We start from the raw sequence: 57,671 nt of genomic DNA, 5'->3' as shown, positions 1-57,671 counted from the left end.
GGTCACCGTCGCCAGAAGGGTACGGCGGCGATAAACCCCTTGCAGCAGCGCACCGTAGTTACGCCAACTGGCTTTACGCACCGCTTTTTGTGGCGTGAGATCGGCGTCATCCGCCACCTGGGCATTGATGTTATAAGAGTTGCGCAGAATCTCTGCCGCAGCGGTCAGATTGCCTTGATTGGCCGCCCAGATCGGCGATTCGCTCATGTAACGGCTACGAATCGCGATGATCAGCAGCGCGGGCACCGCGCCAAAGCCGAGAATCAAACGCCACAGCCAATCGGTATGGGTTTCCGGCAATACCGCGTACAACAACAGTACCAGCAGATAGGAGATGCTGATCGCCGCGTACCACGTTGGGCACCACATCGCCACGCTGGCCGCCTTGTTACCTTGCCCGCGCAGTTTTGAGAATTCGGCGAGGAACGCCATCGCCACCGGCAAATCAATGCCGACGCCAAGTCCCATTACAAAGCGCGCGCCTGCCAGCACATACTCGTTGGGCGCAAACGCACAGGCCAGCGCTGCTACCACAAAGAAGAACATGTCGGCCATGAAGACGCGATAGCGACCTATTTTGTCGGTGAGATAACCGCCAATCAGCGCACCAACAATCGCGCCAAAGGTAATCGCCGAAGCCACCATCCCGGTACCGGCGGGCGTGAGTTGGAACTCGCGCGTCACATCTTTGATACCAAACGCCAGTGCGCCAAGATCGTAGGCGTCGAGAAACACGCCGCCCAGCGCGATAGCGATGACGATGCGCGCGTTGCTGCGCGATTCGTCGCTGTTATTAACCAGGCTTGAAACGTCGGATGCGCTGCGGATCCATTTCGTCTCACCGGTGGGTCTATTCCCTGCCTGCGCCACGTGCGCCGGAGAAGCAATGTCTGTCATGATGTTATGTTTATTTTTGTAAAGAGTGGGACTGCGAGCATAAGCCAGCGCAGCGGCATTAAAAATTCAATCTGGTTATAAGTGCTGCGATTTGGTTATAACCGATGCGATTTCGATAGCAAAAAAAGCACGAAGTAAGTGGCTTGACCGCGCCCATCCTGATTCGCCAGGCTACGCTTGATAGTCACACAATGAAAACAACGCAGAGGAAAGCGCGATGATTAAGCAGGGTTTATTGGCGATGGTGGCACTGGCAATCAGCGTGGGTTCAGCGCAAGCCGCTGACCCGGTGAAGGTCGGTTCCAAAATTGATACCGAAGGTTCTCTACTGGGAAATATTATTCTGCAAGTGCTGGATAAACACGGGGTGAAAACCGTCAACAAAATCCAGCTAGGGACCACGCAAGTGGTGCGCGGCGCGATCACCGCCGGGGAACTGGATATCTATCCCGAATACACCGGCAACGGTGCGTTTTTCTTTAACGATGAGAAAGACAGCGCGTGGAAAAATGCCGATCAAGGCTACCAGAAAGTGAAAAAGCTCGATGCCGAGAAAAATCACCTGGTATGGCTGACGCCTGCGCCAGCCAATAACACCTGGACCATTGCGGTGCGTGGCGACGTGGCGCAGAAAAACGACCTCAACTCGCTCGACGATCTCAGCGCCTACCTGAAAAAAGGCGGCACCTTCAAGTTGGCGGCGTCGGCGGAATTTATCGAACGCAGCGATGCGTTACCGGCGTTTGAGAAAGCCTACAGCTTCAAGCTGGAGCAATCGCAGCTGCTGTCGTTGGCCGGTGGTGACACCGCGGTGACCATCAAAGCGGCGGCGCAGCAAACTTCTGGCGTCAATGCGGCGATGGCGTATGGCACCGATGGCCCGGTGGCGGCGCTCGGCCTGCAAACCTTGAGCGATCCGAAAGGTGTGCAGCCGATTTATGCGCCAACGCCGGTGATCCGTGACAGCGTGCTCAAGCAATATCCTGATATCGGCAACTGGTTGCAGCCGGTGTTCAGCAAGCTGGATGAGAAAACCTTGCAACAGCTGAACGCGCAAATCGCGGTAGAAGGTCAGGATGCCAGCCAGGTGGCGAAACAGTGGTTACAGCAGAATAAGTTGCTGTAAACGGTGTCGTTGTTATTCAGACCACGCCAGCAGCCGGTGCTGCTGGTGTTAACTGCGTTGATCACCTTAGCGCTGTTTGCCTTGCCGCTGTTGAGCTTTGCCGCCAATCGACTGGTCTCTGGCCAACCGTTGGGATTTTGGCAGGTTGCGAACAGCGCGCTGTTGCTGATTCCGCTGTTATGGCTGTGGCAAACCTTATGGTGGCCCACGCGCCGCCTCAGCGCATGGATGCAGTTGTGCGGTGCAGAAGTACTGTTGGCGCTGCTGTTTTGGCTGGCAGGGCAACATGCCACTGAACTGGCAAATAATGGCAGCCCGCTGGCGCGTACCGCGTTTGGTAGCGGTTTGTGGTGTGCCGCCGGATTAGCGCTGTTGTTGGCGGCGGAAGCGGTGCGCCAAATCACCCGCAGCACGCCGTGGCGCATTTTACTCAATCTGCAAATCTGGCTGCTGCCGCTGATCTTGCTGCTGAGCGGTCACCTCGATCGCCTCTCTCTGCTGAAAGAATATGCCAACCGCACGGCGGTGTTTAATGCGGCGTTCAGCCAGCATCTGCTGCTGCTTGGTGGCACGTTACTGCCGACGTTGCTGATTGGTTTTCCGCTCGGTCTGGCAATTGCCCGGCGTCCACGCTGGCAAAGTGCGGCGTTCAGCGTGCTCAACCTGATTCAAACCGTGCCGTCGGTGGCGCTGTTTGGCTTGTTGATTGCGCCGCTGGCGGGATTGGCGGCGCATTTTCCGCAGTTGGGACGTTGGGGGATTAGCGGCATCGGCATCGCACCGGCGTTAATTGCGCTGGTGCTGTATGCATTGTTGCCGCTGGTGCGTAGCGTGGTGGCCGGTTTACAGCAGGTGCCGCAGGAATTGCGCGAGACCGCACGTGGAATGGGAATGAGCGCGTGGCAGCAATTCTGGCACGCCGAACTGCCGCTGGCGCTGCCGGTGTGGCTTTCCGGGCTGCGCGTGGTGGTGGTGCAAACCGTGGGGCTGGCGGTGGTTGCCGCCTTGATTGGTGCCGGAGGTTTTGGCGCCATTGTATTTCAGGGATTGCTCAGCAGCGCGCTGGATTTGGTGCTGCTCGGCGTGATTCCGGTGGTCGCGCTGGCGGTGATTGCGGATGCGCTGTTGCGTTTACTGTCGGCTTTGCTGGAGAGACAACATGATTGAATTTCACCAGGTGAGCAAAGCGTTTGCCGGAAAAGAAGCGATTCGCAATTTATCGCTGAAGATTGAGAAGGGCAGTTTCACCGTGCTGATTGGTACTTCCGGTTCGGGCAAATCCACTACTTTGAAAATGATTAACCGCTTGGTGGAGCACGACAGCGGCGAAATCCGCTTTGCCGGTGAAGCGATTGAACGCATGGATGCGCGCGCGTTACGTCGCCGTATCGGTTACGCCATTCAGTCGATTGGCTTGTTCCCGCACTGGAACGTGGCAAAAAACATCGCCACCGTGCCGTCGTTGCTCGGCTGGCCGCAGGCGAAAATTCAGCAACGGGTAGACGAGCTGTTGGCGCTGCTCAATCTCGATAGCCAACTTGCCACGCGCATGCCGCATCAGTTGTCCGGCGGCCAGCAGCAGCGTGTTGGCGTGGCGCGTGCGCTGGCGGCCGATCCCGAATTGCTGTTAATGGACGAACCCTTTGGCGCGCTCGATCCGGTCAATCGCCTGGCGCTGCAACAGGAAATGCTGCGCATCCAGAAAATGTCCGGCCGCACCGTGGTGCTGGTGACGCATGACATTGATGAAGCGTTAACCCTCGCTGATCAACTGGTGTTGATGGATGGCGGTGAAATCGTGCAGCAGGGCAAACCGATTGATCTGCTGACGCAACCGGCCAACGACTTCGCGCGCGAGTTCTTTGGTCGCAGCGAATTGGGGGTGCGCTTGCTGGCATTGGGGCGCGCGGGCAGTGCTGCGCGCCGCGGTGAATGGCTGGATGCCGAACCCATCGCCGCCAATCTGACATTACGTGAAGCGCTGTCGCAATTTATTGCGCGCCGCACCGATAAATTGCCGGTGGTCGATCAGCAACAGCAGCCGCTTGGCGTGTTGCATTTCAGCGATCTGTTGCGTCAGCGGGAGGCGAGTTGATGCGGCTGTTACGCGATCCGCTGTATTGGCTGTTGGCGGCGTTTTTACTGTTGTTATGGGGCTTACCGCACAGCGGGCCGCTGTTTGCGCACTGGTTTCCGCAACTGGAACGCCCGCTGTATCAGCAGGAAAGTTTCTGGCAATTGGCTCTCGCGCATCTGGCGTTGGTGGTGAGCGGCAGCGCGCTGGCGCTGATTGTCGGCGTCGGCTGCGCAGTGTTTGCTACGCGCCATGCCGGACGCGCGTTTCGTCCGTTACTGGAAACCGTTGCGGCGGCAGGGCAAACTTTTCCGCCGGTGGCAGTGTTGGCGATTGCGGTTCCGGTGATGGGATTTGGTGCGATGCCCGCAGTCATGGCGCTGTTTATCTACGGTTTGCTACCGATTTTGCAGGGCACATTAGCGGGATTGGATAGCGTGCCGGCCAGCAACCGCGAAATCGCGGTCGGCCTCGGCATGGGGCCGTGGCGGCGTTTGTGGCAAATTGAGTTGGCGCTGGCGGCACCGGTGATTATGGCAGGCGTGCGCACATCGGTGATGATCAACATTGGCACCGCCACCATCGCCTCGACGGTTGGTGCAGAGAGCTTGGGATCGCCGGTGATTATCGGTTTGAGCGGCTTTAACACCGCTTACGTGATTCAGGGGGCATTGCTGGTGGCGCTGCTGGCGTTGATATGCGATCGCTTACTCGAACGCGTGCAGCGCAAACTTAGTTGGTATGCACAATAAGGCTGTAACCGACCAGCATCATGCCGCCCATCCCGCCAATTGCCATCACGGCAAACAGGGAACCGACCAGCAGTTTATTCCAGTTCATAAGCAGACCTGAGAAAAGACATTGAGGACGGCATAATAACGCGCACACTGCGCCAGGCAAAGGCCGTGTGTGCGATTTTTACTTATGCCGGATCGTGCAGATGAATGGCAAAACCTTGCGCCTGCCAGTGTTCAAACTGCTCAACCTGGCGACGTGTCGGCTTTTTACCGGTCCAGATAAACAGGTTTTGTCCGGGGAACAATTCCGGGCGCGGCATATCCAGCGGTTCCGCTAACACATCCATGCGCCAACCCAACTGCGACAAGCGCCAGGCTTCCAGCCAGATGCGGGTGCGATCTTCTACCGCCCAGCCAATCATCAGCGCATCCTTGCCCGCTTTTTTACGCGCGCCGGTCAGGCAAAATGCCACGTAATCGATCAACGCGCCGTCGAGCAAGCTACACATGGTACGTGCGGTATTCTGATCTAAGCCCAGACGCTGGCGAACCGGCACGAACACGTGATCGATCAGCGCATCAACCGGATGTTCGCGGCCGATAGTGGCAATCTGGGCGCGCAATTTCGCCGGACGAACGTGACGCAGCACGCTCATCAACTCTTCCTGCAACGCGGTCCAGCCGTCGTGCACATTGACGGTTGCGCCTTCCAGCAGCGCTTTTACTTTGCCTACCGGCACACCGCTCTCTATCCAGCGCTTAATCTCTTCGATGCGCTGAACATCTTCGTCATCAAATTGCCGATGACCACCTTCGGTACGCTGGGGCTTTAACAGACCATAACGTCGCTGCCATGCGCGAAGCGTTACGGGGTTGATGCCACAGCGTTCGGCAACGTCCCCGATACTGTATAAGGCCATACTGTCCTCAAAAATACTGACCTGCATAACAACACCTTAACCGTCACGCTTGGGTTGTACAACGATTTTTTAATTGTACAACTTGACCGCGAATTCGATTTAAGGTCTTATCTCATATGTGAGATTTATTTCCCATAAATGAGAGGTTAGAATGTCTGCTCTGGATACTGACGATCGCTTAGCAGCGCGACTGGCCGAATTACGCGTACAACGCGGTTGGTCATTGGATGAGTTGGCGATGGCGACCGGCATCAGTCGGGCTTCATTGTCGCGCATTGAACGCGCCGAAACTAGCCCCACAGCCGCTTTGCTTAACCGCCTGTGTGTGGCCTACGGTTTGACCATGTCGCGCCTGCTGAGCGAGGTGGAAGAAGAGGCGGTATTGCTGTTAAAAGCCGAGCAGCAGCCGGTGTGGCACGACGAAACCAGCGGTTTTCAGCGCCGAAACATTTCGCCGCCTGCCACGCATTTCAGAGCCGAGATGATCGAAGGTGTGCTTTGTCCGGGCGCGCGCATTGATTACGATGCGCCGCCGGTGCAGGGCTTGGAGCAGCACATTTGGCTGCAATCGGGCGAACTGACCATCAGCATGGATAACCAGCGCTGGACGCTGCAAGCTGGCGATTGCCTGCGCTTTCATCTTACCGGCAAATCGGCGTTTGCCGCGCATCCGGTCGGCGGGGCGCGTTACATTTTAGTGGTGTGCAAACCATGATCGAAATTGAACAGCTCAGCGCCACGCAGGCGCAACCGTTGTTAGCGGCGTTGTGTGATGTGTTACAGGATTGCGTCGCCGACGGTGCCAGCGTTGGCTTTATTGATGCTGCCGATCGCGCTGCTATTGAGCGATTCTGGCAGGATAAGATTTACAGCCTGGCGAGCGGCGATAATCAGTTGTTGGTGGCGTATCAGCAGGGCGTAATTGTGGCAACGGTGATGGTCGGGTTTAGCGCCATGCCAAACGGACGCCATCGCGCCGAGATCAGCAAGTTGCTGGTGCAGCCGCGCGCGCGACGTCAAGGGATTGCGCGCCGTTTGATGCAGCAAGCCGAGCAGCTGGCGCAACAGCAGGGCAAAACCTTGCTAGTGCTGGACACGCGCAGCGGCGATGTGGCAACGGATCTTTATTTGTCGCTGGATTGGCAGATAGCCGGTTCGATTCCGTTGTATGCCGAGTCAGTGGAAGGTGTGCTGGATGCGACAACGGTGATGTATAAGGTGTTGGGGTGATCGAGCGCGCTTGATGGATGGTGCGCGCTGTCCCTCATCCCGGCCTTCTCCCACAAGTGGGAGAAGGAGATGTGCTACATCTGAGTTCAGAAGTAGCAGCACGCTCGATCAGTTCCCTCTCCCGCTTGCGGGAGAGGGTTAGGGTGAGGGACAGCGAGCACCTACTAAAAACAGCGAGCACCATTCTCAGCCCGCACCAAATCAGTGCGCCGCATCAATCTCTGGAATCGCCAGCGCCTGCATAAACAGCCGGATTATCGGATTTATTTTGCGTCCCTTTTTCATCAGCAAGCAAAATGGGTTTTCACGACGAATCGATTCATCACCCAATTCGCACAGTTGCCCACGGGCAATAAACGCAGCGGCATAATGTTCCGGTAAATAACCAATAAAGTGGCCGGTTAAAATCAACATGGCAACCGATTCAACTTGTACCGCTTGCGCACCGCTGTCCTGCAACGGAATGATGCGGCGATCGTCGCGCGGCGTCACATATAAATGATTAATAATTTTCTGCTCACGTAATTTTTCCAGCGATATATGTTTATCACTTGAGCCAGAATATAAAGGATGTGACATGGAGCAATATAATTTCGAATATTCTTTATATAATGGGAAGTAATCGAAATCACTTTTCATTTCATATACCGGTGCAACACCGCAATGAAAACGGCCTTCGCTAATGCCGCGTTCAATATCATCTAACTGGGCCGTTTGTAATCGAATTTGTACCTTTGGCGCTTTCTGGTGCAGCTGTTGCACCGCGGCGGTGACCGGCGATTGCGGATCGGAAATGGTGTTATCCACCACGCAAATGGCAATCTCGCCCAGCAACTCGTTGCGACTGTTGTGCAGTCGCTCACGAAACAGATTCAGCGATACGAACAGTTCCAGCGTGGCCTGATAGACGTTAATGCCGTATTGCGTCAGCTCAAACCCTTCGCGGCCACGGCTGCATAATGTCATGCCGAGACGAATTTCCAAATCGGAAACCTGTTTACTGATCGCCGCCAAACCAATATTTAATTCGTGACTGGCGGCAGTTAATCCCCCGGCTTCAACCACGCATTTAAATACTCGCAGTAATTTTAAATCGATATTACTCAGCGCCAGAACCGCATTATCGCTGCGATTATTTGCATTGTTTCCGGACTGGGAAACTTTACTTTCCATTTTTGCTATTCAACTCCGGAATAATTGCGGTGAAAGTACAGTGAACCTGAAATGCGATTTATTTACCAATAAAATAATTTTTTATTATCTAAATTAACGCATCCATATCTTTTTCTTATCCATGATTATCTGTAAGGGGAAATAGCATGTCTGATAATGCCGAACTGTTATGGGGCGCGCGTTTTAAAGCCGCACCCGCAGCGAGTTTAACCGCGCTGTCGCGTAGCCCGGATTATTACTTTGCCCTCGCTCCTTACGATCTGGCCGGTTGCCGGGCGCATGCGCGTGAACTGGCGCGTGGCGACCTGCTGAGCACGGAAGAACTGAATACCATGCTGGCAGCGATTGATGCGCTGGACGCCGATTATCGCGCCGGTAACCTGCATCCGATTGCCGCAGATGAAGATGTGCATACCTTTATCGAACGTGCGCTGACCGAACGGTTAGGACCGCTGGGCGGCAAGCTGCGCGCCGGACGTTCGCGCAATGACCAAACCGTCAACGATCTGCGCCTTTACCTACGCGATAACGGTCGCAAAGTGGTCAGCGCGCTGCTGGCGTTGCAACAATCTTTGGTGGAACAAGCGGCACTGCACACCGAAAGCGTGGCACCGGGCTTTACCCATTTGCAGCAAGCGCAGCCGATTGTGTTTGGTCATCAACTGCTGGCGCATGCGCAATCGTTCTCGCGTGATATCGAACGCATGCAGGATTGGGATCGTCGCAGCGCGCGTTGCCCACTCGGCGCCGCCGCCATGGCCGGTTCGGCGATTGCACGCCAGCCGGAACAAGCCGCTGCCGATCTGGCGTATCTGGCGCCGTGCGAAAACTCCATCGATGCGGTTGCCAGCCGCGATTACGCCGCCGAATTCCTGTTCGTCACCAGCATGATGGGTATCAACCTGTCGCGCCTGTGCGAAGAAGTGTGCATGTGGGCCTCGCGCCAGTTCCGCTGGGTTGAGCTGCACGACAGCTACGCCACCGGCAGCTCGATCATGCCACAGAAGAAAAACCCCGATATCGCTGAACTGACGCGCGGTCGCTCTGGCCGTTTGGTCGGCAACCTGATGGCGCTGCTCACCACCATGAAAGCCATGCCGCTCTCATACAACCGCGATCTCAGCGACGACAAACGCAACGTGATTGATGCGGTCGATACGCTGTTGCTGGTGCTGCCAGCGATGGCGGGCATGATGGCGACGCTGAAGTTCAATACCGAAGTGATGCGCGACCAGGCGCCAGACGGCTTCACGCTGGCGACCGAAGTGGCCGACTGGCTGGCGATGCGCGGTGTGCCGTTCCGTGAAGCCCATGAAATCACCGGTCAACTGGTGCAACTGTGCGAACAAGAAAACTGCGGCTTGTCGGATCTCAGCGATGCGCAATTGCAGGCGGTGGATGCACGTTTAACGCCAGACGTGCGCAGTGCCTTAACGCTGGAAGCCGCACTGGCGGCACGCAGCGGTTATGGCGGCACCGCACCGGCACGGGTGCGCGAGCAGTTGGCGCGTCTGCAAACGGTGATGCAGGACCAGCAGCGCTGGACTGACGATTACGCTGGCCCACGCGCCTGAGGAGTCCGCTATGTCGCAATCAACGCCGATTGAGCCGAACTTGAACAATAGCCGCGAACAGATGCATTACGATCTCGATCGTTATCAGGTGGTACCGCGCCGCTACTATGGCCGCATCACCGCCTCGGCGGTGATTCTGGTGCTGCTGGCGCTGCTGGTGAACGCCTTTGCCCACGGCAATATTGAATGGTCGTTTGTCGGCCAGTTCTTTACCGCCCAAGCGATTCTCAACGGCGTGGTGAATACGCTGATCATGTCGGTGCTGGCGATGGCGCTGGGCATTCTGTTCGGCGTGATCACCGCCATCATGTATATGTCACCCAATCCAGTGCTGCACTATATCGCGGTGGGTTACGCGTGGATCTTCCGTGGCACGCCGCTGATTTTGCAGCTGTTGCTGTGGTTCAACCTTGCGCTGGTGTTTCCCACCATCAGCATTCCCGGCGTGTTCAGTGTGCAAACCGTCACCATCATGACGCCGTTCCTCGCCGCGCTGCTGGGTTTGAGCATCAATCAGGGCGCGTACACCTCAGAAGTGGTGCGCGCCGGGTTGTTGTCGGTGGATACCGGACAATATGAAGCGGCGAAAGCCATCGGCATGCCGCGCTTGCAGGCGCTGCACCGCATCATTTTGCCGCAGGCGATGCGCGTGATTCTGCCGCCGGTTGGCAACGAATTCATCAGCATGATCAAAACCACCAGTCTCGCCAGCATGATTCAGTACTCCGAACTGCTCTACAACACGCAAACCATCTACTTCGCCAACGCGCGCGTGATGGAACTGCTGTTCGTGGCCGGTATTTGGTACTTGATTGTGGTCACGCTGCTGTCGTTTGGACAGAGCCGACTGGAACGCTACTTCTCTCGCGGCCATCGCCAGCGTCAGTAATCGGGGAGCCAACCATGAGAAACATCGTGCGCGCCGTCAAGGTGAACAAATATTTCGACCAGTTTCATGCGCTGAAAGACGTCAGTCTCGAAGTCAATTACGGCGAGGTGATGTGCATCCTCGGCCCATCAGGCTCCGGTAAAAGCACCTTTTTGCGCTGCATTAACCAGTTGGAAAAGGTCGATCAGGGCGGGATTTGGGTCGACAACGAACTGGCGGGTTATCGCATCGCCGGTAACAAATTGCACGCGCTGAGCGACAAGCAGATTGCCCGTCAGCGCCTGCAAACCGGCATGGTTTTCCAACGCTTTAACCTGTTCCCACATAAAACCGCGCTGGAGAACATCATCGAAGGGCCGTGCCGCGTGCTGTTACGCCCGAGACGTGAAGCCAGCGAAGAAGCGATGGCGCTGCTGGATCGCGTCGGTCTGGCGCATAAAGCGCACGACTATCCGCAATCGCTGTCGGGCGGCCAGCAGCAACGCGTGGCGATTGCCCGTGCGCTAGCGATGAAACCGAAACTAATGCTGTTCGACGAACCGACTTCGGCGCTCGATCCGGAGATGGTCGGTGAAGTGCTGGCGGTGATGCGCCAGCTGGCAAAAGAGGGCACCACCATGCTGGTTGTCACCCATGAAATGGGCTTTGCCCGTGAAGTGGCGAATCAGGTGGTGTTTATGGACGAGGGACGCATCATCGAGCAGGGCGCACCGGAAGACATTCTGCTGAACCCGCAAAATCCACGGATGAAAAACTTTATTAACGCGATTCTTCTTTAACGTGACCGGGGTGAATATGAAAAAGCTGTTATTGAGTGCCATCAGTGCCGCCGTGCTGCTGCAATCTTCTGCCTGGGCAGATATCGCTGTGCCAGCCGCCATCAAAGAGAAAGGGCTGACTGTCGCGATCATGCCGAACTATCCGCCAATGGATTTTAAAGATCCCGCCACTAACCAACTGACTGGCGTGGATTACGATCTCGGCCAGGCGATTGGCGAGAAGCTGGGTGTGAAGATCAACTGGCAGGAAATTGCCTTTGAGCAGATGGTGAACGCCGTGGTGACCAAGCGCGTTGATCTGGTGATGTCCGGCATGACCGACACCAAAGAGCGTCAGCAAGTAGTGAACTTCATCGACTACTTCAAAACCGGCCCGCAGTTCTACACCTTAACCTCGCGCAGCGACATCAAAACCGCGCTGGATCTGTGCGGCAAGAAAGTCGGTACCAGCCGTCGCACCACCTTCCCGGCAGAAATTGCCAACTGGTCGAAAGCGCATTGTGAAGCCGCAGGCAAACCGGCCATCGTAGTGGTCGGCGCGGAAGGGACCGCCGATGCGCGTACTCAGCTGCGTCAAAACCGTCTGGATGGCGCGGTACAGGGCAGCGAAACCCTGCCGTACATCATGAATCTGGAAAAAGACAAATATAAGCCGCTCGATAAAGCCTTCTCGTTCCAGTACACCGGCATGGCGATTGGCAAAGATGCTGGTGAGTTGACCACCGCGATTCAGGCGGCGCTGGATGCGATGATCGCTGACGGCAGCTACCAGAAAATCCTCAGCAAATGGGGCCTGACGGACAACGGCGTGGCGAAAACCACCACCAACCAAGGCTAAGGAGCGCAGATGCAACAACCGGGCGCAGTGCACTGGCCGCAGGGTAAACGCGGCTGTATGGCGCTGGCGTTTGACCTCGACGGTCCCACCGGCGATGCCATGTTGAATGGCAGCCTGTGGTCAACGCCAGAGTATTTCACCTTTGGGGCTTACGGGCCGTACCGCGCGCTCGGGCGTTTGCTGGACTTGCTGCGCGCCTTTGATCTGCCCGCCACCTTTTTCGTTCCGGCGTGGGTGGTGGAGCAGTGGCCGCAACAGTGCCAGGCGATTATCGAACAGGGCCACGAAGTGGCCTATCACGGTTATCGCCATGAATCTTTTTTCGCTATTCCGCCAGAAGAACAGCGTGCGGTGATGGCGAAATCGGCCGAGATTTTCCACAACCTGCTCGGCATTACCGCTTGCGGATTTCGCACGCCGTCGGGCGACTGGCACGCCGAAACGCCACAGATCCTGCGTGATGCGGGCGTAATTTACTCCAGCAGCATGCGCGGTGATGACCGCCCGTACAGCATTCCGGTGGCCGGACATACGCCGCTGGTGGAGATCCCCGGCAAGTGGGAAATGGATGATTACGCGTCGCTGGCTTATACGCGCCAACCGGATTTCCCAAAAGGCGGCGATCGCATCGCCAGTTATGCACACACGCGTGATAACTGGCAGCGCGAGTTCGATGGCGCCATGGATGAAGGTGTGTGTTTGACCACGCTGTTCCATCCGAAAATCTCCGGCCAACCGGGGCGCATTTTGTTGCTTGAACAGCTGTTTGAACACATGACGGCGCGCGATGACGTGTGGTTTGCGCGTTGCGATGCGGTGGCAAACTGGTATTTGCAGGAGCAACAGCATGACTGAATCTTCACGCTGGCCGCTGGGCTTCCAGTCGGCGGCGATCCTCACCATCGACTTTAACGATATCCACGGCATTCTCACTCAAGCACCAGCGGTGGCGGGACGCGACAAAACCTTGTCAGTGTGGCGCTACGGTACGCTGCGCGGCGTTGATCGTTTATTGGCGCTGCTGGCGGAAAAGCAGCTCAAAGCCAGCTGGTGCATGCCAGCGATTGTCGCCGATGAGCAGCCGGAACTGGTGCGGCGCATTGTCGCCGACGGCCATGAAATCGTCTGTAGCGGTGACAAGCATGAAGATTTCTCCACGCTGACGCTGGAGCAACAGATTGCCAGCGTCACGCGCGGCTGCGACAAACTGGCACAAATTGCCGGTCGAAAAATTGTGGGCTTCCGTACGCCCGCCGGGCAGTGGAAACCGGGCTTAGCCCAGGGGTTGCTTGCGCTCGGTATTCAGTGGTCATCCAGCTGGCGCGGCGACGATTTGCCCTATTTTCATCCCGGCACACGCTTAGTCGAATTGCCAATGCACTACACGCTGGAAGATGAGCCGTACTTTGCCTTTAACCTCAGCCCGGCGATCCCACCGGGACAATCACGCATTGCGCCGTATGCAGAAACGCTGGCCAATATGACGCAGGATTTCCACGGGTTCCACCGTTTCGGCTTGTGCTATTTATTGCGCCTGCACCCGGAAATCATCGGCACCGCCGGTCGTATCGGCCTGTTGCGCTCACTGCTGGAAACGCTGCAACAGCACAATGTGTGGATCGCCACCGCCGAGCAGGCAGCAGCGCATTGGCAGACGCAGCCGGATAACGATATTTCCCATCCGGCAGAAGTGTTCACCCGCATTGTTGGAGGTGCAAATGGCGAGCTCGCTTGATCAACTGGCGGCGTTTATCGCCGAAACACGCTTCGAACAACTGCCCGAAGCGCTGGTGGAGCAGGCGAAACGCCATTTCCTCGATACGCTGGGCGCCTCACTGGCGGGCTGCGATAGCCCGATCTGGCGTGAATGTTTGGCGCTGATCGAAGAAGAGGGTGGACGTGAACTGTCGCAGGTGTGGGGCAGCGCGCAGCAGGTCAATCCACGTCAGGCGGCGTGGCTGAACGGCGTGGCCGCGCACATGTATGAATTGGACGATACCGGCGGCTGCGATCACTCTGGCGCGGTAGTGATTCCGGCGCTGCTGGCGGCGCTGCCGCTGGCGACGCAGCCGGTCGATGGCCAGGCGCTGCTGGTGGCGATGGTGATCGGTTATGACGTTGGTCGCCGGGTGCTGGAAGCCTGCGGCGGCTATTCAGCGCACAATGGTGCAGGTTGGCACTCGACCGCCAGCTGCGGCGTATTTGGCGCGGCGGCGGCAGTGTGTTCGTTGTTGCAGTTAGATCGTGCGCAGTGCGCCTCGGCATTGGGCATCGCCGCCAGTTTCAGTGGCGGTTTGTGGGGATTTATCCACGACGGCTCGCACACCAAAAAACTGCATGCGGCGCGCGCCGCTGAAGGTGGCGTGCAAGCAGCATTGCTGGCACAGCGCGGCATCAGCGGGCCTTCTGCGGTGTTCGAAGCACGTTGGGGCGGTTTCCTGCAAACGTTGGCACCTGAAACCCAACAGCCGCAGGCGCTGACCGCCGATCTCGGTGAAGTATGGAAACTGGCGCGCTGCTCGATCAAACCGTACGCCTCATGTCGCGGCACCCACGCGGCAATTGATGCGCTGAGCATGATGTTGCAACAACATGCTGTGCGTGCGGAACAGGTGGCGCGCATTGTGGTTGGCGTGAATCCATTCCTGCTGGAGATGTGCGGTGGCCGCGAGTTGCATAGTTTAGCGGCGGCGCAGATGAGTTTGCCGTATGCGCTGGCGGCGCGCGTGCTGTATGGCTCGGCGGAGTTGGCGAGCTACGATGATGCCAAACGGCTGCATCCAGCGGTTGAAGCGTTGCTGGCGCATATCGAATTGGTGGTTGATGAACAGCAAAGTCGCGATGATGAGCCGTGGGTGCGGCTGGAAACCGTGCAAGGCGCGCAGTGGCAACAGCATGTGCCGATTGCTTCGGGCGCGCCGGCTAATCCGTTGAGTCTGGAGGCTTTGCTGTCGAAGTACCGCAGTTTAGCGGCGCGCGCGTTGCCGATGGAGCAGGTTGAGCGGCTCGAAGCGGTGTGTCTGGAGCTGGATGAAGTGGCGGATGTGCGTGAAGTGGTGATATTGCTAGCGGTTGGGTAGGTGCTCGCTTTCCCTCACCCTAACCCTCTCCCACAAGTGGGAGAGGGGACTGATCGAGCAAATACGCAACTCCGTCTTCCATATGGCACCTCTCCTTCTCCCACTTGTGGGAGAAGGCCGGGATGAGGGACAGCGAGCACAATCTAAACCGCAGCAAGCACAATCTAAACCCGCGCAGCCAACCCTTCAATCCGCTGCATCGCCGCCAGCAAACGCGCTTCCGTTACCGCCTCGCCCATATTCTCCATATCGGGCGCATGCACCGATTCGCGCACAATCAGCGCCAGTTCCGCCTGATCCAGCTCAGCAATCTCAGCCAACGTCAGTGGCACGCCGCAGTCACGCGCCAGACGCATTTCGTCCAGCACTTCTTCATCGCTGCGATCTTCCAGCGCCAGCAAACACAGGTTGCCAAAACCAACCAGCAAACCATGACCAAACTCGCGGGTTTTATCGCAGAAGGTAAAGCCTTCATAAATGGCGTGCGAAGCCGCTGCGTGCGCGCCGTTGCTCATCAGCGAGGTCAATCCCGCCCAGGTGAAAATCGCATCCAGCACCTGATCCAGCGACGCGCTGCTCTCCCCGCGCAGCACCGCCGCATAAGCAGCCGGGCCGTGTTCGGCGATCACGTCATAACAAATCTGGCTGTGCGCCAGCGAAGAGAGCGCATTGCCTTCGCGCGCCGGATGACGTGTGCTGACCGCACGGAATTCGTACCACTTCGCCAGCGTGTCGCCCAATCCTGCCGCCAGCCAGCGCGCTGGTGCTTTGGCCAGCAGTTCACTGTCGATGATCACCGCCGCCGGTGCTTGTGGCAGCGGGAAGATATCGAAGAAATTGCCGTTATCGTCATAGCGAATGCTCAGCGGCGTTACCGCCGAACAGGTGGCGGCGATGGTTGGCACCGTGACCACCGGCAAGCCGAGCTGCGCACCGACCGCTTTTACTGTATCCAACGATTTTCCGCCGCCAACGCCAATCAACACCTCAGCGTTTAACTCGGTCGCCAACGCCGCCAAACGATCAATCTGGTTGATCGAGGTTTCACCGCCGAACCACTCTTGCTCCAGCAACGTGACGTTTGCTGCCAGCAATTGCGCACGCACCTGGCTTTCTACCGCCTGCATCGCCTGATGCCCGCCAATCAGCAGCGCACGTTGGCCTAATGCGGCACAAATCGCGCCCAGTTGCTTGATCACACCCGCGCCACGCAGCACGCGCGCAGGGAACACCAGATTTTGTTGAGTCATCACTTGTTCTCTGTGTAACGGACACCGGGCAACACGCACAGCATCTCATAAAGGATATTGGCCGCCAGTTGTGAGGTCATGCCGCTGATGTCATACGGCGGAGAGACTTCCACCAAATCGGCACCGATTAGATTCAATCCGCGACAGCCGCGCACGATTTCCAGCCCTTGCATTGAGGTCAAGCCGCCGACTTCTGGCGTACCGGTGCCGGGTGCCCAGGCCGGATCGAAACTGTCGATGTCATACGATAAATACACTGGGCCGTCGCCGATGCGCGCGCGCACGTCGGCCATCAGCGGCGCAAGCGAGCGATACCAGCACTGCTCGGCCGGCACCAAATGGAAGCCTTGATCGACGCCCCACTGGAAATCACCCGCCGCGTAACCTTGCGCGCGTTGTCCAATCTGCACCACGCGCTGACAATCGAGCAAGCCTTCTTCCACCGCGCGGCGGAAGGTGGTGCCGTGGGCAATTTTCTCGCCAAACATTTCGTCATTGGTGTCGGTGTGCGCGTCGATATGAATGAGTCCGACTGGCCCGTGTTTCTTGCTTAGCGCACGCAAAATCGGCAGCGTTAAGGTGTGATCGCCGCCGAGCGTTAACGGGATAATCGGCCAATTGTTCAGCTCGGTATAATAGTTTTCGATGATATCGACCGATTTCAGCAGGCTGTAAGTATTGATCGGCACATCGCCGAGATCGCCAACCCGCAGCGAATCAAACGGTGCCGCGCCGGTCGCCATGTTGTACGGACGAATCATCACCGAATCGGCGCGAATGGCGCGCGGGCCATAACGTGTGCCGCTGCGCTGCGAAGTGCCGATATCCAGCGGGATACCAATAAAAGCCACATCCAGATCGGCCGGTGATTCAAAAGCAGGCAGACGCATCATGGTGCCGCGTCCGGCAAAACGTGGCATATCGTTACCGCCTTGCGGCTGGGGGAAATCGGTCATCACGCACTCCTTCGGCTAAGTGAAACTCATCATTACCCAAGCGGCGAGCCGGAAAAATCCTTGACAGCAGATAATCACTTCAGAGATTACTTAACTTTAGTCAGCAATCACTGAAGGAAAAGCGGTGCAGACGCTTCCCAATCTTAAACTGTTGCAGGTGTTCGCTAGCGTGGTAGAAAACCAGGGATATTCACGGGCGCAGCAGGCGCTGAATATGACCACGCCAGCGATTAGCGCTTACATGAGCGAACTGGAAACCCAGCTCGGTTTTATCCTGTGCCAGCGTGGACGCGGCGGCTTTACCTTGACCAGCAAAGGCGAGCAGTTTTATCGCTACAGCCAGGAGATGCTGGCAACCTTGGCCGGCTGGCAGGAGCAAGTGGAAACTTTGAAGAGCGCGCAGGGCGGCACCTTTTCGCTTGGCGTGGTGGACGCCACCGTCACCGACAGCACGCTTGATCTGCCCGCCGCGATTGCGCGTTTTAATCAGCGTTTCCCAGCGGTATTTTTTAATCTCAGCGTGCGCGATCCCAACGAATTGCAGCAGCAGTTGCTGGAGGATCGGCTCGATTTGGCGATTGGTCACTTTCCGCTGCGCGCCAGCAATCTGGTCACCATTCCGCTGTATGACGAGCAGCATTGGCTCTATTGCAGCCCGCAACATCCGCTGGCCGAAGGCGATCCGGATGTGCGCACCGTGCAGCAAACCGGCATGGTGACGCGACGTTACTGGAATCAGCAGGAACTCAATAAACGCGGATTCCGCCAAAGCAACGCCTCGGTGGAGAGCATTGAAGCGCAGCTCACGTTGATTTTGTCCGGTCGTTTTATTGGCTATTTGCCGGAACATTACGCGCGCAGCTGGCAGCATCAGGGAGCACTTAAACGCCTGCTGCCGGAGCATTTCCACTTCCGCGCGCCGTTTTCTTTCGCCTTTCGCCGTGGACGATCACGTGAAACCTTGATTCGGGCGATGCGTGAAATTCTGAATCCAGCGCGAAAAAATAACAGTGAAAGCTGACGCTGCCGCGATACTGTGTAAAAATACAGGCCAATTCAGCAAACAGTAACGAAAATGGCCCTGACAGCAGCGATAAAAAGCCAGATTGCGCAATGGTATAAGGCGCTGCAACAGCAGGTTCCTGACTTTATCCCGCGCGCGCCGCAGCGCCAGATGATCGCCGAAGTGGCGAAAACGCTGGCCGGTGACGAAGGTCGTCATCTGGCGATTGAAGCCCCAACCGGCGTGGGTAAAACGCTCTCTTATTTGATTCCCGGCATTGCGGTGAGCCGCGCCGAGGAAAAACGTTTAGTGATCAGCACCGCTAACGTGGCGTTGCAGGATCAAATCTTCAGCAAGGACCTGCCTTTGCTGAAAAAAATCATTCCCGATCTCACCTTTACCGCGGCATTTGGTCGTGGCCGTTATGTGTGTCCGCGTAACCTCGCGGCGCTGGCGGCGACCGAAGATCAGCAGGGCGATCTGCTGTTATATCTTGATGAAGAAGCGGTGACCGGTTCGAAAGAGGAGCAGAAATTCTGCGCCAAACTGGAGAAGCAGCTCAGCAGCTACCGCTGGGATGGTCTGCGCGATCACACTGATGTGAACATCGAAGACAGCCTGTGGCAGCGGCTTTCCACCGACAAAGCCAACTGCCTTGGACATCATTGCCGTTGGTATCGGGAATGCCCGTTTTTTGTCGCGCGTCGCGAGATTGAACAAGCCGATGTGGTGGTGGCGAACCATGCGCTGGTGATGGCGGCGATGGAAAACGAATCGGTGCTGCCGCCCGCCAAACATCTGATGCTGGTGCTCGATGAAGGCCATCATCTGCCGGAAGTGGCGCGTGATGCATTGGAGATGAGCGCAGAAATCACACCGGGCTGGAGCAGCTTGCAGCTCGATCTGTTTGTACGCCTGGTGGAAACCATCATGGCGCAATTCCGCCCGAAATCGCCGCCGCCGTTAAGCAATCCCGAACGCCTTAAAGGCCATTGTGATGAAGTGCGCGAGCTATTGCAGATCCTCAGCACGGCCCTCAATCCGCTGCTGCCGGGCAACAATCAGCCGGGCGAATTTCGTTTTGTACTGGGCGAACTGCCGGAAGAGTTACTCAGCATCTGTGCAAGACTGTTTAAGTTGTGCGACGCACTGCGCGGCCTGAGTGAAGGCTTGCTCAACGAATTGGGCGAGCAAACCGGCAAAGCCGACATCATGCGGCTGCATAAAGCCATTATTCAGCTCAATCGCCATTTCGGCTGGTTCGAATCGATCAGCAAATTGTGGCGACTGGCGGCGATGGAAAAAGCCTCGAATGCGCCGGTTTCGAAGTGGATCACCCGCGAAATCCGTGAAGGGCAAGCGCACCTGCTGTTTCATTGCGCGGGGATTCGCGTCAGCGATCAACTGGAGAAAATCCTGTGGCGCAAAATCCCGCATGTGGTGGTGACGTCCGCCACGTTGCGCTCGCTGAATAGCTTCAATCGCTTGCAGGAGATGTCGGGATTAAGCGAAAAGGCTGGCGATCGTTTTGTGGCGCTGGATTCGCCGTTTAACCACATCGATCAAGGCAAGCTGGTGATTCCGCAGATGCAGTTTGAGCCACAGATGGCGCAGGAAGCCGAACACATCGCCGAAATGGCACGCTTCTTCCGCCAGCAAATTGCCGAAGAGAAGCACAAAGGCGTGCTGGTGCTGTTTGCCAGCGGACGGGCGATGCAGCAGTTTGTCGGGTACATTCCTGAACTACGTTTGTCGATGCTGGTGCAGGGCGATCAGCCGCGTTCGCGTTTAGTCGCACTGCATCGTGAACGCGTTGAAGCGGGCCAAACCAGCATCTTAGTTGGGCTGCAATCGTTCGCCGAAGGGCTGGATTTAAAGGGCGATCTGCTGTCGCAGGTGCATATCCATAAAATCGCTTTTCCACCGGTAGACAGTCCGGTAATTTTGACCGAAGGCGAATGGCTCAAAAGCCTGAAACGTTATCCTTTCGAGGTGCAAAGTTTGCCGAGCGCCTCGTTTACCTTGATTCAACAAGTGGGGCGTTTGATTCGTAGCCACAGCTGTTTTGGCGAAATCGTGATTTACGACCGTCGCCTGCTCAACAAAGCGTACGGCAGCCGATTGCTGGCCGCATTGCCGGTGTTCCCGATTGAACAACCGCCGATGCCGGAAGCCAGCGCAGAGAAGGCGAAGAAACGCCGCAGCAAGAAAACCTAGAACTCAACACTCTTTTGGCAGCCGAAGATCGGCGCGCCCTGGAAGCGGGAATGCCTTGATGGAACTGAACAAAATTATCAAAGAGATTGGGCGCGGCAAGAATCACGCGCGCGATATCGATTTTGACACTGCACATGCTTTATACAGCGCAATGCTGGCCGATGAAGTGCCGGAATTAGAGCTGGGTGGCGTGCTGATCGCGCTGCGTATCAAAGGGGAAGGCGAAGAGGAGATGCGCGGCTTCTACCACGCAATGCAGCAGCAAATGATGCAATTGCACGCCCCTGCTAATCGCCCGATGCCAATTGTGATTCCCAGCTACAACGGCGCGCGTCGTCAGGGTAATTTGACGCCGTTGCTGGCGTTGCTGCTGGTAAAACTCGGTTTCCCGGTGCTGCTGCACGGCGTCAGCGATGATCCAACGCGCATCACCACTGAAGCCGTGCTGGCCGCGCTGGATATCGCGCCAGTTATCTCGGCAGAACAAGCACAAGCTAAATTGGATAGTGGTGAACTGGCGTTTATCACCATCGATCATCTGTGTGCGCCAATGGCGAAACAGTTGTCTCTTCGCTGGCGTATGGGCGTGCGTAACAGCGCGCATACGCTGGCGAAGCTGGCAACGCCGTTTGCTGAACGCGCCGCGCTGCGTCTTGCCAGCGTCTCGCATCCGGAATACGTGCCGCGCGTTGGGAAATTCTTCCAGGATATTGATGCGCCCGCCATTCTGCTGAATGGCACCGAAGGTGAGGTGTATGCCAATCCGCAGCGCTGTCCGGCGATTAACTACATTTGCGGAGCAGGTGCGGAAGCGGAAGTATGGATCGAGCGCCAGCCGGAAGTCAGTGTGGAATTGCCGGAATCAAAAAGTGCCGCAGATACCGCCGCGTGGATTAAGCAAGTATTAGCCGGTGCACGCGCGGTACCGCAGGCGCTGCGTGCGCAGCTGGCGTGCTGTTTGCTGGCAACTGGCGAAGCCAGCAGCCTGGCAGATGCTGAACAGCATTTGCAGCAGACTGGCATTTAACGGCGCAGAGTTAGGCTCTCGCCAACACGCTTTCCACTAACTGCTGCCAGAAAGTAATGCCTATCGGCAGCAGATCATCATTAAAATCGTAATGGGCATTATGCAGCGGTGCCGACGGCGTTGCGCCATCTGCACCCAGCCAGAAATAAGCGCCGGGGCAAGCTTCCAACATGCAGGCAAAATCTTCTGACGCCATGGAAGGATTTACCTGCCAATTCACCTGTGCTTCACCCAATGTCGCGTTGGCGACGGCACGCACTTGCTCGGCCTGCGCCGCGTGGTTGGCGGTAACCGGATAACCGGGATACCAGTGAATCTCACCGCTGACGCCAAACGGGCGTGGCAAAGTGGTGACAAAATCCTCTATCAGACCGCGCACGCGATTGCGCACGTCGGTCTGCAAACATCGCACCGTACCACGCAATTTAATCTGCTCGGGAATCACGTTAATCGCTTCGCCGCCGTGAATCTGCGTCACGCTCACCACCGCTGAAGCCAGCGGCGAAAGACGACGAGAGGGAATGGTTTGCAGCGCCAGAATCAGTTCAGCGGCGACCACCATCGGATCGGCACCACTTTCCGGCATCGCCGCATGGCAGCTTTTACCGTGCAAGGTGATTTCGAACGAATCAAGGGATGCCATCATCGCATCGGGATTCACCGCCAGCGTGCCTATCGGCATGCCGGGCCAGTTATGCATGGCGTAAACCGCGTCCATTGGGAAGCGCTGGAATAAGCCTTCTTCCACCATCTTGCGTGCGCCGCCCAGGTTTTCTTCAGCAGGCTGGAAGATGAAATGGATGGTGCCGCTAAAGTTGCGCGTTGCGGCTAAATGGCATGCGGCTGCCAGCAATATTGCTGTGTGACCATCGTGACCACAGGCGTGCATCACGCCGCTTTGCTGTGACTTCCACTGCGCATCGCCTTTTTCGGTAATCGGCAACGCATCCATATCGGCACGCAGGCCAATGACCGGACCGGGACCGTTTTCCAGTGTGCCGATGACGCCGGTGCCTGCTAAGCCACGAAACACTTGTAATCCTGCCTCGGCCAGCACGCGGGCAACTAGCTCGCTGGTTTGTTGCTCTTGATAACCGAGTTCAGGATGTTGATGTAACTGACGACGCCAGTGAAGGGCGTTTTCCAGCAGGACCGCGGGCAGGCTCATAAAGTAAGGCTCTCCATCAGCAGCGTAGGCTGCGAAATAATGCATTTACTGTAGTGGCAAGCGCAGGGCGGCGTCTATCGTAGAGCGGAATAATTTGGCTATAGGCTATAGCGGAATGGAATAAAGGATTGCCTTGAACTATTTCTTCTCCCACAAGCGGGAGAAGGCTGGGATGAGGCGGAACGTGGCACAATGTTGAAAGGTGCGCGCTGTCCCTCACCCTAACCCTCTCCCGCACGCGGGAGAGGGGACAGATCGGTGAATGTTATGGGAATTTGTTGCTGCATAGGCAGAATCAGATATGCAACATCTAAAGATGTGTTGTTGAAATTGCGTGCAAGGTTAATGCATCTACCCAACTGCCCCTTCTCCCGCGAGCGGGAGAAGGCTGGGATGAGGCGGAACGTGGCACAATGTTGAAAGGTGCGCGCTGTCCCTCACCCTAACCCTCTCCCGCACGCGGGAGAGGGGACGGATCGGTGAACGTAATGAGGATTTGTTGCTGCATTGGTAGAATCAGATATGCAACATCTAAAGATGTGTTGTTGAAATTGTGTGCATGGTTAATGCATCTGCCCAACTGCCCCTTCTCCCGCGAGCGGGAGAAGGTTGGGATGAGGGGAACGTGGCACAATGTTGAAAGGTGCGCGCTGGCCCTCACCCTAATCCTCTCCCGCAGGCGGGAGAGGGGACAGATCGGTGAACGCTGATTGAATCGTTACTTCTGCATTGGCAGGTTTAAATCGTGTGCTTTAGCACAATCCTGCGCGATTTCGTAACCGGCATCAGCGTGACGCATTACACCGGTTGCCGGATCGTTCCACAGCACGCGGCTTAAACGCGCATCGGCTTCTGCTGTGCCATCACACACAATCACTACGCCGGAGTGCTGCGAGAAGCCCATGCCCACGCCGCCACCGTGGTGCAAACTCACCCACGTTGCGCCGCCAGCGGTGTTCAGCAAGGCATTCAGCAGCGGCCAATCGGACACCGCATCTGAACCGTCTTTCATCGCTTCGGTTTCACGGTTTGGTGAAGCCACCGAACCGCAGTCCAGATGATCGCGACCAATCACGATAGGCGCTTTCAGCTCGCCGTTGCGCACCATTTCGTTGAACGCCAGTGCCGCTTTGTGACGCTCGCCCAAGCCCAGCCAGCAGATACGCGCCGGTAAGCCCTGGAAGGCGATGCGCTCTTGCGCCATATCCAGCCAGCGGTGCAGGTTTTGATGATCCGGGAACAGTTCCTTCAGCTTGGCATCAGTTTTGTAGATATCTTCCGGATCGCCGGACAGCGCTACCCAGCGGAACGGACCTTTGCCTTCACAGAACAGCGGACGAATATACGCCGGAACGAAGCCTGGGAAATCAAAGGCATTCTTCACGCCTTGATCCAGTGCGACCTGACGAATGTTGTTGCCGTAATCCACCGTCGGCACGCCCATATGGTGGAAATCCAGCATCGCTTGAACGTGTACCGCCATCGATTCACGTGCGGCTTGTTCAACGGCCTTAGGATTGCTGACGCGCTCCGCTTCCCAACGCGCCACATCCCAGCCAATTGGCAGATAGCCGTTAATCGGATCGTGTGCGGAAGTTTGATCGGTAACGATATCCGGCTTCATGCCGCCCGCTTTGGCGCGTTTAACCAGTTCCGGCACGATTTCTGCCGCGTTGCCTAACAGGCCAACCGAAATCGCACGCTTCTCTTTATTGGCCTGCTCGATCAGCGCCAGCGCTTCGTCGAGCGTGTAGGCTTTGTGATCGACGTAACGGGTACGCAGACGGAAATCGATGCGTGATTCCTGGCATTCAATGGCTAACACGCTGGCACCGGCCAACACGCCCGCCAGCGGTTGTGCGCCGCCCATGCCACCTAATCCAGCAGTGAGAATCCAACGGCCGCTGAGGTTGCTGTCGTAATGTTGACGACCCGCTTCGGCGAAGGTTTCAAAGGTGCCTTGCACGATGCCCTGCGCGCCAATGTAGATCCAGGAACCGGCGGTCATCTGGCCGTACATCATCAGGCCTTTTTTATCCAGTTCGTGGAAGTGATCCCAGTTGGCCCAATGCGGCACCAAGTTAGAGTTCGCCAACAGCACACGCGGCGCATCGGCGTGAGTGCGGAACACGCCAACCGGCTTGCCGGACTGGATCAACAGCGTCTCTTCCGGCTGCAAAGCACGCAAAGAGCGCAGGATCTGCTCGAAGCACTCCCAGTTACGAGCGGCTTTACCGATGCCGCCGTACACCACCAGATCTTCCGGGCGTTCTGCCACGTCAGGATCGAGGTTGTTCTGGATCATGCGGTAGGCCGCTTCAATCAACCAGTTGGCGCAGTGCAAAGTATTACCGCGCGGCGCACGGATTTCACGGGCTACAGCCTGAGTCAAAGTTTCGCTCATCATCGATTCCTTAATTAACAGTCGAACGCTGGCTTGGCAGCAGCGCGGTAAGGGATTCTGGCCAGTCTGAACGGCTGGCCCACAGGCGCATGGATTCGATATCCGGCGCCATTAAACGGTCGTGATCGAGGAAGGCCACGTTCTCGCGGATGCGGCTCATCTCTTGTTCCAGCGCTTGCGAACTTTGCAGCGGGCGATGGAAATCAATGCCTTGTGCCGCCGCCATCGCTTCAATGCCCACCACCGCTGCAGTGTTGAAGCACATGCTGCCGAGACGGCGCGCGGCATACGTCGCCATCGAGACGTGATCTTCCTGGTTAGCAGAGGTTGGCAAACTGTCTACGCTGCCGGGATGGGCCAGCGATTTGTTCTCAGATGCCAGCGCGGCGGCGGTGACCTGAGCGATCATAAAGCCGGAGTTCACACCGCCATCATTGACAAGGAACGGCGGCAAACCCGACAAGCCGGTATCCAGCAGCAGCGCCATGCGACGCTCAGAAATCGCGCCGATTTCGGCAATCGCCAGCGCCAGAATATCGGCGGCGAAGGCCACCGGCTCAGCGTGGAAGTTGCCGCCTGAAATCACATCGCCGCTGTCGCTGAATACCAGCGGATTATCGGATGCGGCGTTGGCTTCAATCTGTAACACGCGTGCAGCGTGCGTCAGGTTATCAAGGCACGCGCCCATCACCTGCGGTACGCAGCGAATCGAGTAAGGATCTTGCACGCGGCCACAGTTGGTGTGCGAACTGAGGATTTCGCTGCCATTCAGTAACGAGGAGACGGCCGCCGCGACGCCAATTTGGCCAACTTGTCCGCGCGCCTCATGAATGCGGGCATCGTACGGTTTCACCGAACCTTTGATCGCTTCCAGCGACAGCGCACCGGCCATCAAACCGGCGGCGAACAGGTTCTCCGCTTCAAACAGGCCGCGCAGTGCCAGCGCGTTAGAGACTTGCGTGCCGTTCAGCAGCGCCAGACCTTCTTTGGGGCCGAGCACAATCGGTTGCAGGCCGACACGCGCTAATCCTTCGGTGGCGGGGATCAGTTCGCCATCAACCCGCACTTGGCCTTCGCCCAGCAGCATCAGGGAAAGATGCGCCAGCGGGGCCAGATCGCCAGACGCGCCAACCGATCCTTTTTCTGGAATGCAGGGCATGACACCGGCGTTGAAAAGCGCCAATAACGCTTCAATCAATTCGATGCGCACGCCGGAATGGCCGCGCGCCAGGCTGATGATTTTGGTCGCCACCACCAGACGGGCGACGTTGTCAGGCAGCAGATCGCCCAATCCCACGCTGTGTGATAACACCAGATTGCGCTGCAATTCAGCCAGACGCGCCGCGGGAATCTGCGTCTGCGCCAGCTTGCCGAAGCCGGTATTGATGCCGTAAACCACATTGCCCGATGCCACAATCGCCGTCACGGTTTCATTGGCGCGATCAATCGCTGCACGCGCTTCATCAGCTAACGTTAGCGTCACCTTGCTTTGATAAATACAGCGCAAGGTGGCGAGGTCCACTTCACCGGGAACGAGGCGAATTTCCTGAACCGAACCTGACATAGTCTACTCCTGTCTATACAAGTAATCTGCTGCGCTTCGGGGGCCGGTACTTCGCGATGGACCATCCGAATTGCCTTGGTTTGCGATGAGTGAAGCATAAGTGTCTAATCTTGTCTATACAAGTAGCAAGCGCTATGCCAGATTGATCGTATTCTGTGAAACGTGCCGCAATGCGACACCACAGACGAAACGGCAGCGAGATTGCACTGAAGCTGGGCGAAAGCTGCACCAAAGCTGGGCTATTTGCACTATTAGATGTATATACATTTACAGGCCGAGACAGTAAACTTTGGGCATTATTCGGAAAAGGAACAGGACATGGCGGAGCAAACGGTAGTAGCACAGCTGGCAGCGGCGATGGGCGACGAACCCGCACCGATTTACCAGCGCGTGAAGCAGGCGATTGTCAGCCAGATCCGCGAAGGTCACTGGAAAGCCAATCAGCGTGTGCCGTCCGAAAGCGAACTGGTTAATGAGCTAGGCGTCAGCCGCATGACCATCAATCGCGCGCTGCGTGAGCTGACCAGCGAAGGTTTTCTGGTTCGCATGCAAGGCGTGGGCACCTTTGTCGCCGAGATGAAGGGCTACACCGCGATGCTGGAAGTACACAACATCGCCGATGAGATTGCGCAGCGCGGCCATCGTCACAGCTGCAAAATTTTGTCGATTGGTCAGATGAAGGCCGATCCGGAACAGGCGGCGGTGCTGGGTTTATCCACCGGACAAACGCTGTTTCATTCGTTGATTGTGCATTACGAGAATGACTTGCCGGTGCAGCTGGAAGATCGTTTGGTCAATCCGTTGGTGGCGCCGGATTATCTCAGCCAGGATTATCATCTGCTTACGCCGTATACCTATTTGATGCGCGTGGCACCGCTGACCGCCGGTGAACACATTGTGGAAGCGGTGCTGCCGGATTTGCGTCAGCGTAAGCATCTGGCATTGGATGAGCACGAACCTTGCTTGCTGATTCGTCGTCAGACGTGGAGCGACAACAAGATCGTGACTTATGCGCGTCTGCTGTATCCGGGATCGCGTTATAAGTTGCTGGGACGGTTTAGAGGTCATGGTTAGGAGCGCGTTTTCCCTCACCCTAACCCTCTCCCGCAGGCGGGAGAGGGGACCGACCAGTGCAGAAAGTAACACCTTAGCTCGATCTGCCCCTTCTCCCGTTTACGGGAGAAGGCTGGGATGAGGGGAATTCGGCACTTATCCTACCTGACTAAGCGCCACAAACAGCAGGCTGGCATCTGATGTTAATGGTGCTAACTGCGTCATTTCATCCACCCACCACATTCCCTGATTCACGGTCAAAGTTTCCCCACTGGCAGTCTGCCATTTTCCCGCCAGCACCCACGCCACGCCGTTTTCACTGCTGACCGCTTTCTGCTCAACGCTGACCGCAGAGCGCCAGCTATCACGGCGCGTCATGATATTAAAATCCTGGCAACTGCCGCTAATGCTGGCGTCAATCGCCCATTCACCGGGAAATGCCCACGGCTGATGCGGCAGCAAACGTTGTTCGGCCTGCTCGCTGCGCAGCAACACGCTGTCGCCGTGCAACAAGGTGATCACCCGATCAATACCAGGAAACGGCGAAAACGGGCCGTCAGCCGAGATGGTGGCGATGCTGGCGCGCCAGCTAAACTCTGCGGCACCCGACGGATAGCTGATGATTTCGCGCGTCTCACCGCCGCCGTTGCGCCAGCGGCTGACCGGCAGTTGCTCGTAATCGAAACGGGTGATCATTGCAGCGCCCTCATTGCCTCGGCAAAGCGCGCTGCCGCTTGATCTTCAGCCGCATGATGCCCTTGCTGGATCACCTGTTTACCGGCGACAAACACATCGCGGATCTGCTCGCGCTGGCCGCCAAACAGCCAGCGATTCAGCAGGGAAGCGGTATTGACGCTCGCCAGGAACGCATCGTCTTCCAGCACCAGCCAATCCGCGCGTTTGCCCACCGCCAACTCACCAGCTTGTAATCCGCACGCCTGCGCGCCACCTTGCGCCGCTTGCTGCCACAGCAAATCGCCGACCGAAGGCTGATTGGGTAAGGTGATGCGATTGCGTCGACGATCGCGCAGTCGCTGGCCATACTCCAGCCAGCGCAACTCTTCCAGCGTGCTGAGTGATACATGGCTGTCGGAGCCGATGCCCCAACGACCGCCGCGCGCGATATATTCCACCGCCGGGAAAATGCCGTCGCCGAGATTGGCTTCGGTGGTAGGGCACAAACCGGCGACCGCGCCGCTGGCGGCCATGCGCTGAATTTCGTCTTCATCCAAATGGGTGGCGTGAATCAAACACCAGCGCTGATCGACGTCGAAGCGATTGAGCAACCAGGCCACCGGACGTTCACCGCTCCACGCCACGCTGTCGTTGATCTCTTTTTCCTGCTCGGCGACGTGAATGTGTACCGGAATATCTTGCGGGCAAGCGGCCAGCACTTCGCGCATTTGCGTTTCATTCACCGCACGCAGCGAGTGGAAACAGATGCCATGATTAAGCAGCGGTTTATCGGTACTCCAGCGTGCCACACGTTGCTGCTGTTGCAGATAAGCTTCGGTTTGCTGGATGAAGCGGCGTTGGCCGTCGCTGGCCGGCTGCGAGCCAAATCCGCTGTAGCTGTACAGCACTGGCAGCAGGGTTTGACCGATGCCCGCGGTGTCGGCAGCGGCGACTAAATTCAGCAGCATCGCATCGTCGGCATACGGCTGACCTTGCGGATCGTGATGCAGATAATGAAATTCCGCCACCTGGCTGTAGCCGCCTTTCAGCATGTCGATGTAGAGATGCGTGGCGATATCGCCAACCTGTTCTGGCGACAAGCGCTGCACCATGCGGTACATCAAGTCGCGCCATGTCCAGAAGCTATCTTGCGGATCGCCTGCCACTTCCGCTAATCCTGCCATCGCCCGCTGGAACGCATGCGAGTGAAGATTGGCAATCGCCGGAATGGTCGCGCCTGCCAGTTGCGTGGCATTGCCGGGATCGCTATCTGGCGCTATTGCGCTAATAAAACCGTTGGCATTGATGGTAATCAGGACGTTCTCGCGCCAGCCATCGGCCAGCAGTGCGCGCGGAGCAAAAAAGACGGACATGGTTGATCCTCCATGGCGGAAAGTTGTATATACATATACATACTTTGATGCGGTGTGTAAATCGCCGAACGAGAGGGGAGTGGCATGGCAGAAGCAGAGCAGATCGACAGCCTATGGCTGGGGGCCGATATCGTGACGATGCGCGACGGGCACTACAACCTGATTGCCGACGGCGCGCTGGCGGTTAATCAGGGAAAGCTGGTGTGGGTAGGGCCACGCAGTGAATGTCCGGCGTTTAACCCGCGCGAACAGCATGAATTTTCCGGCGGCATCATCACGCCCGGTTTGGTGGATTGCCATACGCATCTGGTCTTTGGCGGCGATCGCAGTCAGGAATTTGAACAGCGTTTAAATGGCGTGAGCTACGCAGACATTGCGGCGCAGGGCGGTGGGATTCTCTCAACGGTGCGCGCCACACGTGCGGCATCTCAGCAAGAATTGGTGGCGAGTGCGCGCTGGCGGCTGGAACGATTGCTGGCGGAAGGCGTGACGACGGTGGAAATTAAGTCCGGTTATGGTCTGGATGAAGCCAGCGAGTTGACTATGCTGCGCGCCATTCATGAACTGGCTGAAACGGTGCCCGCCGATGTGCAAGCCACTTGCTTAGCCGCACACGGTTTTCCGCCGGAGTTTAAACACAATCCACAAGGTTGGATCGATATCATTGTCCAGCGTTTGCTGCCGCAGGTGAAAGCCGAAGGTTTAGCTGATGCGGTCGATGCGTTTTGCGAGCATCTGGCCTTTTCGCCGCAACAAGTCAGCGCGGTATTTGATGCCGCCAAAGCGTTGGGCTTACCGGTGAAATTGCATGCCGAGCAGCTTTCAGCGCTGGCGGGCGCGAGCTTAGCCGCCGAATATGGCGCGCTGTCCGCCGATCATCTGGAATACGCCAGCGAAGAAGACGCCAAAGCGATGGCTCAGCACGGCACGGTAGCGGTGTTGCTGCCGGGCGCGTTTTATCTGCTGCGCGAAACCCAGCGCCCGCCGGTGGAATATTTCCGCAAACACGGCGTGCCGATGGCGCTGGCCAGCGACGCCAATCCGGGGACTTCACCGGCGTTGTCACTGCGTTTGATGCTGAATATGGGTTGTACGCTATTTGGCATGACGCCAGAAGAAGCGCTGGCAGGCGTGACCTTGTGGGGCGCAAAAGCCCTGGGATTACACCATTCACACGGTTCGCTGGAAGCAGGCAAAGTGGCGAACTTCGTGCACTGGCCGCTGAAACGTCCGGCTGAACTGGTTTACTGGCTGGGCGGCGAATTGCCGTGCCAGGTTATTTATCGTGGAGAAGCGCAATGACACCTTTTCATTTCACCGCCGGTAAGATTCCATTGCTGGTTAGCATTCCGCATGCCGGTACGCAATTAACTCCAGAAGTTGAGGCCGGATTGAGCGACGCGGCACGTGGCTTGCCCGATACCGATTGGCATTTGCCGTTGCTGTACGATTTTGTGCGCGATCTCGGTGCCAGCGTGTTGATCGCTCACTATTCGCGTTTTGTTATCGATCTCAATCGTCCGGCGGATAACCAGCCGCTGTACGCCACCGCCACCACCGGTTTGTACCCGGAAACCTTGTTCGATGGCACGCCAACTTTCGCCGACGGTAAAACGCCGAGTGCCGAAGCGCGTCAGGGCTATCTGGATAACATTTGGCAGCCGTATCATCAGCAGTTGCAGCAAGAGCTGGCACGACTGAAAGCTGAGCACGGCTACGCATTGCTGTTTGATGCGCACTCAATTGCCTCAGTGATTCCACGTCTGTTTGACGGGCAGTTGCCGGATCTCAACATCGGCACCAACGATGGCGCGAGCTGTTCAACGGCGGTGATTGAGGCGATTAAGCAGGTGTGCAGCGAGCAGCAAAAATATAGCTGGATCGCCAATGGTCGCTTCAAAGGCGGCTACATCACGCGTGCCTATGGCCAGCCAGAGCAGGGCGTGCAGGCGGTGCAGCTGGAGTTGGCGCAGTTAAATTATATGGATGAAACCTCGCCGTTCGCCTGGCAGCAGGATCGCGCGACCCAGTTGCAGCACGTGCTGAAGCCGCTGATGCAGGCGTTTATTCAGGCCGGTAAACCGGTTTAAAATTTCAAACTGCACGTACATTCTTAGGGTCGCCATTTTTGGTGACCGTACAAGTGGCGCATCATGGTGGTGCGTCACTTGCCTCAGCGTGGTGCAACATTATGTCCGCCGCGCAACAATCCCCCTAATTTCCCGGCTTTGCCGATTTGGCATAACGCTTGCTAGGTTGTATGTACAAGTAAAGACCACGTAGCAGAGATGTTTATTTATCGTGGCTGGCTCACAAAAAGCTCATGCCGACAATGATCTGCTGCACGCTAACTTGTATATACATGAAATGTCATCTGCATCGCTTTTACACCGCAGACACATTCGCAATCGATTAATGACCAGGAGAAGCCGCATGACGCACCGTGTCCAGATTCGCCGTTTTTGCCTCACGACCCTGTTTGCCAGCCTGATGTTGAGCGGCGTTGCTGCCCAGGCGAAAGAGTGGAAATCGATCACCATTGCTACCGAAGGCAGCTATGAACCCTGGAACCTGACGCTGCCGGGCGGCAAGTTAGGCGGCTTTGAACCAGAACTGATGGAAGACCTGTGCAAGCGCATGGGCATCCAGTGCAAGTTGGTAGTGCAGAACTGGGATGGCATGATCGCGGGACTTAATGCCGGTAAATATGACGTGATTATGGATGCGATTGTCATCACGCCCGATCGCAAAAAAGTGGTCAATTTCACCGTGCCGTACGCCTCGACGCCAGCCACTTTCATCACCATGAAAGACAGCCCGCTGCTGCCTGCCGATCACAACATCATCAAACTGCATGACGATGAAAAAGAGATCAACGCGGCGATTGCACCGCTGAAAGCGGCAGTGAAAGGCAAAACCATCGGCATCGCCTCCGGCACGGTTTACACGCCGTTCATCGATAGATACTTCAAAGATGTCGCCGACGTGCGCGAATACACCTCGTCCGCCGATGCGATGCTGGATCTGCAATCTGGCCGTATCGACGCGGTGTTTGATGATGTGACCTTCGCCCAATCAATGCTGGCGCGCAAAGAAAACAGCAATCTGACGTTCAGCGGCCCGCAACTGGGCGGCCCGATTTGGGGCGAGGGCGAAGCGATGGGCGTGCGCATGGCGGATAACGATCTGAAAGCCAAGCTGGATGAAGCCATTCACGCCGCGCTGGCGGATGGCACCGTGAAAAAGCTCAGTGAGAAGTGGTTTAAAACTGACGTAACCCCGTAAGTGAGGTGAAAGATGATGAGCCTGCTGAGTTTTGCTGATGATGGCTGGGGCCGCTTAATTCTCAGCGCTGCCCTGACCACGCTGCTGTTGTCGCTGGCGGCGTTGATGATTGGCGCGGTGGTTGGTTCCGGTGTGGCGGCAGCTAAGTTGTCGCCGCAACGCTGGCTGCGCTGGTTAGGTGAAGCCTATTCCACGGTGTTTCGTGGCATCCCGGAACTGCTGGTGATCTACCTGTTCTATTTTGGTGGATCGGGCCTGATTACGTTGGTCGGACAGATGTTTGGTGCCGACGGCTTTATCGAAGCGCCGCCGTTTCTGATTGGTGCGTTGGCTATCGGGCTCATCTCCGGTTCCTATCAAGGTGAAGTGTATCGCGCGGCGCGCCTGGCATTAGCCAAAGGCGAAGTCGAAGCGGCGGTGGCGATTGGTATGCCGCGCTGGCGTATCGCGCAACGCATTTTGCTGCCGCAGGTAGTGCGTTATGCGCTGCCGGGCATGTCGAATGTGTGGCAGATGAGCCTGAAGGATTCGGCGCTGGTTTCGGTTACCGGCATTGTTGAGCTGATGCGCGCCAGCCAGGTTGCCGCCGGTTCAACCCGCGATTACTTCACCTTTTACTTGGTTGGCGGTGCCTGCTATTTGGTGCTGACACTGCTGTCTAATCATGCGTTTCGCCGGGCGGAATCGCGCCTTGGTCGTGCGTGGCAAAGTCGCACTGCGGCACAGCATTAAGGAGCAGCAGCATGATCGACTTCGCCTTTCTCTCTGACACTTTTCTCAAGCTCAGCGCCGCGCTGCCGGTCACGCTGGGTTTGTTTATCAGCGCGTTTCTGTGCGGCGGTATTCTGGCGATTGGCATTTTGTCGCTGCGTATGAGCCGCTGGCGGATATTAAGCGGTTTCGCGCGCGGCTACATTCTGGTGTTTCGCGGCTCACCGCTGATGATCCAGCTGTTTTTGATTTATTACGGACTCGGCCAGTTTGGCGTGATTCGCCACAGTTTTGTCTGGCCGTTCCTGCGTGAACCGTTCACCTGCGCGGTGCTGGCGCTGTCATTGTGTACCGCCGCTTACACCGCTGAGATTCTGCGTGGCGCGCTGCTGGCGGTGCCTGCCGGGCAAGTAGAAGCCGGGCTGGCTTGTGGTATGTCGCGCTGGTTGCTGCTGCGCCGCATTATCGCACCGATCATGTTGCGCTATGCGCTGCCCGCCTATTCCACCGAGGCGATTCTGTTGGTGAAATCCACCGCGCTTGCCAGTTTGGTGACGGTTTGGGATGTCACTGGCGTCGCGCAGCAGATCATTCAGCGTACTTACCGCACCATGGAAGTGTTTGTGTGTGCTGCTGCTATCTACCTGATTCTCAACTTTATTATCGTCCAGCTGTACGCGCTGTTAGAGCGCCGTCTGACCCCGGTGCATCGTGTCGCAAAAAAGCCGATGCCCGCCGTTAAACCGCTTGCCGGAGAGTAATATGCATTCCACATCACCTGTAACCTTGTCCGCCACCGATATCCATAAATCCTTTGGCGCGATGGAAGTTTTGAAAGGCATTTCGCTGCAAGCGCATCAAGGCGATGTCATCTCGATTCTCGGTGCCAGCGGTTCCGGCAAAAGTACCTTGCTGCGCTGCATTAATTTGTTAGAAACGCCGGATGCGGGCGTGGTCAGCGTTGGCGGTGAAACCATTGAGATGAAACGCCACGCGCGCGGTCATCAATTGGCGGCCAATCCGAAACAGATTGAGCGTCTGCGCTCGCGTCTTGGCATGGTATTCCAGAGCTTCAATTTGTGGTCGCACATGACGGTGCTGCAAAACGTGATTGAAGGCCCGCATTACGTGCTCAAACGTGACAAGAAAAGCTGCATCGCGCAGGCGGAACAACTGCTGGATCGCGTCGGTCTGCTGAATCGCAAAGACTTCTACCCCGCACAGCTTTCCGGCGGACAGCAGCAGCGTGTGGCGATTGCGCGCGCGCTGGCAATGGACCCGGAAGTGATGCTGTTTGATGAGCCTACTTCAGCGCTCGATCCAGAACTGGTGGGCGAAGTGCTGAAAGTGATGCGCAGCCTGGCAGAAGAGGGACGCACCATGTTGGTGGTGACGCATGAAATGGGCTTCGCACGTAACGTGTCGAATCGCGTGGTGTTTATGCATCAAGGCACCATTGATTGTCAGGGCGCGCCGGAAGAAATGTTTGGCGATCAGGGTTCGCTGCGCTTCAAGCAGTTCATTTCCAGCCACCAAAGCCATCACGCGGAGCTGCCAGCATGAGCCTTGTTTGGGGCGATAGCCCGTTGACGTGGCAAGACGTGGTGCAAGTGGCGCGGCACGATGCGGAGCTTAGCCTGAGCAGCAGCGCCTGGCAGCGCATTGCGCAAGGGCGCGCGATTGTCGATCAGATCGTCGAAAGTGGACATATCGCTTACGGCATCAATACCGGTTTGGGCGCGCTGTGCAACATCACGCTGCCGGAAGATCAGCTTAGCCAGTTGTCGCGCAATACGCTGCTGAGCCACGCCTGTGGCGTCGGGCCATTGCTGACGCGCGAACAGGCACGCGCAATTTTGTGTGCAGCGATTGCCAATTACAGCCACGGCAAATCCGGTGTATCGGTGGCGTTGGTGCAGCATCTGTTGGCGTTGCTTAATCATCAGATCACGCCACAGGTGCCGTCGCAGGGATCGGTGGGCTATCTCAGCCATATGGCGCATATCGGCCTGGCGCTGATCGGCGTCGGCGAGGTCGAGTATCAAAATCAGATCATGCCAGCCGAGCAAGCCTTAGCGCTGGCAGGATTACAACCCTATCGTCCGGGCGCGAAAGAGGGCTTAAGCCTGGTGAACGGCACGCCGTGCATGACCGGTTTATCCTGCCTGGCACTGGATGATGCTGCGCGTTTGCTGGATTGGGCGGATGTCACCGGCGCGATGAGCTTTGAAGCGCTGCGCGGACAGCTGGCGGCGTTTGATGCTGAAGTGATCACCTTGAAAGCCAGTCCGGGTATGCAAGTCAGCGGACAGCGTTTACGTGAATTGTTGAGCGACAGCCCGCTGCTGGCGGCCAGCGTTGGCGTGCGCACCCAGGATGCACTGAGTTTGCGCTCGATGCCGCAGGTGCACGGTGCCAGCCGCGATCAGTTTGATCATGCGGCGCGCCAGATTAATACCGAACTCAACGCCTGCACTGACAATCCGCTGGTGCTCGGCACGCCGGATAGCTGGCGCGTGGTGTCGCAAGCCAATCCACACGGCGAATCGGTGGCGATGGCGGCGGATTTGCTGGCGATTGCTATGGCGGAAGTCGGCAGTATCGCCGAGCGGCGACTGGATCGATTGGTGAACCCGTTGGTCAGCGGTTTGCCGGCGTTTCTGGTGGCGCAGCCCGGCGTCAATTCCGGCATGATGATTGCGCAATATGTGGCGGCATCGTTGTGTGCTGAGAATCGCCAGCTGGCGCAACCGGCGGTGCTGGATAATTACGTCACCTCCGGTTTGCAAGAAGATCATCTTAGCCTTGGCACCGGCGCGGCGCTGAAATTGCTCAAGCTGGTGGGCAACGTGTGGCAGATTCTGGCGATTGAGTATCTGCTGGCGGCGCAGGCGCTGGATTTTCACGGCGAAGAGCAACTGGCGCAAGGGACAAAGCGTGCGTTACGCGGTTTGCGTGCCAAGGTAGCGAATTGGCAGGAAGATCGCTGGTTAGCCCCGGAGATTGCGCGTGCGGTGCAGGTGTTGAAAAGCGGGTTGTAACACGTGGTGTTTAAAAACGGTCACCATAAATGGTGACCCGATTTTAATTCTCAGCGGCGAGCATCCGGGCGCACCAGATCAAAACGCTGCTCCTCACTGATGCCGTAATACGCCGAGGGGCCGCCAGCACGCAGGATCGGCTGGGCTTTGGCGGTTTGATAGATGCCGTTTTCCAGCAGTTGCTCATCAATGTGAATAGCCACCACTTCACCCAACACCAGCCAGCTCTCTAGCTCGGTTCCCTGCACATCTTGCAAGCGGATCAACTGAGTTAAACGGCATTCAAAATTTACAGGGCTTTCCGCCACCATGCTGACATTAACGTAAGAGGCGGCAATCGGGGTTAAACCGGCCAGCGCAAATTCATCCTGATTGGACGGCACCGAGGCGGAACTCTCGTTCATCGCTTCCGCTAGCGGGCGTGTTGCCAGATTCCAGACAAACTCTTTGCTTTCGCTGATATTGCGCACGCTGTCTTTCCAGCCGCTGCTGGCAAAGCCGATAATGGGTGGATGGTAATTGAAGCAGTTAAAGAAGCTATAAGGGGCCAAGTTGCGTTCGCCGTTGGCGCTAAGTGAGCTTACCCAGCCAATCGGGCGCGGGCCAACAATGGCGTTTAAAGGATCATGTGGCAAACCATGTCCAGCACGTGGCTGATATGAGTAACGTCCGCGATTCATTTCTGCTCCTCAGATAATTGTGTAATGCTGCCAGCCAGAGTATCTTACGCCCGCGCTATATTCCGGAGAAACTATGAACAAGCCCGCTGGCACCTCGCCATTCCATCCGCGTAACCGCCATCAAGGCCGTTATGATTTTGCTGCTCTGACCGCTGCCCATCCGCCGCTGGCGGGGAAAGTGCGTCCCAACGGCTACGGCGAGTTATCGGTCGATTTTGCCGATCCTGAAGCGGTGATGCTACTGAATCAGGCGCTGCTGAAGCTGTTTTATAATCTCAACTGGCAACTGCCCGCCGGTTATTTAACGCCGCCGGTGCCGGGACGTGCTGATTACGTGCACGCACTGGCCGATTTATTGGCCAGCGATAACGGTGGCGTGATTCCGCGCGATCTGGATGTGATGGATATCGGCTGTGGTGCCAACTGCATCTATCCGCTGATCGGCAATGCCGAATATGGCTGGCGTTTTACCGGCACCGATATTACCGCCGAAGCGATCACGGCCGCTGGGCAGATTGTGGCAAGCAACGTCGGTTTGCAGCGCGGGATTCGTCTGCGTCGGCAGAAAGAGGCGTCGGCCATTTTTGCCGGTGTGGTGCATAAGAACGAACGCTATCACGCGGTATTGTGCAATCCACCGTTCCATTCGTCGGCGGAAGAAGCCGCCAGCGTCGGACAGCGCAAAACGCGCAATTTGGGCTTAGGCAAAAATGCGCCGCTCAACTTCGGCGGTTTGCATAACGAATTGTGGTGCGATGGCGGCGAGCGCAAGTTTGTCGGCCAGATGATCGCTGAAAGCGTGGCGTACTCCGACCAGATCGTCTGGTTCACCTCGTTGGTTTCGCGCAAAGAGAATTTACCGGCGCTGCGCGATCAGTTGCGCGATCTGGATGCTTACGACGTGCGCATCATCGAAATGGCGCAAGGCCAGAAGCAGAGCCGCTTTATCGCCTGGACCTTCCAGCCGCCCGCGACACGCGCCAAGCGGCTGAAACGCTAAGTTATTGCGCCGGGGGTAACGCCGGGAAACTGGCAGCGGAGGCAATGTCGCTGCCGGTTTGCTTCACTTCCACCGTTTGATGCGGTGCTTTAATGCCTGCCGCATCAAAATGCTTCTTCACTTTATCATCCAGCGCAAAACGCACCGTCCACTGCTTCAGCGGCTGGGTAGTGAATGACACGCGCACGGTAAACGATTGGTTGGTTAATCCCACCAAACCGGCAAAACTCGGTTCGCCAATCACCATGCCGCGAATATCAGGATTCTCTAGCAACTCTTTCACCGCCGCTTGTAAGGTGGCATTCACTTTCTCGGTATCTTCACCGCGATCAACATCGTAGTTCGCCACAAATGAGCCAATACCGCGCACAAAGTTGGCGAAGGTGGTGATCGATGACCAAGGGATGATGTGATACGCGCCGGTATCCTGACGCACGCCGACCGAGCGGATTGACATGCGTTCCACCGTGCCGGTGATCGGCCCAATCGTCACCAAATCACCGGTGTTCATGCCGTTTTCGAACTGGATGAAAATGCCGGTAATAATATCCTTCACCAGCGTTTGCGAACCGAAAGAGACCGCCAGACCTAGCGCACCGGCACCAGCCAGCAGCGGGGCGATGTTCACGCCGACTTCTGACAGCAAAATCATGATGGTGATGGTGCTGATCACCACCGCCAGCGCGTTGCGGAACAGCGTCAGCAAGGTGCGGGTACGCGCGCTGGGCATTGGGCGACCGTGTGAATCGGAGGCCAGACGGCTTTCGATCAGGCTTGCCAACAGCGTCCAGCCGACTGCCGATAGCAGCACAATCATTACGATACGAATCATCACATCGACCATCTTCTGACCGCTACCCAGCGTCAACCAATGCCAGAGATCAAACAGATTCCACGCGTTCAGCAGCAGCAATACGGTGGCGAACACGGTAATGACGCGTGCCAGCTTCAGCAGCGCTTTGACCCAATCGTTGACGCGCTTTTGCAACTCCGGATAGTTGCGACGCAGATCAGGCGATAGCGTGACGGTTTTGCCAATCCAGCGCGTCAGCATGCCGGAAATCAGTGCGGCAATCACCACAATTGCCAGGCTGCGTACCGTGGCGGACATCATAAACTTCAAGCTGTTGCCAGGATTGAAGATCGAGAACAAGAACAGCGCGATAAAATAGGCGCTCGCCAGCCAATGCCACACCATGCCGAAGGCGCGAATAAACAGCGCAAAGAAGCTCATGCTGCGATCGGCAAGGCGCGACAATTCCTGATGGATGTTGCGCTTGTTGCGGAAAATCAGCCACAGCGCCCAAACCGTCATAATGCCCATAATCAACACGTTGAGCAGCGCGGCAACCTGCACATTCACCTGATTGGAGACAATTGGCACCACCACCAATAAGCCATAACCAATAATGCCGCTCAGCCAACTGAGACGCGTGTTCCAGTAGCTGGCACGTTCATCGGCTAAATGGAAAAAGCGTAGCGTGGCGAAGCGCGGACAGAAGATCAGGCGCAGCACCGCTTTGAAAAATTCAATCAGCGCAAAGGCGTTGAGGAACAATCCTTGTTGATAGGCGATGGTGCGATTGCCGTTGTGATAATTGTCGCTGATGATTTGGCCGACAAACAGCGTTAACGCCAGCAACAACAGATCGATGATAAAGGCGGCGAGAATGGTGGCAGGCAAGTGCAACCACTTGGTGCGTTCTAAGTTGTGATTGCGTCCCCAGCGCCCCATGCGCTGCCAGATCGGGTACATCAAGCGTCGCGTCAGCCAGTAAAAGGCAAACACCGCAGCGGCGAGGGCGGCGAAGTATTTCAGCGCGTTGAGAAAGGTTTGCTGGTTAAAGGCTTTATGTGGCGCGCTGGTGATGTTGTTGTGCAGTTTGGCAAACTGCGAGGCCACTTCGCCGCCGTATTCGCGTGTCACATTAGTCACGCTCTCCAGCACCGTAGGATCTTCCTGATCGGCTTGTGGCGGCGCTAACACCGGTTGTTCGCTGGTGGAAGGACTGTTCGCCGCCTGACGGAGTTGATCGATCAATTCCTGGCGCGAGGCGTTGTTATCCAGAATATTAGCCAGTGCAGCATAGGCGGCTTTTTTATCTTCGATGCTGGGTGCTGCATCATTGTTGTTTGCGGCAGGTGTTTGTGTCTGTTGAGCCGCAACGGCAGCTTGCGGAAGGTTGACGGCTTGCGCCGAGGAAATGAAAAACAGCGTGAGCAAACTGAAGAGTAACCCCAAAGCCAGACGCTTTGGTGGGCTGGCAGACAACATCGCTTTCTCCTTGAGCTTCGCGCAGCGGCACAAGTGAGAAGTATAGTCAGTGATGGAAGGTGAAGATTCTGAAAGGAAAATCGAATCGAGGCACCAACTGTAGCGGCGCGATTTATCGCGTTGTTTAGCAGCGATGTTGCGGTAAAAGAACGCGATAAATCGCGCCGCTACAAATTGTGCATATAAAAAAACCGTCGCCGAAAATGGGCGACGGTTTCATGGTAGTGCTTAGGATACGTGCTGCAAGAACTCGCGCAGACGATCGCTCGGTGGGTTGGTGATCAACTCGTCCGGGTTGCCATCTTCGGCGATGGTGCCTTTGTCGATGAAGATCAAACGCGAAGCCACTTTCTGTGCGAAGCCCACTTCGTGGGTGACGATGACCATGGTCATGCCTTCTTCCGCCAAATCTTGCATCACTTTCAGTACTTCGTGACGCAGTTCTGGATCCAGCGCTGAGGTTGGCTCATCAAACAGCATCATTTTCGGTTTCACCGCCAGCGCACGGGCAATTGCCACGCGCTGCTGCTGACCACCGGAAAGCTCCGACGGGAAGTGGTGTGCACGCTCAGCCAGACCGACTTTGCCCAGCAGTTCACGCGCCAGCTTGTGTGCTTCTTCTTTTTTCGCACCGCGCACGCGGATCGGACCAAAAGCGACGTTATCCAACGCACTCATCTGCGGGAACAGATGGAACTGCTGGAACACCATGCCGGCTTCCTGACGAATCAGGCGCTCATCAACTTTCGGGTCGTTGACCTTCATGCCATCGACAATCAGATCGCCCGTGGTGATCTCTTCCAGCTTGTTGATGCAGCGCAGCAGGGTGGATTTACCGGAACCGGATGGTCCAATAATCACCACCACTTCACCCTGGTTAATTTTCAGGTTGATGTCGTGCAGTACCTGAGTCTGGCCGAAATTCTTCGAGACGTTTTTAAATTCAATCACAGGATTTTCACCCTTTTCTCAATACGGCGCAGCACAAAGCTCAACACCAACGTAATAACCAAATAGATGATGGCAACGGCGCTCCAGATCTCCAGGGCGCGGAAGTTACCGGCGATGATCTCTTGACCCTGACGCGTCAGTTCGGCCACGCCAATCACGATAAACAGCGAGGTATCTTTGATACTGACAATCCATTGGTTACCCAACGGCGGCAGCATACGGCGCAGGGCCAGCGGCATGATCACGTAACGCAGGGTTTCACGGCGCGACAAACCCAGCGCTAAACCTGCTTCACGGAAGCCTTTATTGATTGACAGCACCGCACCACGGGTGATCTCGGCGATATACGCGCCGGAGTTGATCATGATGGTCACCACCGCCGCGCTGAACGGATCGATACGCAGGTCAGGGAAGGCCATTGGCAGGGCGAAGTAAATGAACATCACCTGCACCACAATCGGCGTGCCGCGAATCAGTTCGATGAACACCAGTGCGATGTTGTTGGTGATCCAGCCGCCGTAAGCGCGGGCAAAACCGGCGACTAAACCGATGATTAAACCGCCGACCAGGCCGAGGACCGAGATCAGTAGGGTCATTTTGGCGCCTTCGATTAAAATCGGCAGGGCTGGCCAAATGACGCTCCAGTCAAACTCCATGGTGAAACTCCAAAATATGTTGCGTGGAAAAGGTAAAAGCAGGGAAAAAAGTTTCCCTGCTGCAAAAGTGGCTTAAGCCAAATTATTTTGGTTCAGTACCGAACCATTTTTTATAGATGGTGTTGTAAGTGCCGTTATCGCGCAGGGTTTTCAGTGCACCGTTCACTTTTTCACGCAGGTCGTCGCTGCCTTTCGGGAAAGCGATGCCGTATTGCTGTGCTTCAATTGACTCGCCTACCGCTTTGAAGCGGCCTTTGCCGGCGGTGTTGATGAAGTACAGGATGTTCGGGGTATCGTGCAGCACGGCGTCAGCACGGTTGGTGCCTAACTCCATGTACGCGTTGTCGATGTTCGGGAACTGACGCAGATCTTTCGATTTGATGTGTGCTTTAGCGTAATCAACCGAACCGGTGCCGCTTTTCACTGCCACCACTTTGCCGTTCAGATCGTCGATGCTCTTAACGTCTTTTTCGTTCTCGCGCACCATCACCAGCAGGCCGCTTTTGTAGTAGCCGTCTGAGAACTCGATGGCTTTTTTACGTTCTTCGGTGATGGTGATACCCGCCAGCGCCAAATCAACGTTTTTGGTTTGCAGCGCAGGGATGATGCCGCTGAAATCCATTGGCTTGAAGGTGTAATCCAGCTTCAGCTCTTTAGCGACGGCATCCCACAGATCGATATCAAAGCCGACGTATTTATCGCCTTGCTTGAACTCGAAGGGAACGAATGCGGTGTCGGTAGCGACGATCAGTTTCTTTTCTGCTGCGGTGGAGGAAAGCGAGAAGGCCAGCGCCAGCGCGGCCACGGAGACTTTAATCAATGACTTCATCATTTTTTTCCTTATTACCCTCAAGCCTTGTGGCCTGATGTTCGGCGTATCATATGAAAAAATTATGCCAACTTTTCAATTCGGACAAAATCAATCACTTGTAGGTATTGGCTGACACGATTTTGCTGAAAATGAACAGGCTGCACCATTATTGTGCGCCATATTGGTGCAATGTGCTGCTGTGGTGCGGGCACAGTGTGCATCATGGGAGTGGCAAGGGAAAGAAGGGATGAAGGAATTGTTAACAACGTCAAAAAAAGCACCACAATGTTACAAACGTAAAAAAAGGCGGGATAACCCGCCTTGTTGATGCTAAAAATTATTCGATATTCGATTCGATAAACCACAGGAATTTATCCAGGTCGCGCGAAGCGGCAGTGAAGATATCAGCAGTATCTTCGTCGCTGACTTCGCTAATCGCTTTGCGCACATCATTCGCCACAATGGCGTAACGATCGGCTAGCGCTTTCAGGTGATCCTGCACGCTGTGAATATTGAGCGGATAACTTTTCAGTGGGGTTTTATCGTTGACGATCTGAGTGGTACCCAGCGCCACACCGCCTAGCTGAACCACACGTTCAGCGATAGTGTCCTGATGATCGGTAATTGCGGTACGGAAACCATCCAGCATTTCATGTACGGCAATAAAGTTGGCGCCACGCATGTTCCAGTGCGCCTGTTTGGTGATCAGCGACAGGTCAATAAATTCCACTACCAGACGGTTGAGCACCTCGATGGTCGCTTTCTTATCGCTGTCAGCGACGTCATTTCGGGTGAAAATCAGATCAGACGATTTAGTTTTAACCAGTTTTGCGGTACTCATCATTAATGTCCTCTTATTGATGGTTGTCCTAATCAAGCACGGAAATAAGTATAGCAGCAGTTTTATAACCTGCAGGATTGATTCAGACGATGTCAGGGATAGATAAATCCGAATAAAAGATGAGTATGCAGTAATTTTGGTATTTATTGATATGAATCAGATGGTTATGGTTGGTGTTAAATATTTATTAATCGTGTTGCAAAATAATAACGAAAAAACACTGTGATGAGCGATAAAAATGATAATGAGTCTTTTTAACTATTTAGCCTGCTTTAATGCAGGCTAAATAACCGGTTATTTATTGCGGGTTGTTAATATCCACTTCGCTTATTTTCGCGCTTTTTTGTTTCATTGTTAGCGTTGAGCCCGCCGAAGCGATAATAATCGCTAATAAAGCCAGCCACTGCGTCAACGTTAACAGCTCACCGAGGAATAGCATGCCGGAAAGCGCTGCCATCGCCGGTTCCAGGCTCATTAAGGTGCCGAAAATGCGCGCCGGCAAACGGGTGAGCGCCATCATCTCTAAAGAATAAGGAATGGCGCTGGAGAGCAGGGCGATTAACAGCGCCAGCGGCAGCACTTCCCAATGCCAAATACCCGGCGCGGCGAAGGTCAGTCCCAACGGCACAAAGATCACTGACGCAATCAGCGAACCCATTGCCACCGTGGCCGGGCCGTGTTCGGCTCCAGCGCGTTGTCCGGCCAGAATATACACAGCCCAACAGGCACCTGCGCCCACCGCGAGCAACGCGCCAAGCGGATCGATATGGCTCATACCCTCGCCAATCGGCAACAAGAACCACAATCCGGCTACCGCCAATAGCACCCAAACAAAATCCAGCGGGCGACGTGCACCAATCAACGCCAGCGTGAGCGGGCCGAGAAACTCCAGGCCAACCGCCACGCCCAGCGGCACGGTACGAATTGCTAAATAGAACAGGTAATTCATGCAGCCAAGCGCTAATCCATACATCAACAGCGGCTTGCGCTGTTCACGCGTAAAACGTAAACGCCACGGTTTAAAGATCACGCACAGGATGATGGTGCCGAGGCCAAGGCGCAAAGCGGTAATACCTGGCGCGCCAACGGTGGAAAACAACGATTTTGCCAGAGAAGCGCCACCTTGCAGCGAGAGCATGGCAATCAGCAGCACGGCAATCGGGAACACTACCGGAGCCATATTTTTGGAGTTGAGAGGCGCAGACATCCTGTAATCCAATCCTTTATTTATTAACAACAGAGCAACAAGCGCCCAGTGTAAAGGAATCTTCAGCAAATAAGGAGGCGTGTGCGCGGGAAATAAAAAGTGCGACAGGTCATAAAATCACCACAATTAGGACCATTTACGTAAAGAAATGTCAGATTAGTTTAGGAATTTACTTAAAGGCATTTTTTATTGAGCGGATTTATGTTGCAGGAATATGACGGATTTTATAAGTAAAATGAATGACATAGGAAACTTCATTAACTTTCTGTTACACCAAACAATGTATTGGACAACAAAATGCGGGCAGAGTTTCAGGCTGTTTTTTGTTATATTTTCAGCGTTGTCAGGAGATAAGTATATTCACATTTGAGGTGGTTATGAAAAAAATTGCATGTCTTTCAGCTTTAGCTTGTGTACTGGCCGTTGCCGCAGGTTCAGCCATGGCGCAGAGCACCGTTACCGGTGGTTACGCTCAGAGCGATTATCAAGGCGTTCAGAACAAAGCTAACGGCTTCAACCTGAAATACCGTTACGAAGACGGTTCTAACCCACTGGGTTGGATCGGTTCATTCACTTACACCGAAAAAGACCGCACTGACGCGGGCGTGTATGAAAAAGGTTCTTACTACGGCATCACCGGTGGTCCTGCTTACCGTCTGAACGACTGGGCAAGCATCTACGGTGTTGTAGGTGTGGGCTACGGTAAATTCCAGGATAACGGCGCTGACCGTCAGAAATCTGACACCAGCGACTACGGCTTCTCTTACGGTGCGGGTATGCAGTTCAACCCAATCGAAAACGTCGCTCTGGACGTGGGCTACGAGAAGAGCCGCATCCGCAGCGTCGATGTGGGCACCTGGATTGCTGGCGTAGGTTACAGCTTCTAAGTTTTTGCTTAGACCAGAGTTGCACTAGAAACGGCCCCTTGCAGGGCCGTTTTTTTATGCTTACGGTTTGGCGGGTTCAGGCAAGGTAGCGCGAATCTTCTTCACCTGATCGGCAGTCACCGGCGCCGCTTTATTCCCCCAACCGTTACGGATAAAGGTAGCGACATCAGCCACTTGCTGATCGTCCAGACGCCATGCGAAGTCTGGCATGGTAAAGCCGGTTGGCGCTTGTTGGGTAATCGCGCGTTGACCGCCTTTCAGGATCACACTGATCACCGAAGAGGGATCGTCACTCAGCAATGCCGGGTTGTGTGCCAACGCCGGGAAAGTACTGGCATAGCCTTTGCCATCGGTGCGGTGGCACGCGGCGCAGTTATCGACATATACCTGCGCACCAGGTTTGCTGACATCGCCTTTGAACAGCGCTTGCGCGGTGGCATCACTGGTCTGTGGCGCTGGCGTGTTATCAGCAGCAGGCAACGACTTCAGATAGACCGCAATCGCGTTGAGATCGTCATCGGTCAGATATTGCGTGCTGTGTGCGATGACATCGGTCATCGAACCAAAGGCTGCGCCTTGCTGATTGGCACCGGTTTTCAGGAAAGTGGCGATATCCTGCTGCGACCAACTACCCAAACCGGCTGTCGGGCTGGCGGTGAGATCCGGTGCGTGCCAGCCTTCCAGCGTGCCGCCGGTTAGATAGCTTTTGCCGCTTTGGTCCATGGCTTTTTCCTGGAAGCCAATGCCGCGTGGCGTATGACAAGATCCACAGTGACCTAAACCCTGCACCAGATAAGCGCCGCGTTGCCACTGCTCCGATTTATCAGCAACTGGCGCGTACGTGGCATCATCGGCAAAGGTCCAGCGCCAAATCGTCAGCGGCCAGCGCATGCTCAGCGGCCACGGAATGTCGCTGTCGCGATTCGCCTGTGCAACCGGCTTCACACCTTGCATGAAATAGTCATACAGCGCGTGCATGTCGTTGTCGTTGATTTTGGCGTAGGACGGGAAGGGCATCGCCGGATAGAGCGATTTGCCATCTTTCGCTACGCCGCCGCGCACTGCTTTAGCGAAATCGTCATAGCTCCAGTCGCCAATGCCGTGGGTTTTATCCGGCGTGATATTGGTTGAATAGATAGCGCCAATCGGCGTGCTCATTTTCAATCCGCCAGCAAAAGGCTGCCCGCCCGCGGCAGTGTGGCAAGCGGCGCAATCCCCAGCTTTCGCCAGATATTCGCCTTGCTTGATTGAGGCATTGCTGGCGGCGAATGCCGCGTGGCTCACGAGCGCACCGCTCAGCGCGAGAAAAAGTGCGGAAAGTTTCACGTTGACACTCCTTATCAGGCTTGAACCAGTGGGCCAGGGTTAGCGAGATAGCGGCTGCGAATAGCCTCCGCCGCGAAAAGCGCCGTGGCGCAGACAATGCCGGTTGGGTTGTAAGCCAGGTTCTGCGGGAAGCAACACGCACCGGTAACAAACACATTCGGCACATCCCAGCTTTGCAAATACTTGTTCACCACGCTGGTGCGCGGATCGTCACCCATCACCGCGCCGCCCGTGGTGTGCGTTGATTGATAAGGACGTACATCGTAATGGCTATCCAGCGTTTTGAAGCCCAATTCGTAATGCTTCGGATTCATCACTTTGACGATCTCTTCCGCTTTCCCTTTGATGAAGTTGGTCATCTTCAGCTCGTTCTGCTGCCAGTCAAAGGTCATGCGCAGCAGCGGTTGGCCGTAGATATCGCGGTAAGTTGGATCGAGATCGAGATAGCACTGTTTGTACGGCATCACTGAACCGGACGATCCCACGTTCATGTTGTGCAGATAGTTATCTTTGATCGCTTGTTTCCAGCCGGAACCCCAACGCGGCGCATCTTTTGGGATGCCCATTTGCTGAATCGGACGACCGCCGGAGAACGCTGCCGAGATGGTGGCGCCGCCAACAAAACCGAGTTTGCTGTGGTCGAAGTTTTCGGCGTTAAAATCGTCAATCACGGTGGAGGTTGCGCCAGTGGCGGCGAATGGATTGAACCAGTTGTCGTTGTCGTAGAAAAGCTTGATGCCGCCGGTCATCTGATAGGCGTAGTTTCTGCCGACTACGCCGTCGCCGGTTTGTGGGTCGTACGGTTTACCGATTTTCGACAGCAGCAGCAAACGCACATTGTGCAGCTGGAAGGCACTGAGGATCACCAGATCGGCCGGTTGTTCCACTTCGTTGCCTTGCGCATCGATATAGGTCACGCCGGTGGCTTTTTTACCGCTGCTGTCGGTATTGACGCGAATCACGTGCGCCTGGGTACGAAGTTCAAAGTTACTGAACGGACGCAGCGCCGGGATCACGCAGCTTTGCGGTGAACCTTTCGAATAGTTGAAGCAGCCAAAACGTTCGCAGTAGCCGCAGTAGTTACACACGCCAAGTTGCACGTTGTACGGGTTGGTCCAGGCTTCGGTACAGTTGGCGGCCGGGCATTCGAACGGGTGATAACCGAGCTGCGTAACGGCTTTCGAGAACAGTTCACCGGCATACAACGTTTGTAATGGCTTGGTGGGATAGGGATTTTTACGCGGTGATTCGAAGGGGTTGCCACCTTCAACGGTTTTGCCGTCGAGGTTGCCGACCTGACCGGCTGCACCGCAGATTTTTTCGAACTTGTCGAAGTACGGTTCCATCTCCGCGTAGGTGAACGGATAATCCTGCACCGTCATGTCTTTCGGGATGAAGTCGGCGCCGTATTTCTCAATCACCGTGCTGCGCATTTTAAGGTCGGCTTCCAGCGGACGCCACAGCTGACCATTCCAGTGCGTACCCGCACCGCCCACGCCATCGCCTGGCAGGAATGAACCAAAGCGGCGATAAGGCAACGCGGTTTCCTGCGTGGTGTGACGCACGGTGACGGTCTCTTTCGAGGCATTCTGAAACAGCTTGAGACGAATGCCGTAAGTGAGTTCATCGGCAATGCGCGGATAGGAGAAATCAGGATAGGTATCGCGATTTTCACCGCGTTCCAGCGCCACAATGTTCAATCCTGAACTGGCTAATTCCATTGCCATCAGCGAACCGGTCCAGCCAAACCCGACGATCACCACATCGACGGGCGCTTTTTTTACTGCCGCCATTACACGCTCCTTTTGCTGGAAATACTGACTGGGCCAAACGGATAGGGTTTATTCGGCTGTTGCACGGTATCGACAAAGTCCGCGCGGGCGCCGGGAAAACCAATCATTTTCCACGACGCCAGCGTTTGGTTGCCGCCGTGAATCGGATCGGCGAGATAACCCTCTTTGGCGTTTTCCAGCAGTTGCTCGAAAAACTGCTTGCCGTGAATGGCGTCGTTACGCAGTTTGTCGGCATCCAACGCGCGTAAAACCTCTTCCTGTTGCGCAGTTTCCAGCTGATAGAAATCTTTTTGATATTGCTGTTGGCAGTGCTGATCGGCCAGCGCAATACCTAAACGATAGGTTTCACGCGGCACTAAATGCGACTGATAACCCATCTCTGGCGCGGCTTCAGCAAATGGGCCCTGCATGTACCACAAACGGCCGTAGCCATACGGCAGTTCCATCTGCTTATCGATAAAGACCTGCACGCCTTCGCTGACTGCGCCGGGGCCATTGGCATCAGCAGGGATCAGACGATCGAGTGCGGCGAGCAGAAATTTCCACTCTTTATCATTGAAGTAGGCCGGAACGTAATCGGATAACACGCCTTGCGGCTTGTCTGCTGCGGGGGAGGAGAGTGAGACCACACCGGTACTGACTGCGGCGGCGAGAGGAATGAGCGAGAGCGATTTTTGTAAAAATCGTCTCCGGCCCGATGGTTGCTCTTCAGGCATTTTTTCTGACATTGCTAATTTTCCTTACGAAAAACCCACCCTGGGTTGATTCTTTTTTTATCTCTGTCACAGCGAATTTGTTGATCGCAGAATGTTTTTTATCGTTCTGGGGCTTTTTCTGCGTGATTTGTTATATCGATGTGAATTTTGTTATATGGAAATTAATCAATGTTGATAAGAGGTTGCAACAAAAAAGTTAGCAGCCTAATGGTTTGATGGTTACGTAAGTTACAAAAGTCGTGCCGAGTTGAAGCGATTCAGCCTCAAGTGGGATAAGCGATGTGCTTTAGTTCAATAACAATACGAAGCAGAGGGGATAAAAAGGTAACAAAATATGTAGGGATGATGCAGAAATGAAAAAGGCGGCTTTGCGGGCCACCTTTTACTGGAATGGGGAGAAGTTTAGCCGCGCCAGATCAGGTTAGGGCACGGACGCTCAACGAGCTGTTTGCCGGTGAGCTTTTCAATCAGCATCAAACGCAGCGCAAACGGCGAGCGGCTAAACAGGCACAGCAGCGATTTCAGCTCAAAAGCCGGTTTGCTCTGTTCAGCCTGGAAGCATTTGCCACAGTCGAGGCAGTTTTTCATGGTAGTCATGTTCACCTCCCGAGTGATTGACGACTTAAACACAAGGAGCGATCAGCTTTGCATCCTTTATAAGCTATTCGCTTACATTACGAACAAAGATAGCACTGGCTATACTCTTTAGCCAACACTATTTAGGAAAAATTTGTGCTTATTTGTGCCTGGTTTACAATGAGCGCAGCCAGCCCGCACCGCAGGTATAGTGCGGCAGATAATAAAGAGGAAGTTGAATGAGTCGTCGTGCAAAAATCGCCACCAACATGCCCCAGGGGCCGCTGAAAGAGATAGAGGAGCATGTCGAAGGATTTCGTCAGGTGCGCGAAGCGCATCGTCGTGAGCTGATCGATGACTACGTTGAGTTAATCTCTGATTTAATTCGTGAATTTGGTGAAGCACGTCAGGTGGATATGGCCGCGCGTTTGGGTGTTTCACAGCCAACCGTGGCGAAAATGCTGAAGCGTTTGGGCACCACCGGCTTGGTAGAGCAAGTGCCTTATCGCGGCGTGTTTCTCACTGCTGAAGGCGAGAAGCTGGCTGAGGCGAGCCGCGTACGTCACCACATTGTTGAAACCTTCCTGTTAGCGCTGGGCGTCAGCCCGGAAACCGCGCGCCGAGATTCTGAAGGCCTTGAGCATCACGTCAGTGATGAAACGCTGGCCGTGTTCCAGAAATTTTACGAGAGTCGCTAACCTTTAAAGGCTTCCGCCACCATGCCCATCGTGCTTCGTTCCTTAATGCGTGATCGTATTTTGCATTTGTTGTTGCTGTTGGGTGTGGTGATGCTGCCGCTGGCGGATTTCCACTGGTCGCAACTGCCGAGCGCGGTTGACTGGCACACCATCATGACGCTGACCGGCTTATTGATGTTGACCAAAGGGCTGGAAAACAGCGGCTATTTTGATGTGCTTGGCGCACGACTGATCCAGCGATTCCACCATGAACGTGCGTTGGCGCTGTTTATGGTGTGCGCCGCCGCGTTGCTCTCCACTTTTCTTACCAATGATGTCGCGCTGTTTATTTTGGTGCCGCTGACCTTAACCTTACGCAAATTCTCGCGCTTGCCGATTTCGCGTTTAATTATTTTTGAAGCGCTGGCGGTGAATGCCGGATCGTTATTAACGCCGGTCGGCAATCCGCAAAATATCTTATTGTGGAGCCACGGCACGCTGAGCGTTCCGGCTTTTATTTTGCAAATGGCACCTTTGGCGGCGTTTTTAATGCTGACGTTGATGGTGTTAACGTGGTGGAGTTTCCCGGCACGAACCATTCAAAAGCATGAGCAAAGCGAAACGCAGGCCTGGCGTAAACCGTTATTCGTCGTCAGCGTATTGCTGTATATCGTGTTTATTGTGGCGCTTGAACTAAAACTCACCGGCTGGGCTTTGTTGCTGGTCGCCGCTTGTTTCTTGATCATGGCGCGCAGCGTATTAATCAGTATCGACTGGAGTTTATTGCTGGTATTTGTCGCGATGTTTATCGACGTCTATTTGCTGATGCATTTACCGTGGCTGCAACCGCATTTTTCCGCAATTGGTCAGATGGGCGAGGGCGGACTTTATTTGCTGGCGATTGGCTTGTCACAAATTATCAGTAACGTGCCAGCAACGATTCTACTGTTGCAGAAAGTCCCGCCGTCCGACGTGCTGGCGTGGGCAGTGAATATTGGCGGTTTTGGTTTATTACCGGGATCGCTGGCTAACTTAATTGCTCTGCGTATGGCGCAAGATGCGCGCGTGTGGTGGCGCTTCCATCTATTTTCCATTCCGATGCTGGCCTGGTCGATGCTCGGCGGTTGGCTGCTTTTGCATTTATTGCGTTAGTTAGCTGCCTGTGTCGGCTTATGTAAAGTTGCATTGGCATTTGTCAGTTTCCCATCTAAGGTTAGGTTGACCGTTTTTGCCCGAGAATCGGGACAACTGCCTATGATGAAAAATTATGAGTGAAAACCACAATCAGTCGCCTGCACGCGATGAGCAGGATGCGCACCACACTTCAAATTCCGATCAAGACGACAACCAACCTGAACGTAAGCGACCCGGCAAAAAGCCGCTGATCTTCCTCGCCATTGTGGTGATGATCATGCTGTTGGTGGGATTGTGGTTCTGGTTCACCACACGCAATGTTGAAACCACTGATGATGCCTTTACCGAAGGCAATGCGGTGACGATTGCGCCGAAAGCCTCCGGTTACGTGGTCAAGCTGCTGGTGAAAGATAACCAGCGCGTTAAGCAGGGCGATCTGCTGGTGGAAATCGACGCACGCGATACTGAAGCGCAGCGCGATCAGGCCAAAGCGCAGCTCGGACTGGCGCAGGCGCAGCTGCATCAAGCCGAGGCACAACTTGCCTTATCACGCGTGCAATATCCGGCGCAGCGCGATCAGGCGTTAGCCGATCAAGCCAAAGCACAGGCGAATTTGCTCAACGCGCAGGCGGATTACCGTCGCCAACGCGGTGTTGATCCGCGTGCCACCTCGCAACGTAATATTGATACCGCTGCCGCGCAGCTGCGTTCAGCCGAAGCGCAATTGCAAAGTGCTAAAGCGCAGGTTGAAGTGGCTTCGCAGGTGAAGCTGCAAATTCGTCAGCAGGAAACCAATGTTGAGGCGCGTCAGCAACAAGTTGAGCAGGCGCAGGCGCAACTCAATACCGCCGAACTGAACCTGTCTTACACCCAAGTGCGCGCGCCTTACGATGGTTTTGTCACCAAGCGTAATGTGCAGCTCGGCACCTTGGTGCAAGCGGGCTCAGCGCTGTTCTCGCTGGTGTCACCGGACATCTGGATCAATGCCAACTTCAAAGAGTCGCAGCTGGCGCGCATGAATCCGGGCGACAAAGTGGAAATCAGCATTGATGCCTGGCCGGATATGAAGCTGGAAGGGCATGTTGATAGCGTGCAAATGGGTTCTGGCTCGCGCTTCTCCACCTTCCCGGCGGAAAATGCCACCGGTAACTACGTGAAAATTGTGCAGCGCGTGCCGGTGAAAATCGTCATTGATAAAGGGCTCGATCCTAATCATCCGCTGCCGCTCGGCTTGTCGGTTGAGCCGAAGGTAACCGTGGAATGAGTGCGAGCGAAAGCTGGCGTCCGGCCAGCAATCCGTGGCTGGTCGCTATCACGGTAACGTTGGCGGTGTTTATGGAGATCCTCGACACCACCATCGTTAACGTGGCGCTGCCGCACATTGCCGGTTCACTCTCTTCGAGCTACGACGAATCAACCTGGGTTCTCACCTCGTATTTGGTCGCCAACGGCATCGTATTGCCGATTTCAGCGTTCTTCAGCCGCCTGTTTGGTCGCAAGCAGTTCTTCTTAATCTGCATCGTGATGTTCACCATCTGCTCATTCCTGTGCGGCATCGCGACTGAACTGTGGCAAATCATCTTGTTCCGCGTGTTGCAGGGCTTTTTCGGTGGCGGTTTGCAACCGGTGCAGCAATCGGTATTACTCGATTACTTCAAACCGGAAGATCGCGGCAAAGCGTTTGGGCTTTCCTCAATTGCGATTATCGTCGCGCCGGTGATTGGCCCGACGCTTGGCGGTTGGATCACCGATAACTACAGCTGGCGCTGGGTGTTCTTTATTAATATCCCGGTCGGCATTCTTACCGTGATGGCAATTTATCAATTGCTGGAAGATCCGCCGTGGGAGCGCAAGTGGGCCAAAGGCAAACTGAAAATCGACTACATCGGCATTAGTCTGATCACGCTTGGCTTGGGCTGTTTGCAGGTATTTCTCGATCGCGGCGAAGATGAAGATTGGTTTGCCTCGCACTTTATCCGCCTGTTCGCCATGCTGGCGGTGATCGGTATTATCGGGGCGATTTACTGGTTGCTGTACGCGCGTAAGCCGGTGGTTGATCTCACGGTGATGAAAGACCGCAACTTCTGGGTTGCCGGTTTGCTGATGGCGGGCATGGCAATGATTCTTTACGGCAGCTCGGTGGTGCTTCCACAACTGGCGCAACAGGATTTGGGGTACACCGCCACCTGGTCCGGATTGGTGCTGTCGCCCGGCGCGATATTAATAGTGCTGACCATTCCGCTGGTATTGAAGTTGATGCCGCTGGTGCAAACGCGCTACATCATCGCCTTTGGCTTTACCTGCCTGGCGTGCGCGTTCTTCTATTCCACCTCTTTAACGCCGAACGTCGATTTCACCACGCTGGTAATGATGCGCAGCGCGCAGTCGATCGGACTTGGCTTCCTGTTCGTGCCGCTCACCACCATTGCTTTTATTACCGTGCCGCAGCGCTTGAACGCTGATGCTTCGGCGCTGTTTACCATGTTCCGTAACGTCGCTGGATCGATTGGCATCTCGCTTTCCACTGCGGGGATTACCGAACGCATGCAGACACGGTCGGCCAATATGGTGCACAACATGTCGCCGCTGAATGAGCCGTTTAATATCACCTTGCAGCATTGGGCCGATGCGATTCGTAATTACACCACGGCGGTGGGCGATCCGCTGACGTTGGCGAGCGGGCAGCTGTATCAGGAGATGATCGCGCAATCGCGTATTCTGGCGTACATCGACGTCTTTATGGGCCTGAGTATCGTGGCTCTGCTATTGATTCCATTTTGTTGGTTGCTTTCGCCGATTAAGAGCGAAGGCGGTGCAGGAGCACATTAAAATGAACCCCATTTCGCGCTATAAGCTGACATTGCTTGCGCTGTCATTATTGCTGGCGGGCTGTGCCGTTGGGCCTGATTATCAACCGCCACAAGCGCATACGCCGGGTGCTTATCATGATTTACCGTCGCAGCAGGCGTCAAAACCGCTGGCGGCGGCCACCAATCCCCTGTGGTGGAAAAGTTTTAACGATCCGCAATTAGATAGCCTGATTGAACGCGCCATTGCCGGTAATTTAACGCTGCAACAATCGGTATTGCGCATTGCTGGCGCGCGTGAACAACTGGCGCAAGCCCGCGGCGGCTTATTTCCCTCTCTGAATGGCTCCGCTAAAGTCACCCGGCAGCAACTCGGTTTAAAAGGATTGCTAAAATCCAATGGCGTTTACGACCAGGTTGATAGTGATGTGGCCAGCCAGCTAAACGGTTTGGATCATTCGGTCACGCTGTATCAAGGCAGTTTCGATGCCAGCTGGGAATTAGATTTGTGGGGCAAAGTGCGCCGCCAGATGGAAGCCGCCGACGCGCAACAGCAAGCGGCTATTGAGCAACGCAACGATGCGCTGGTGTCACTGGAAGCGGAAGTGGCGCGTGCCTATTTGCAACTGCGTGGCGCGCAAGCGGTGCTGAATACCTTGCAACAACAAATCGATGTGGCGCAGCAAACCTGGGAATTAACCCAAAGTCAGCAGCGCAATGGTCTGGCGCCAACTACCGATGTGGAAAATGCGCGCGCGCAATTGGCGTCACTCAATGCGCAATTGCCGCAATACCAGGCGCAGCAATTACAGGCGATGAATGGTTTAGCGGTGTTGCTGGGGAAAACCCCTGGCGCGCTGGATAACGAGTTGATGAATAATAAAGCGCTACCGGCGTTACCGAAGCTGGTGCCGGTCGGCATTCCATCCACGCTGGCGCGACGTCGCCCGGATATTCGTCAGGCTGAAGCCACGCTGCATGCCCAAACTGCCAATATTGGTGTTTCAGTCGCCGATTTATTCCCCAGCTTGTCTCTGACTGGACAATTGGGGGTACGAAATACCGATGCCAGTTATTTGGATGACTGGAGCAGCCACTTCTTTAGCATCGGTCCATCGTTGTCGATTCCGATATTTCAGGGTGGACGTTTAGTTTCCAGCGTGAAATTGGCACGCGCGCAGCAGGCGAGCGCGGCGCTGGATTATCGTCAAACCGTATTAACCGCATTGCAGGATGTGGAAAATGCCTTGGTGAGTTATCGCGCCGATCAGCAGCAAGTTATTGCACTTGATGAAACCACCGGCGCATTACAACGCACCTTTGATTTGGCCAGCGACAGTTATCGTCAGGGGATTTCGACCTTCCTTGATGTGCTAGATGCACAACGCCAGCTGGCGCAAGCAAAAGCGCAATCAACCCAAGCGCGGATGCAAAGTGCATTGGACTTAGTGGCATTATATAAAGCGCTGGGCGGCGGCTGGGAACCTTATCAAAACGTCAACCTGCCAGACTATTCTGTGTTTGGCCCGGCAACGGAAGTGCGTTAATTAACGTTAAACAAGCCGCCTGAACAGCGGCTTTTTTTATCGATACAGTAAAAAAATGAGATTTCTCTCTCATCCTCAACAATATAATAATCACCACTGAAAATAGGTTTTCCCTTACACCATTAATCCTTGCTTACCTTTACGTGCACTTTCGCAGCACCGCGCATTAGTCGCTAAATGATTGTTTATACCTCGAGAATATCGCGTTGAAATCGATTCCTTTAGTCACATTAGTAACAATCCTTGCTTGTTAATTCATGGTTAATTAAAGTGCTTCTGTCGCTTTTAAGCGCAATGTAAGAAATAGGTAAGCGACTTCAGATTAATCCAGGCTCGAAAATTAATTTATTTTTTTATTTGAATTAGGTAATCTTGCCACTACAGTTTTAATTAACCCCCTTAAGCAAGGACATTGTGATGAGTGACGCATTTAAAGTTCTGAACAACATTCGCACATTACGTGCGCAGGCTCGTGAACTGCCATTGACCGATCTGGAAGAAATTCTGGAGAAATTAACTGTTGTTGTGACTGAACGTCGTGACGAAGTAAACGCTGAAGAAGCGCAGAATCGCGAAAAAGAAGAGAAGCTGTCTAAATATCGCGAAATGCTGTTGGCTGACGGTATTGACCCGAACGAATTACTGGGTGCATTGGAAGTGGGTAAAAAGCGCGCCAAGCGTGCTCCGCGTCCAGCTAAATATTCTTACACCGACGAAAACGGTGAGCAGAAATCATGGACCGG

At 55.4% G+C, this 57,671-nt stretch carries 53 protein-coding genes (2 of these 53 cut by a window edge); 32 read left to right on the top strand and 21 right to left on the bottom strand.

Translation table 11 applies throughout. From position 1 onward, the window contains the following. On the bottom strand, nt 1-897 hold the 5' portion of the coding sequence (locus ABDW13_RS05885; RefSeq protein WP_343551521.1) for an MFS transporter. It extends 570 nt beyond the left edge of the window; 897 of the gene's 1,467 nt are visible here — the first part of the coding sequence; its start codon is at nt 895-897; the stop codon falls past the left edge of the window. 217 nt (nt 898-1,114) lie between these two features. On the opposite strand from ABDW13_RS05885, the gene ABDW13_RS05880 reads away from it, so the two are divergent. Genes ABDW13_RS05880 through ABDW13_RS05865 form a run of 4 tightly spaced genes read left to right on the top strand, consistent with a single transcriptional unit; the run spans nt 1,115 to nt 4,849 of the window. After that, nucleotides 1,115-2,023 (top strand): ABC transporter substrate-binding protein, encoded by a 909-nt coding sequence (locus ABDW13_RS05880; protein ID WP_343551520.1) that lies wholly within the window; start codon nt 1,115-1,117, stop codon nt 2,021-2,023. 3 nt (nt 2,024-2,026) lie between these two features. Beyond that, the gene (locus ABDW13_RS05875) at nt 2,027-3,190 is read left to right on the top strand and encodes an ABC transporter permease (protein WP_343551519.1); all 1,164 of its coding nucleotides are present in this window, start codon (nt 2,027-2,029) and stop codon (nt 3,188-3,190) included. Beyond that, a complete protein-coding gene (locus ABDW13_RS05870) occupies nt 3,183-4,118 on the top strand; it encodes an ABC transporter ATP-binding protein (protein ID WP_343551517.1) in 936 nt (311 codons plus the stop codon). The genes ABDW13_RS05875 and ABDW13_RS05870 overlap by 8 nt, the downstream gene beginning before the upstream one ends. Further along, nucleotides 4,118-4,849 (top strand): ABC transporter permease, encoded by a 732-nt coding sequence (locus ABDW13_RS05865; RefSeq protein ID WP_343551516.1) that lies wholly within the window; start codon nt 4,118-4,120, stop codon nt 4,847-4,849. The genes ABDW13_RS05870 and ABDW13_RS05865 overlap by 1 nt, the downstream gene beginning before the upstream one ends. 170 nt (nt 4,850-5,019) lie before the next feature. On the opposite strand, the gene ABDW13_RS05860 is transcribed toward ABDW13_RS05865, so the two are convergent. Further along, nucleotides 5,020-5,754, bottom strand: coding sequence for a MerR family transcriptional regulator (locus tag ABDW13_RS05860; protein ID WP_343551574.1), 735 nt, complete (start codon nt 5,752-5,754; stop codon nt 5,020-5,022). A gap of 151 nt (nt 5,755-5,905) precedes the next feature. Between ABDW13_RS05860 and ABDW13_RS05855 the strand changes: the two genes are divergently transcribed. Continuing rightward, on the top strand, nt 5,906-6,469 hold the full coding sequence (locus tag ABDW13_RS05855; protein ID WP_343551515.1) for an XRE family transcriptional regulator: 564 nt from the start codon (nt 5,906-5,908) through the stop codon (nt 6,467-6,469). Then, nucleotides 6,466-6,984 carry a GNAT family N-acetyltransferase gene (locus tag ABDW13_RS05850; RefSeq protein ID WP_343551514.1) on the top strand — a complete coding sequence of 173 codons (519 nt, stop codon included), beginning with the start codon at nt 6,466-6,468 and terminating at the stop codon, nt 6,982-6,984. Before ABDW13_RS05855 ends, ABDW13_RS05850 begins: the two co-directional genes overlap by 4 nt. Before the next feature lie 201 nt (nt 6,985-7,185). Here the strand turns inward: ABDW13_RS05850 and ABDW13_RS05845 are convergent, their stop codons facing one another. Further along, nucleotides 7,186-8,157 carry a LysR family transcriptional regulator gene (locus ABDW13_RS05845; RefSeq protein ID WP_343551513.1) on the bottom strand — a complete coding sequence of 324 codons (972 nt, stop codon included), beginning with the start codon at nt 8,155-8,157 and terminating at the stop codon, nt 7,186-7,188. Between the two features lie 146 nt (nt 8,158-8,303). Between ABDW13_RS05845 and argH the strand changes: the two genes are divergently transcribed. From argH to ABDW13_RS05810, 7 genes are read left to right on the top strand one after another with little or no spacing between them, the layout of a single operon-like run. Continuing rightward, nucleotides 8,304-9,731 (top strand): argininosuccinate lyase, encoded by a 1,428-nt coding sequence (gene argH, locus ABDW13_RS05840; RefSeq protein ID WP_343551512.1) that lies wholly within the window; start codon nt 8,304-8,306, stop codon nt 9,729-9,731. A 10-nt stretch (nt 9,732-9,741) separates the two neighbouring features. After that, nucleotides 9,742-10,620 carry an amino acid ABC transporter permease gene (locus ABDW13_RS05835; RefSeq protein WP_343551511.1) on the top strand — a complete coding sequence of 293 codons (879 nt, stop codon included), beginning with the start codon at nt 9,742-9,744 and terminating at the stop codon, nt 10,618-10,620. Between the two features lie 14 nt (nt 10,621-10,634). Then, nucleotides 10,635-11,399 carry an amino acid ABC transporter ATP-binding protein gene (locus tag ABDW13_RS05830; protein ID WP_343551510.1) on the top strand — a complete coding sequence of 255 codons (765 nt, stop codon included), beginning with the start codon at nt 10,635-10,637 and terminating at the stop codon, nt 11,397-11,399. 16 nt (nt 11,400-11,415) lie between these two features. Further along, a complete protein-coding gene (locus tag ABDW13_RS05825; RefSeq protein ID WP_343551509.1) occupies nt 11,416-12,237 on the top strand; it encodes an ABC transporter substrate-binding protein in 822 nt (273 codons plus the stop codon). A 9-nt stretch (nt 12,238-12,246) separates the two neighbouring features. Further along, a complete protein-coding gene (locus tag ABDW13_RS05820; protein ID WP_343551508.1) occupies nt 12,247-13,092 on the top strand; it encodes a polysaccharide deacetylase in 846 nt (281 codons plus the stop codon). Next, nucleotides 13,085-13,972, top strand: a complete 888-nt coding sequence (locus tag ABDW13_RS05815; protein ID WP_343551507.1) for a polysaccharide deacetylase — start codon at nt 13,085-13,087, stop codon at nt 13,970-13,972. The genes ABDW13_RS05820 and ABDW13_RS05815 overlap by 8 nt, the downstream gene beginning before the upstream one ends. After that, nucleotides 13,956-15,317: an MmgE/PrpD family protein gene (locus tag ABDW13_RS05810; RefSeq protein WP_343551505.1), complete on the top strand. Its 1,362-nt coding sequence runs from the start codon at nt 13,956-13,958 to the stop codon at nt 15,315-15,317. The genes ABDW13_RS05815 and ABDW13_RS05810 overlap by 17 nt, the downstream gene beginning before the upstream one ends. Before the next feature lie 164 nt (nt 15,318-15,481). On the opposite strand, the gene ABDW13_RS05805 is transcribed toward ABDW13_RS05810, so the two are convergent. Both ABDW13_RS05805 and speB read right to left on the bottom strand, forming a co-directional pair. After that, nucleotides 15,482-16,567: an iron-containing alcohol dehydrogenase family protein gene (locus tag ABDW13_RS05805; RefSeq protein ID WP_343551504.1), complete on the bottom strand. Its 1,086-nt coding sequence runs from the start codon at nt 16,565-16,567 to the stop codon at nt 15,482-15,484. Then, nucleotides 16,567-17,526, bottom strand: coding sequence for an agmatinase (gene speB, locus ABDW13_RS05800; RefSeq protein WP_343551503.1), 960 nt, complete (start codon nt 17,524-17,526; stop codon nt 16,567-16,569). Before speB ends, ABDW13_RS05805 begins: the two co-directional genes overlap by 1 nt. Before the next feature lie 121 nt (nt 17,527-17,647). Between speB and ABDW13_RS05795 the strand changes: the two genes are divergently transcribed. From ABDW13_RS05795 to ybiB, 3 genes are read left to right on the top strand one after another with little or no spacing between them, the layout of a single operon-like run. Next, nucleotides 17,648-18,544, top strand: coding sequence for a LysR family transcriptional regulator (locus ABDW13_RS05795; RefSeq protein ID WP_343551501.1), 897 nt, complete (start codon nt 17,648-17,650; stop codon nt 18,542-18,544). 54 nt (nt 18,545-18,598) lie between these two features. Then, entirely contained in the window at nt 18,599-20,743 is a 2,145-nt protein-coding gene (gene dinG, locus ABDW13_RS05790) for an ATP-dependent DNA helicase DinG (protein WP_343551500.1), read from the top strand. A 58-nt stretch (nt 20,744-20,801) separates the two neighbouring features. Beyond that, nucleotides 20,802-21,770 (top strand): DNA-binding protein YbiB, encoded by a 969-nt coding sequence (ybiB, locus tag ABDW13_RS05785; RefSeq protein ID WP_343551499.1) that lies wholly within the window; start codon nt 20,802-20,804, stop codon nt 21,768-21,770. A 10-nt stretch (nt 21,771-21,780) separates the two neighbouring features. Here ybiB and ABDW13_RS05780 read toward each other — a convergent pair whose 3' ends face one another. From ABDW13_RS05780 to hutH (ABDW13_RS05770), 3 genes are all read right to left on the bottom strand, one after another. Next, nucleotides 21,781-22,938, bottom strand: a complete 1,158-nt coding sequence (locus ABDW13_RS05780) for a M20 aminoacylase family protein (RefSeq protein ID WP_343551498.1) — start codon at nt 22,936-22,938, stop codon at nt 21,781-21,783. Nucleotides 22,939-23,656: 718 nt separating this feature from the next. Further along, complete coding sequence (gene hutU, locus ABDW13_RS05775; protein WP_343551497.1) at nt 23,657-25,342, bottom strand: urocanate hydratase; 1,686 nt, start codon at nt 25,340-25,342, stop codon at nt 23,657-23,659. 10 nt (nt 25,343-25,352) lie between these two features. Then, on the bottom strand, nt 25,353-26,906 hold the full coding sequence (hutH, locus tag ABDW13_RS05770) for a histidine ammonia-lyase (protein WP_343551496.1): 1,554 nt from the start codon (nt 26,904-26,906) through the stop codon (nt 25,353-25,355). A 318-nt stretch (nt 26,907-27,224) separates the two neighbouring features. Here hutH (ABDW13_RS05770) and hutC point away from each other — a divergent pair, with 318 nt between their 5' ends. After that, nucleotides 27,225-27,980 carry a histidine utilization repressor gene (gene hutC, locus ABDW13_RS05765; protein WP_343551495.1) on the top strand — a complete coding sequence of 252 codons (756 nt, stop codon included), beginning with the start codon at nt 27,225-27,227 and terminating at the stop codon, nt 27,978-27,980. Nucleotides 27,981-28,115: 135 nt separating this feature from the next. Here the strand turns inward: hutC and ABDW13_RS05760 are convergent, their stop codons facing one another. Together ABDW13_RS05760 and ABDW13_RS05755 are read right to left on the bottom strand one after the other, a co-directional pair. Beyond that, nucleotides 28,116-28,655, bottom strand: coding sequence for a HutD family protein (locus ABDW13_RS05760; protein WP_343551494.1), 540 nt, complete (start codon nt 28,653-28,655; stop codon nt 28,116-28,118). After that, nucleotides 28,652-30,007, bottom strand: coding sequence for a formimidoylglutamate deiminase (locus ABDW13_RS05755; protein WP_343551493.1), 1,356 nt, complete (start codon nt 30,005-30,007; stop codon nt 28,652-28,654). Before ABDW13_RS05755 ends, ABDW13_RS05760 begins: the two co-directional genes overlap by 4 nt. An 84-nt stretch (nt 30,008-30,091) precedes the next feature. On the opposite strand from ABDW13_RS05755, the gene hutI reads away from it, so the two are divergent. From hutI to hutH (ABDW13_RS05720), 7 genes are all read left to right on the top strand, one after another. Beyond that, on the top strand, nt 30,092-31,309 hold the full coding sequence (gene hutI, locus ABDW13_RS05750) for an imidazolonepropionase (RefSeq protein ID WP_343551491.1): 1,218 nt from the start codon (nt 30,092-30,094) through the stop codon (nt 31,307-31,309). Continuing rightward, complete coding sequence (gene hutG / locus ABDW13_RS05745; RefSeq protein WP_343551489.1) at nt 31,306-32,097, top strand: N-formylglutamate deformylase; 792 nt, start codon at nt 31,306-31,308, stop codon at nt 32,095-32,097. Before hutI ends, hutG begins: the two co-directional genes overlap by 4 nt. Nucleotides 32,098-32,440: 343 nt before the next feature. Continuing rightward, nucleotides 32,441-33,292: a transporter substrate-binding domain-containing protein gene (locus ABDW13_RS05740; RefSeq protein ID WP_343551487.1), complete on the top strand. Its 852-nt coding sequence runs from the start codon at nt 32,441-32,443 to the stop codon at nt 33,290-33,292. A 12-nt stretch (nt 33,293-33,304) separates the two neighbouring features. Then, the gene (locus ABDW13_RS05735; RefSeq protein WP_343551485.1) at nt 33,305-34,024 is read left to right on the top strand and encodes an ABC transporter permease subunit; all 720 of its coding nucleotides are present in this window, start codon (nt 33,305-33,307) and stop codon (nt 34,022-34,024) included. A gap of 11 nt (nt 34,025-34,035) precedes the next feature. After that, nucleotides 34,036-34,764, top strand: a complete 729-nt coding sequence (locus tag ABDW13_RS05730; protein WP_343551483.1) for an ABC transporter permease subunit — start codon at nt 34,036-34,038, stop codon at nt 34,762-34,764. A gap of 1 nt (nt 34,765) precedes the next feature. Then, the gene (locus tag ABDW13_RS05725) at nt 34,766-35,566 is read left to right on the top strand and encodes an ATP-binding cassette domain-containing protein (RefSeq protein WP_343551482.1); all 801 of its coding nucleotides are present in this window, start codon (nt 34,766-34,768) and stop codon (nt 35,564-35,566) included. Next, nucleotides 35,563-37,044 (top strand): histidine ammonia-lyase, encoded by a 1,482-nt coding sequence (gene hutH, locus ABDW13_RS05720; protein WP_343551481.1) that lies wholly within the window; start codon nt 35,563-35,565, stop codon nt 37,042-37,044. Before ABDW13_RS05725 ends, hutH (ABDW13_RS05720) begins: the two co-directional genes overlap by 4 nt. A gap of 50 nt (nt 37,045-37,094) precedes the next feature. On the opposite strand, the gene ABDW13_RS05715 is transcribed toward hutH (ABDW13_RS05720), so the two are convergent. Continuing rightward, complete coding sequence (locus tag ABDW13_RS05715) at nt 37,095-37,724, bottom strand: flavin reductase family protein (protein WP_343551480.1); 630 nt, start codon at nt 37,722-37,724, stop codon at nt 37,095-37,097. Between the two features lie 73 nt (nt 37,725-37,797). Between ABDW13_RS05715 and rlmF the strand changes: the two genes are divergently transcribed. Then, nucleotides 37,798-38,724 (top strand): 23S rRNA (adenine(1618)-N(6))-methyltransferase RlmF, encoded by a 927-nt coding sequence (rlmF, locus tag ABDW13_RS05710; RefSeq protein ID WP_343551479.1) that lies wholly within the window; start codon nt 37,798-37,800, stop codon nt 38,722-38,724. Between the two features lies 1 nt (nt 38,725). Here rlmF and ybiO read toward each other — a convergent pair whose 3' ends face one another. The 6 genes from ybiO to rhtA all read right to left on the bottom strand — a co-directional run bounded on the left by ybiO (nt 38,726) and on the right by rhtA (nt 45,465). Then, on the bottom strand, nt 38,726-40,999 hold the full coding sequence (ybiO, locus tag ABDW13_RS05705) for a mechanosensitive channel protein (protein WP_343551477.1): 2,274 nt from the start codon (nt 40,997-40,999) through the stop codon (nt 38,726-38,728). 228 nt (nt 41,000-41,227) lie between these two features. After that, entirely contained in the window at nt 41,228-41,950 is a 723-nt protein-coding gene (gene glnQ / locus ABDW13_RS05700) for a glutamine ABC transporter ATP-binding protein GlnQ (protein WP_258144826.1), read from the bottom strand. Further along, on the bottom strand, nt 41,947-42,606 hold the full coding sequence (gene glnP / locus ABDW13_RS05695) for a glutamine ABC transporter permease GlnP (RefSeq protein ID WP_343551474.1): 660 nt from the start codon (nt 42,604-42,606) through the stop codon (nt 41,947-41,949). The genes glnQ and glnP overlap by 4 nt, the downstream gene beginning before the upstream one ends. Before the next feature lie 82 nt (nt 42,607-42,688). Then, the gene (glnH, locus tag ABDW13_RS05690) at nt 42,689-43,435 is read right to left on the bottom strand and encodes a glutamine ABC transporter substrate-binding protein GlnH (RefSeq protein WP_343551472.1); all 747 of its coding nucleotides are present in this window, start codon (nt 43,433-43,435) and stop codon (nt 42,689-42,691) included. A gap of 319 nt (nt 43,436-43,754) precedes the next feature. Then, nucleotides 43,755-44,258, bottom strand: coding sequence for a DNA starvation/stationary phase protection protein Dps (gene dps / locus ABDW13_RS05685; protein ID WP_343551470.1), 504 nt, complete (start codon nt 44,256-44,258; stop codon nt 43,755-43,757). 298 nt (nt 44,259-44,556) lie between these two features. Beyond that, a complete protein-coding gene (gene rhtA, locus ABDW13_RS05680) occupies nt 44,557-45,465 on the bottom strand; it encodes a threonine/homoserine exporter RhtA (RefSeq protein ID WP_343551469.1) in 909 nt (302 codons plus the stop codon). A 377-nt stretch (nt 45,466-45,842) separates the two neighbouring features. Between rhtA and ompX the strand changes: the two genes are divergently transcribed. Continuing rightward, nucleotides 45,843-46,352, top strand: coding sequence for an outer membrane protein OmpX (gene ompX / locus ABDW13_RS05675; protein WP_343551468.1), 510 nt, complete (start codon nt 45,843-45,845; stop codon nt 46,350-46,352). Between the two features lie 60 nt (nt 46,353-46,412). Here ompX and ABDW13_RS05670 read toward each other — a convergent pair whose 3' ends face one another. The 4 genes from ABDW13_RS05670 to ABDW13_RS05655 all read right to left on the bottom strand — a co-directional run bounded on the left by ABDW13_RS05670 (nt 46,413) and on the right by ABDW13_RS05655 (nt 50,784). After that, nucleotides 46,413-47,651 carry a cytochrome c gene (locus ABDW13_RS05670; protein ID WP_343551573.1) on the bottom strand — a complete coding sequence of 413 codons (1,239 nt, stop codon included), beginning with the start codon at nt 47,649-47,651 and terminating at the stop codon, nt 46,413-46,415. 41 nt (nt 47,652-47,692) lie between these two features. Beyond that, on the bottom strand, nt 47,693-49,471 hold the full coding sequence (locus tag ABDW13_RS05665; protein WP_343551467.1) for a GMC family oxidoreductase: 1,779 nt from the start codon (nt 49,469-49,471) through the stop codon (nt 47,693-47,695). Further along, on the bottom strand, nt 49,471-50,199 hold the full coding sequence (locus ABDW13_RS05660; RefSeq protein ID WP_343551466.1) for a gluconate 2-dehydrogenase subunit 3 family protein: 729 nt from the start codon (nt 50,197-50,199) through the stop codon (nt 49,471-49,473). Before ABDW13_RS05660 ends, ABDW13_RS05665 begins: the two co-directional genes overlap by 1 nt. A gap of 390 nt (nt 50,200-50,589) precedes the next feature. Then, nucleotides 50,590-50,784 (bottom strand): hypothetical protein, encoded by a 195-nt coding sequence (locus ABDW13_RS05655; RefSeq protein ID WP_058972295.1) that lies wholly within the window; start codon nt 50,782-50,784, stop codon nt 50,590-50,592. A gap of 218 nt (nt 50,785-51,002) precedes the next feature. On the opposite strand from ABDW13_RS05655, the gene mntR reads away from it, so the two are divergent. From mntR to ABDW13_RS05625, 6 genes are all read left to right on the top strand, one after another. Continuing rightward, nucleotides 51,003-51,461 carry a manganese-binding transcriptional regulator MntR gene (mntR, locus tag ABDW13_RS05650; protein WP_008102536.1) on the top strand — a complete coding sequence of 153 codons (459 nt, stop codon included), beginning with the start codon at nt 51,003-51,005 and terminating at the stop codon, nt 51,459-51,461. A gap of 21 nt (nt 51,462-51,482) precedes the next feature. Beyond that, entirely contained in the window at nt 51,483-52,592 is a 1,110-nt protein-coding gene (locus ABDW13_RS05645) for an SLC13 family permease (RefSeq protein ID WP_343551464.1), read from the top strand. Nucleotides 52,593-52,707: 115 nt separating this feature from the next. Then, nucleotides 52,708-53,838 (top strand): HlyD family secretion protein, encoded by a 1,131-nt coding sequence (locus ABDW13_RS05640; protein ID WP_343551463.1) that lies wholly within the window; start codon nt 52,708-52,710, stop codon nt 53,836-53,838. Next, on the top strand, nt 53,835-55,403 hold the full coding sequence (locus ABDW13_RS05635; RefSeq protein ID WP_343551462.1) for a DHA2 family efflux MFS transporter permease subunit: 1,569 nt from the start codon (nt 53,835-53,837) through the stop codon (nt 55,401-55,403). The genes ABDW13_RS05640 and ABDW13_RS05635 overlap by 4 nt, the downstream gene beginning before the upstream one ends. Before the next feature lies 1 nt (nt 55,404). Then, the gene (locus tag ABDW13_RS05630) at nt 55,405-56,928 is read left to right on the top strand and encodes an efflux transporter outer membrane subunit (protein WP_343551461.1); all 1,524 of its coding nucleotides are present in this window, start codon (nt 55,405-55,407) and stop codon (nt 56,926-56,928) included. 417 nt (nt 56,929-57,345) lie between these two features. Then, nucleotides 57,346-57,671, top strand: partial view of an H-NS family nucleoid-associated regulatory protein gene (locus ABDW13_RS05625; RefSeq protein ID WP_343551460.1) — the 5' portion only. It continues 76 nt past the right edge of the window; the window shows 326 of its 402 coding nt (coding positions 1-326); its start codon is at nt 57,346-57,348; the stop codon falls past the right edge of the window.

The sequence above is a fragment of the Pantoea sp. genome, from assembly GCF_039594315.1.
Taxonomy (GTDB): domain Bacteria; phylum Pseudomonadota; class Gammaproteobacteria; order Enterobacterales; family Enterobacteriaceae; genus Pantoea.
This window is presented reverse-complemented; position numbering and strand designations above follow the sequence as displayed.

Coding starts and splice junctions, on each gene's coding strand:
- ybiB (WP_343551499.1), top strand. CDS start 20,802: ATGGAACTGAACAAAATTATCAAAGAGATTGGGCGCGGCAAGAATCAC.
- dps (WP_343551470.1), bottom strand. CDS start 44,258: ATGAGTACCGCAAAACTGGTTAAAACTAAATCGTCTGATCTGATTTTC.
- hutG (WP_343551489.1), top strand. CDS start 31,306: ATGACACCTTTTCATTTCACCGCCGGTAAGATTCCATTGCTGGTTAGC.
- mntR (WP_008102536.1), top strand. CDS start 51,003: ATGAGTCGTCGTGCAAAAATCGCCACCAACATGCCCCAGGGGCCGCTG.
- ABDW13_RS05865 (WP_343551516.1), top strand. CDS start 4,118: ATGCGGCTGTTACGCGATCCGCTGTATTGGCTGTTGGCGGCGTTTTTA.
- ABDW13_RS05665 (WP_343551467.1), bottom strand. CDS start 49,471: ATGGCGGCAGTAAAAAAAGCGCCCGTCGATGTGGTGATCGTCGGGTTT.
- ABDW13_RS05880 (WP_343551520.1), top strand. CDS start 1,115: ATGATTAAGCAGGGTTTATTGGCGATGGTGGCACTGGCAATCAGCGTG.
- ABDW13_RS05755 (WP_343551493.1), bottom strand. CDS start 30,007: ATGTCCGTCTTTTTTGCTCCGCGCGCACTGCTGGCCGATGGCTGGCGC.
- ABDW13_RS05835 (WP_343551511.1), top strand. CDS start 9,742: ATGTCGCAATCAACGCCGATTGAGCCGAACTTGAACAATAGCCGCGAA.
- ABDW13_RS05870 (WP_343551517.1), top strand. CDS start 3,183: ATGATTGAATTTCACCAGGTGAGCAAAGCGTTTGCCGGAAAAGAAGCG.
- hutH (WP_343551496.1), bottom strand. CDS start 26,906: ATGTCAGGTTCGGTTCAGGAAATTCGCCTCGTTCCCGGTGAAGTGGAC.
- ABDW13_RS05725 (WP_343551482.1), top strand. CDS start 34,766: ATGCATTCCACATCACCTGTAACCTTGTCCGCCACCGATATCCATAAA.
- ABDW13_RS05655 (WP_058972295.1), bottom strand. CDS start 50,784: ATGACTACCATGAAAAACTGCCTCGACTGTGGCAAATGCTTCCAGGCT.
- rlmF (WP_343551479.1), top strand. CDS start 37,798: ATGAACAAGCCCGCTGGCACCTCGCCATTCCATCCGCGTAACCGCCAT.
- ABDW13_RS05825 (WP_343551509.1), top strand. CDS start 11,416: ATGAAAAAGCTGTTATTGAGTGCCATCAGTGCCGCCGTGCTGCTGCAA.
- hutC (WP_343551495.1), top strand. CDS start 27,225: ATGGCGGAGCAAACGGTAGTAGCACAGCTGGCAGCGGCGATGGGCGAC.
- ABDW13_RS05830 (WP_343551510.1), top strand. CDS start 10,635: ATGAGAAACATCGTGCGCGCCGTCAAGGTGAACAAATATTTCGACCAG.
- ybiO (WP_343551477.1), bottom strand. CDS start 40,999: ATGTTGTCTGCCAGCCCACCAAAGCGTCTGGCTTTGGGGTTACTCTTC.
- ABDW13_RS05845 (WP_343551513.1), bottom strand. CDS start 8,157: ATGGAAAGTAAAGTTTCCCAGTCCGGAAACAATGCAAATAATCGCAGC.
- ABDW13_RS05855 (WP_343551515.1), top strand. CDS start 5,906: ATGTCTGCTCTGGATACTGACGATCGCTTAGCAGCGCGACTGGCCGAA.
- ABDW13_RS05780 (WP_343551498.1), bottom strand. CDS start 22,938: ATGAGCCTGCCCGCGGTCCTGCTGGAAAACGCCCTTCACTGGCGTCGT.
- ABDW13_RS05760 (WP_343551494.1), bottom strand. CDS start 28,655: ATGATCACCCGTTTCGATTACGAGCAACTGCCGGTCAGCCGCTGGCGC.
- argH (WP_343551512.1), top strand. CDS start 8,304: ATGTCTGATAATGCCGAACTGTTATGGGGCGCGCGTTTTAAAGCCGCA.
- ABDW13_RS05730 (WP_343551483.1), top strand. CDS start 34,036: ATGATCGACTTCGCCTTTCTCTCTGACACTTTTCTCAAGCTCAGCGCC.
- hutI (WP_343551491.1), top strand. CDS start 30,092: ATGGCAGAAGCAGAGCAGATCGACAGCCTATGGCTGGGGGCCGATATC.
- ABDW13_RS05735 (WP_343551485.1), top strand. CDS start 33,305: ATGATGAGCCTGCTGAGTTTTGCTGATGATGGCTGGGGCCGCTTAATT.
- ABDW13_RS05820 (WP_343551508.1), top strand. CDS start 12,247: ATGCAACAACCGGGCGCAGTGCACTGGCCGCAGGGTAAACGCGGCTGT.
- ABDW13_RS05805 (WP_343551504.1), bottom strand. CDS start 16,567: ATGACTCAACAAAATCTGGTGTTCCCTGCGCGCGTGCTGCGTGGCGCG.
- ompX (WP_343551468.1), top strand. CDS start 45,843: ATGAAAAAAATTGCATGTCTTTCAGCTTTAGCTTGTGTACTGGCCGTT.
- hutH (WP_343551481.1), top strand. CDS start 35,563: ATGAGCCTTGTTTGGGGCGATAGCCCGTTGACGTGGCAAGACGTGGTG.
- glnP (WP_343551474.1), bottom strand. CDS start 42,606: ATGGAGTTTGACTGGAGCGTCATTTGGCCAGCCCTGCCGATTTTAATC.
- ABDW13_RS05860 (WP_343551574.1), bottom strand. CDS start 5,754: ATGGCCTTATACAGTATCGGGGACGTTGCCGAACGCTGTGGCATCAAC.
- ABDW13_RS05815 (WP_343551507.1), top strand. CDS start 13,085: ATGACTGAATCTTCACGCTGGCCGCTGGGCTTCCAGTCGGCGGCGATC.
- hutU (WP_343551497.1), bottom strand. CDS start 25,342: ATGAGCGAAACTTTGACTCAGGCTGTAGCCCGTGAAATCCGTGCGCCG.
- ABDW13_RS05635 (WP_343551462.1), top strand. CDS start 53,835: ATGAGTGCGAGCGAAAGCTGGCGTCCGGCCAGCAATCCGTGGCTGGTC.
- ABDW13_RS05640 (WP_343551463.1), top strand. CDS start 52,708: ATGAGTGAAAACCACAATCAGTCGCCTGCACGCGATGAGCAGGATGCG.
- ABDW13_RS05630 (WP_343551461.1), top strand. CDS start 55,405: ATGAACCCCATTTCGCGCTATAAGCTGACATTGCTTGCGCTGTCATTA.
- ABDW13_RS05850 (WP_343551514.1), top strand. CDS start 6,466: ATGATCGAAATTGAACAGCTCAGCGCCACGCAGGCGCAACCGTTGTTA.
- glnH (WP_343551472.1), bottom strand. CDS start 43,435: ATGAAGTCATTGATTAAAGTCTCCGTGGCCGCGCTGGCGCTGGCCTTC.
- ABDW13_RS05740 (WP_343551487.1), top strand. CDS start 32,441: ATGACGCACCGTGTCCAGATTCGCCGTTTTTGCCTCACGACCCTGTTT.
- dinG (WP_343551500.1), top strand. CDS start 18,599: ATGGCCCTGACAGCAGCGATAAAAAGCCAGATTGCGCAATGGTATAAG.
- ABDW13_RS05645 (WP_343551464.1), top strand. CDS start 51,483: ATGCCCATCGTGCTTCGTTCCTTAATGCGTGATCGTATTTTGCATTTG.
- ABDW13_RS05660 (WP_343551466.1), bottom strand. CDS start 50,199: ATGTCAGAAAAAATGCCTGAAGAGCAACCATCGGGCCGGAGACGATTT.
- ABDW13_RS05810 (WP_343551505.1), top strand. CDS start 13,956: ATGGCGAGCTCGCTTGATCAACTGGCGGCGTTTATCGCCGAAACACGC.
- ABDW13_RS05715 (WP_343551480.1), bottom strand. CDS start 37,724: ATGAATCGCGGACGTTACTCATATCAGCCACGTGCTGGACATGGTTTG.
- rhtA (WP_343551469.1), bottom strand. CDS start 45,465: ATGTCTGCGCCTCTCAACTCCAAAAATATGGCTCCGGTAGTGTTCCCG.